Below are 56,136 nucleotides of genomic sequence, written 5' to 3' on the forward strand. Positions count from 1 at the left end.
GTGCTGACCGCCGCGAGTTTCGGCGTGCTGCGCCGCCGCGGCGTACTGGCCTGGGACGACAACGAGCTGCGCGGCACGCTCGGCCTGCGCGCCGGCACGGCACGGCACGGCCGCACGATCAAGCACCTGCTGCAGGACCTGCCGGCGCTGGAGGCGACCGGCGGGCCGTATCCGGAGGAGCTCGACGCGTATCTGCGCCGCCAGGACGACGGCTGCTTCGACGTGCTGGCCTCCGACGAGGACCCGCGGATCGGCCGGCTGCTCACCAAGGACACCGTGCACAGCGTGACCAGCGCGGTGTCCCGCAGCCACCAGATCATCATCGTGGACACCGGGAACAACATCGACAGTGACAACTGGCGCACGGTCGTCGAGCGCGCCGACCAGCTGGTCGTCATCACGCTGCCGCGCGAGGACGCCGCGTTCGCCGCCGACTGGATGCTCGAGCTGCTGGTCGAGGACGGCTACGCGGCGAAGGTCGAGCACGCCGTGACGGTGTTCTCGACGCCGGCGCCGGCCGTCGAGCAGGCCGCGTACGCGGATCTGGCGTCGCACTTCGCCAGCCGCACGCGCGCGGTGATCCAGACGCCGTACGACGCGGCGCTCGACCACGGCGGCCGGATCGACTATCACGCGCTCTCACCGGAGACCCGCGACGCCTGGGTCAGGGTCGCCGCCGTGATCGCGCAAGGGTTGTGAACACACAACGATCCTGCGTTAAAAGCGGCTGATTACTGCAACAAACGGCAATCGGCACACTGAGTGTCTACCTTTCGGTAGCAAACGAGCCTGAATCGGTTATGGTCCGTCCATGACAGCACAGCACGCGGGCCAGCGGAGCCGGCGCACCGCGACGCTCGCGTCGCTGGCGGCCGAGCTCGGCGTTTCCCGTACGACGGTGTCCAACGCGTACAACCGGCCCGACCAGCTTTCGCCGCAGCTGCGCCAGCGGGTCCTCGACACGGCCAAGCGGCTGGGCTATCCGGGTCCCGACCCGGTGGCCCGGTCGCTGCGCATCCGGCGGGCCGGCGCGGTCGGGTTGCTGCTCACCGAGCGGCTCTCGTACGCCTTCCGCGATCCCGGTGCGGTGGCCTTCCTGGAGGGCCTGTCCTTCGCCTGTGAGGACGCGCGTGTGGGGCTGCTGCTCGTGCCAGCCGTCGAAGGTGCCAGCGGCACCGACCCGGCCGTCGTGGCGCGGGCGGCGGTCGACGGCTTCGTCGTCTATTCGATGCCGGAAAACAACGACTTCCTGCAGACCGTGCTCGACCGGCCGGTGCCCACGGTCGTCGTCGACGAGCCGGCCGGCGTCGACGGTGTCGACTTCGTCGGCGTGGACGACTGGGCCGCGATGAACGCGCTCGCGCGACACCTGGTGGAGCTGGGGCACCGGCGAGTGGGTGTGGTCAGCTCGGCGATCAGTCCGGACGCGAGTTTTGGCTTCGCGTCGCGGGACCGGCAGCGCGCGGCCGGCTATCACGTCGTACGCAACCGGCTCGACGGCCTGCGCCGGTCGCTGGAGGCGGTCGGCGTGAGCTGGGACGACGTACCGGTGATGGAGCTGCCGGCCAACGACCGCACGCTCGCCGCGCAAGGCGCGCACAAGCTGCTGGAGGCGTATCCGGACCGCACGGCCATCGTGTCGATCACCGACATCGTGGCGCTTGGCGTGCTCGACGCGCTCGCCGAGCGCGGTGTGTCGGTGCCGTCGCAGATGTCGGTCACCGGCTTCGACGACGTACCGGACGCGGCGCTGGCCGGTCTGACGACCGTACGGCAGCCGCTGCGCGAGAAGGGCCGGGTCGCCGGCGAGCTGCTGCTCGACACCGGCGAGCGACCCGCACCGCGTACCCGGATGCTGACCGCCGACCTGGTGATCAGGGAAACCACCGGCCCGGTCTCGGAGTAGCCGTTCGGCCGATCCGGATGGTCGTCCGGCCAAAGGTCCAAAGACCCCGGCGGCGTTATTTTCGGTTGGACAGTCGGCGTTTTTCGCTGGGACACGGTTGTCGGCGAGTAAACCTCTCTTGGCACGGGTTTCCGATCCAAGGGGTGCCAGATGGCCAATCAGTGGGGTACGCCGCCAGCCGCACCACCGCCTCGCCGCCGGCCGGTGGCATTGATCGTCATTCTGTCGGTCGCCGGGGCGTTGGTGCTGTGCTGCGGCGGTGGGCTGATCTTCGCCGCGATCAGCAACGGCGCCAGTCCGGCCGGGCCGCGTCAACCGGCGGCCGGCTCCCCGGCACAGCCACAGGCGAGCGTCGTTCCGTCCTCGCCGGCGCGATCGGACTGGGAAGTCGTTGGCAAGCCTTACAAGACAAGCGGCGGACTGATGCTGCACGCGGTCATTCGCAACAACACCGGAAGCGACTGGAAAGACGGTGGATTCGTCACGCTCACCGCGTACGACGGCAACGACAATCAGGTCGGCGAGTTCACCGGTGCCACCTCGTCGACCATCTACAACGGCAAGACCGGCCAGGTCGACCTGTTCGCCGACAGCGCCGGTAAGCAGCTCAATCTGAGCACTGTGAAGCGCTGGGAAGTGCGCTGAGTCGTCAGCCGAGCAGGGTGCCGTGTGCGGCGTCGGCATAGCACTCGACGACGTCGACGGCGATGGGGAAGCGTACGGGAGTGGCGCCGAACAGCAGCCGCGTCGCGGTCGCCGCCGCCTCACCCATCGCGGCCACCACCTGCTCGGCGACCTCTTTCGGCGCGTGCGCGATGACCTCGTCGTGTTGGTAGAAAACCAGCTCCGCACCGGAGATCGCGGCCAGCCGGGTCCGCAGGTCGGCGATCAGCGCACCGGCCCACTCCGAGGTGGTGGCCTGCACGACGAAGTTGCGGGTGAACCGCCCCCGGGCGCGAGCCGCTGCGCCGGACGTACGACTCGGCGGCTCCTCGACGCCACCGTCGGCCGCGATGCCGTCGTCGAACATGGTGTTGCCGGGCGGGCACGTACGCCCCAGAAACGAGCGGACCAGGCCGCCGGTCTCGCCGGCCTGCGCGGCCTGCTCCAGCAGCTCCAGAGCCTGCGGATAGCGTTGTCGCAACGCGGCCAGCGGTGCCGCCGCCGCGCCGCCGGTCTGTCCGTACATCGCGCCGAGCAAGCCGAGCTTGGCCTTGGCGCGATCGCCGTCGAACGCCTCGGCCGCCAGCGCCGCGTAGATGTCGGCGTCGCGCGCAGCGCGCAGCATGCCGGTGTCGCCGGACATTGCCGCCAGGATCCGCGGGTCGACCTGCGCCGCGTCGGCGACGATCAGCACCCAGCCCGGATCGGCGACCACCGCCCGCCGCAGCCGCCGCGGGATCTGCAGGCCGCCGCCACCGCGAGTGGCCCACCGACCCGACACGACCGCGGCCGGCACGTACTCCGGCCGAAACCGTCCGCCGCGCACCCACTCGGCCTGCCAGGCCCAGCCGTTGGCGGTGTGGATGCGCGCGAGTTCCTTGTATTCCAACAAAGGCGCGACCGCCGGATGATGGACCTGCTTCACCACCGCGGACCGCGTCGACTCCAGCGAGTGGCCGGCACGGCTGAACGCGCGTAACAGCTCGGCCGGCGAGTCGGGATTGAGCGACCGGTTGCCGAACGCCTCGCCGACGCGGTTGGCGAGCTCGGCGAGCTTCGCCGGTCGTACGCCGGGCGGCACGCGGTGGCCGAGCAGCTCGGCCAGGATCCGGTCGTGGATGTCGACCCGCCACGGCAGGCCGCACACGTTCATCTCCTCGGCCACCAACGCGCCGGCCGAGTCGGCGGCCACCAGCAACCGGAACTTCCCGGGATCGTCCGTGGCCGCGATGCGTCTTTGTTGGTCGGCGAACACCAGCCGGGTCGCCTCCAGCGGATCCACCTCGGCCGGCAACCCGCTGCGGTCGGGCTCGAACAGCGACGGCGGTGCGTCCCGTGGCGCCGGCTCCGGATCGGCCGGCACCGGATTGCCGGTCAGCCTGGCCCACGCCGCTGCCATCGACCGCGGCTGTCCCCACCGGCCGTCGTACCCGAGCAGCAGCGCCTCGGTCAGCGCCAGATCGTGACACCGGCCGACGCGTACGCCCGCCTCCAGCAGCGGCCGGTAGGTCGCCACCGCGTCCGGCCACACCCACCGCGTCGCCGGGTCGCTCGTCGCCACCGCGCGCGCCAGGCTGGCCGGCCAACTCGCCGGCCCCGCCGGCGCGCCCGCCTCGTCGACCGGCAACAACGCCGGACGCCGCTCGGTGGTCAACACGACTCGCACACCGCTGAGTGTGCCTCGTGGGTACGACGATCCGGCGTTGGCCTACCATGGAGGTACCTGCCGGCATGGCGCAATTGGTAGCGCACTCGACTTGTAATCGAGCGGTTCCCGGTTCGAGTCCGGGTGTCGGCTCCACAAACCCCAGGTCAAGGCCATGATCATCTGGCCGGGCCGATCGGGGATTGGCGACCAGCCAGGGTTTACCCAGGGGATTCGTCCGACTCGTAGAACGCTTCGAAGATCTCGGCGCCGCGCTCGGCGACTCGTCCGCGAGCCATGTAGACATCCTGCGTCATGCTCGGTTTCGCGTGGCCGAGCTGGTCTGCGATCAGTCGCGCGCTGATGCCGGCATCATCCATCACCGTCGCCGCCGTCTTGCGGAACGTACGCGCAGTTAGCCAGCCCTCGAACTCTGAGCCCTCGACGGCATCCCGGATATCAGCCTGCGTGTTCGACGGGTCGCGGAGAAGACCGGTTGGAGACGTGAACACGACGTCCCATTCGTTGGGCACCGCGTCTTTCTTGCGGTCCTTCAGAACTGTGACGACCCATGCCGGCAGCTTCAACGTTCGGTAACCCGCCTCAGACTTCGGACGCAGCTGGAGAACGAGGCCCCTGCCTTTGAGACGTACGACGGTGCCGCGAATCTCGACCTGTCCCGCTTCCAGGTCCAACCCATCCCACATGACCGCGCATGCCTCGCCGAGCCGCATCCCGGTACCAAGCAGGAAGTCGATAAAGTCCGGTAGATCACGATCAACGGCGCGTTGGTCGGCTGTGATTCGCTTGCGAAGTCTACGAATTTCGCCAAGTTGCAAGGCACGTGCCTTCTTTGGCGTACTGATCACGGGCTCGACATCACGAGTCGGGTTGTAGTCGACGGCGTCGAGACGTGCGGCCAGGCTGAACATGCCGCTGACGACGCTGCGTACGAGCTTGGCCGCGCCTTTGCCGCGATTGTCCGCCACATCCTGTACGAGCCCGTCCACTCGGCCGGTGCTGCACTCGCGGATCTTGAGATTGCCGAGAGCTGGCTTGACCGACTGGTCGTAGTGGTACTGGTATTTGTCCAATGTGGATGGTGCCTTGCGGCCATCGGCGACATGGCGTGCAACCAGCTGCAACCAACGCTCGCCGAGATCTGACACGCGCGTGTCTGCCGAAATCTCGCCATGACCAGCGCGCCGTGCACGGTCGCGAAGTGCTTCCCTCAGCCGATCTTTCGCGGCCGTTTTGGTCTTGCCGTGCCGCTCCACCTGTCGTGTCTTGCCGTCGTAGTCGCGGTAGTACGCGCATGCGCGCCATTTTCCGTTGGGCGTCTGCGAAACGTTGATCTCACCCCACGTGCCGATGGGGAGCGGCGGCCGGCCCATGATTACGCGCTCTGCTTCTGTTCGTCCCACCAGCGCAAGACTTCTGCCTCGTCGTAGCGGACGTGCCTGCCGACCTTTCGGCCGTACGGACCGTACCCATTGACGCGCCACTGATAGAGCGTCTTGACCGGCACCTGAAGGAAGTCCGCCAAGTCTTGGATGGTCCAGGTACGGCCGATCCGGCGCCGCTGCTCCGGGACGTTCACGCTGCCACCTCCCCGTCTGCCGAAAGTTGTCCAGCTGCGAGCGCTTGCGCCTGGTCGAGCTCGCGTCGCCAGCGTTGTCGGTCGGCGATGGCGTGCATGAGCAGCTGTCGCCGGCCGATGGCGTCTGTGTCCGATGTGGACAGTCGTTCCCAGGCGTACCGGTCTGAACTGTCGATTGCCGAAACCTCGACGGCCGCCTGGTCGCCGTTGTGTTGCTGGAGTTTCTGGATCATGCCGAGGACCCAGCGGCGCCGGTCGTTGCGGGTGTCGGTCAGTGTCTTGCCGGACCACTTGCGCGACAGCAGTACGCGTCGGCCGCCGAACCCGAGCGTGGCTCTCTTGTGGGCACGGCCCTTGCAGTGTCCGGGAGTCAGCCCGGGACGGCTGTTTTTCGGTTGTACGCCGTACATAAGCCAGTTAGCGCAGGTTGGCGAGCACGGCTCGAAGCGGAGCGCATCCGCGTACCGGTCAAGGTGCGCCTTCTGCCGATCAGTGGTCGCTTCGTGGCACTCGTCCAGCTGCTTTGTTAGGTACTTGCCCAGGTAGCCGATGAGGAGATTGGCCCGTTCGGTGCCGGCCTCGACTCCTTTGGCGTCGACCTGCGCGCCGAACCGTACGACGTGCGCCGGCTCGTCATCCTCGCCGATGTCATCGAGCGCCTGATCCCAGGTAGTGAGCTGGTCGCCGTTGTCGGGGTCGACGTACGCGGCCAGCTGGTCATCCCAGACGGGCAAGTTTCCCGGCAGGTAAACGGGTTCGTCGCACGCCGGCCACCACACCTGGTGGTACGTCGCCGCCGCCACTTGCTTGATGGCAGTCCGCGGAATGGTCCCGCGAATGGCCGCGTGCAGGTGCGGCGCCAACCGCCGTTGCGGCTCCAGGGACGCGAAGTACTGCACGTCCCAGCCAACCGCGCGGCGAAGGTTCTGCCAGAACCGATCAACCAACTTCGGGAAATGGATGGCATCGCGCGCGGCCCGCCGGTAGTCGTAGCTGGACGGGTCCACCGGGGCGCCATCCGGCCCCACCCGGCCGTACGAGTCGCAAGTCAGCGTGATGAACATCGACGGCCGCCAGACCGTGCCATCCGGCGCCGTGTACGTCTTGCCGACCGTGCGTTTGTCGACGGGCAGCCGGGGAAGCTCGGCGGCATCCTGGCGACGCTTGGTCGAGCGGCTACGCCGAGCCGGCTTGTCCGTTAGGGTGCCGCGTACGCCAGCCTCGCGCAGTTGCTCGTCGACCTCGGCCAGCTGGACATCCAGCTCCGCGACCTCGGGGTGATCGTCCCCGAGCTGCCCTGCCAACTCGTCACGGTGGCTCTGCGCGTCAGCACGGGCCGTCGCCAGCTGCTGCTGCAATTCGGTCGGGTCGTCGGACTCCAGTGGTGGTTCTTCGTTGAGATGCCAGCCTTCCCGGCACTGCGCGAGCCGGAGTGCCTTGGCTCTTTTGGCGCACGGCTCACATTTGGAGGCCAGCCGAGCACCGCACGGCACCGGAATGACTTCCGACGTTCCCGTCGTGGTGTCGATCCTGCGCATGGCCATCGGCCGTACGCACACACCGAACTGAAGCGCGACCGACTCCAGGACTTCCTTGGCCAGCGGCATCCGCGCGCGTTCGATCCGGGACAGGTTCCGATCATGAGGGTCAGACTTCGTTGTCATAGCGGGAATCCCCGTGTCCTCGCTCATTCGCCAGCGTCCCCGAACTCCGGCCGAGGAAACTCGACGGTTGATCCGTCGATCACGCCAGGCGCCGCCTGGTCGCCGTCCACCGCCGCCAACTCCGCGAACGTGTTGTGCCGGCCAGGTGCGTACCAGGCCGCGACGCGGTGAATCTCGTCATCGGAGACCCACCCGAACCGCATCCGTGCCGGTTCCGGCATCCCGTCCAGCACCACGTACGCCACGCCTTCCTGCCCGATGGAGTCGATCAGGTCGGCGTACGCGCCGCGATCCCGTGCGCCGTCGCCGAGCACCAGGTCGACCTGGCCGTCCTCGACCAACCGCAGCGCAATGCGGGTCGGGAACAGATCCCGGAACGGCAGCACCTCTTTACGCGGGTCCTGCAACGCGGCCAACAGGTAGATCCCCACCGCACGACCTTGTGAAGCGAGCAATGCCAACGCGGCAGCGATCCGTTTCTTGGCCTCACGGTCGATGACGTACGCGGTCAGCGACGCCAGCTCATCGATGATCACCACAACGGCCGGGCTGTCCTTGCTCGGCGTGTGATCCCGCGCAACACCACGCAGTTTCGCTTGCCTGCCTTGCATTTCGACCACGAGATCTTCCAAGAACTCGGCGTAGGCGATCTCATAGGAGCGCTTGCGGTCAGGATCGGCCGTGTCGTCCTCGCCGTAGCAGAACCGGTGAAACAGCGACCGGCCGAAGGCCAGTTCCATGCCGCCTTTGGGATCGATGACCCACAGCTGCACCCACCCATCGTGCACCGCACCGGCCAAGGACCGGATGACCGACCAGATCACTGAGCCTTTGCCCGATCCGGTGGCGCCGGCGACCAACACATGCGAGCCGGCCAACCGCAGCGTGTAGAGCGCACCATCTTCACGAATCGCGACCGGCAGCGCCCGCAGGTTCGGGACACGTGGAATTGCCAGCGGCATAACGGTTTTCGCCAACCGGTCTCGCTTGATCAGCGTCAAGACAACGCGGTCGGGGTGGTCGCGGTAGCGGACCCGGTCGAGCAGCCGCAGCAGCCAGGCGAGGCGGCCGGTACGGTCCGGCGCGATCGGCGGGGCCGAGGAGATCCGGCACTCACGAACACCGAACGTGCGCGCCAACTCTTCCGCGCGATATGTGTAGTGGCCCGGTTTCTGGCCCATCAACATGCGAACGGTGACCCGATCTACCCACCGATTCGCCGATACCCACACCAACGCCGGCAAGTACTGGCGATGGTTGTACGTCGCGTCCAGCTTGCATAGCGTCATCGCCGGCCGCCACCGGATCTGGTACTTCCACATGTGCCGAAACCGCGAGACCGCCGGCCACAGCGCGAACCGATGAAAGAGCGCCGGTTTCCAGACAGCCCAAGCCGTGAGCGCCAGGCCAACGACGCCGACCGCGATCACTGGGACCGGCCACCCGTACTGGACCCACAGCCACCCCAGCCCGACCAGCGCGGCCACGTCGATCGGATGCATCACGACCCACCGCAGCAGCCGGCCAATAGCCCGCAGGATGGCCAACGGTACGGCCCACTTGTCGCGTACCTCGTCCTCGGAGACGACCACCAAGCCGGTCGTTTGCTTCGCTCCGCGCGGCCCGATCATTCGTGACCACCGCTGTCGTTGCTCGACGCCGGCCAGCCGACCGAGACGAATTTTCCTTTGCTGCGACCGAGCGCGCCGAAAGACAGCTGGTCGTCGCACGACATGCACGCCGCGCCTTTGTCCAAACCAGTCGTCAGCGCACCGCATCGGCCGCACCTCGCCGCGCGCATACCGCGACCGCCCCGTTTACGCTTACCCATGCCAGACACTCGCTTTCCCCTCCCTGTGGGGAGATCCCGTTGTGTGGTTGCACCGTGTGCGAGGACCGGGACCGGCCAGGCCGCCAAACCGAGACCGGCCCCGTCCTCGCGCACCCAGCCATCAGCCGAGCTGGTGATTGATCTGTTGCGAATCCCGCACCGGTACGCGGACCCGAGTCAGCAACGCGGCACGGAACGCCGCTTTCGTCTCGTACTCCCGCAGGCCAGGGAAAAGGACCTCTGCCAACGAATGCGCCTGCTTGGCCTCGACGTACGCCGCATCGTGCAGCAGCCGGCCGCGCGCATCGCTGGACATGTTCGCCCGCCACGCATCGCCGACAGCCCGCGTACACGCCACCATCTCGACCACAGCCGCCGCCAAAGCGGTCCGGTCAACCTCGTTTTTCTTGCGGCCGTTGCTCATGAGGCCACCGCCGCCGTTGACGGGCACGTGCAGTTGGGGCAGCGATCAGAGACCGCATTTCCTCGATGCAGCGCCGCATGCAGCAACGCGTCTCGGAACGTGTTTGCCTCACCGTCGCCGGTCAAGAAGGTCTCCGGATAGAGTGCTTTGGCAACCTCGTACATGCTTCGCGCGAAGAGCGCGCAGGCCGCCTCACGCGAGTCGTCCTCCGTCGAGTCCAGCCGATAGACCAGCCGTGCCCCGGCGACCGTCATATCCCGGGTGCCGGCGACCAACGCGACCACGGCCGCCGTGAGTGCGCCCCGGTCCACCTTGACAACGTCCACTCCGGTCACGACCGTGCCCCAGCGGTCTCCGCAGACGCCTTGCCCGCCGCTTTGGCCGTACCGGTCGTCGCCGGCTGTTTGAAGCCGGTTGCGAAGTACGCCCAACCGATGCCTTTGAACTCGCCCTGCCCGACCAGCCGAGGCGAGACCTGCAAGCCCTCCAGCTCCACCGGCCGCATGCCGAGCACGTTGTCCCCATTGCCAGCCGGGACCGGCTGAACGTCCCCGAGGAACGTGATCTCGATGGAGTGGTTCTTTGCCTTGCCGGCGCTGGGATCGATGAAGATCCCCTTCCACTGCCGCTTGCCGGTTACCTCGTCCACCCGCTGACGCACCGGACGACCCGCCGCCCGCTCATCCCGCGACTGGTACTCGGTGTCGGGCTCCACGTCGCCACAAAGCAGGAGCCCCTGCGGGAAAACCAGGGCCTGCTGCTCGGCGAACCGGTGCCTGTTCTGAAGCATGCAATCCTCCGCGTCTCGTACGTCTGCACGACGACTTGTGTCGTCATGTTGTCGATCATACGTCGGCAACTCGACTCGTCAAGTGGTGAAGCTACTCGAAGTTGATCATCACTCTTCGGAGTTTCCGTGTCACTGCTAGGCTGTCGCGCATGTCAACGGTTGTCGTCCCGCTTGGTTTCGAATCTGGGGTTATCTGGCTCGACGGAGAGGCGCAGCACCAGGTCACGCTGCCCGACGCGTCAGCGACTCTTCCCAAGGATGCATGGTTGGTCTGGTGGTCAGCATTCGCAGACTCTGAGACTGCGGCAGCTCTTACGCTTACGCGCCAACGACTTGCAGATGTTACGGGCAAGCTCGGAGTAGTTTCGCCGGATGAGCACATCAAAGCTCTCTATGCAGATGGGTTGTTGGCGGACTTCGACGTCAGCGCGCCGGAGGAATTTTTCCGACACCACAAGCTCTACCCTCTTGCTGACGGCCTTGGAGAAGTTGAAAAGGAAAGTGGAAAGTTCCAGATCGCTCGTGAAGGGAACGCGCTGCTCGAAGTCAATCTTCACGTGTATGCCATCTGGTGCATGAGCATGTATGACTCATCACTCTGGACAACCATCACGCGGTACGCAACCGACATCAACGCGCCAGCCGAGGAAGTCGTTGAGTCCGTCGCTCGTGCGCTGCCCGCGATCGTTGCCAACCGCTGCGGCTTTCTCCAGTCGTCATGAGTTTCCGGAGCGGCAGAAGCGAAGCCTGGAAGCGTAGCTATTCCCAGGCGCTGACTCGCACGGGTGTCCCTGATCCTGCTGCTCAAAAGGACTACACGGCCAAGCAGAAGGAATCTCTCAAGGGTTCCGCTTTAAGTACGTCGCTATCCATAATTGGCACCGGAGTCGGCAGCGCATCTCTGCTACTCACGTCGGGAATCGCTGCCTTTGCTGACAAAGTCGGTCCCAGCGTGGGCGGAATATTGGGAGCCGCAGGCCTTGCGCTGTTGGCCAAGGCTGTAGTCGACCTGCGCGCCTCACAGAAGAAATCGCAGAAGTATCAGCAACAACGTCAACGCGGACAGCGGCCGGAAGCTGAGCCACTTAACGAGATCGATCGTGTCGAGCACGAGTCGACCGTCCGAGACGAGCAGATCGAGGCCCGTCTCGACGCCGAAGGCCGTCAACGCACCGACGACCTGAACGAGATATCAAACGCGATTACCACAGTCGCGGAATCGACTCCGAGAAAGGATGAGGTCTACACCAAGGCCGAGGTTCAAGGGATAGTCCAGCAGGCCATCGCGCAGGCGACAGCGCCGCTACACGACGAGATCCGTCGATTGCATGATCGAGTCACGCGCGAGGAGGCGGCCCGTCAGGTCGCGGATGCCAATGTTCAGGCCGACGTTGCCCGGGTTGATGCAGAAGTCAGTGAGACCAGCGCGCGAGTCACGGACACGCAAGCAGTCACGAACGATCTGACGAACGGTCTCAACCATGTCAACGATCGGTTGGACGGCCAGGGCCGTGTGGTCAACCAGCATGCCGACGTGCTCAACCACTTCAACGTCGGACTCGGCGGCCTGATGCAGGTAAGCAACGCCCACGCCGACAACCTCGACACGCTTGGCCGTCAACAGGCCGGAGAAGGCGCACGGCGCGGTCGCCGAGGCGATCCGGCGAACCAACCGCCAGCCCCCGCCGCGCGGGCTCATCCAGTGCCCCCGCCGCCGCCCGGCCAGCCAGGTACCGCCGAGACCGTCAGGCAAGAGCCATGGGGCGCGCAGCAGAACCAGAAACCGGAGCCGTTTCCCAACGCTCAGCGAAGACAGCAGGGGCCACAGCCAGGCCAGGGCCGTCCGTCCGGCAGCCCGACGCCGGCACCGCAGCCGGGCCGAGGTCCGCGACCACCGCGCCGATAGCGCTACGGCAGCAGATAAGCCGTTTCGAGAACATGGCGGGTCGGTACGTACACGGTGTCCAGCGCCAGAATCGGCGCGTTTGATCGGTCGTACGCGACCACCAGTGCGACAAGGACGGGGGAGCGCCGTTCGATGTCCAGGGCGCGCGCCTCGTCCGCGGCCGCCGTACGAGCGGACAGGGTTTCGGTGGCGTGGCCGAAAGCGACTTCCCGACGCTGGCGAAGATGGTCGAGGATGCCCGAGGTCAAGGGTGCTGACGCTTCCAAGTCGGTATCTGCCGCGTGCTCGACGGAGATGTAGAGCGTCGACAGCTCGACCGGCCCCAGCTCATCGACCGTGGATATCCGCCGTCTGGCTACGGTCGGCGTACCGACTGGAATCTGTAGGGCCGAGGCAATCCGTTGCGGGCAGTGCACTCGACGGGTTTCGAGAACCCGCAGCGGTGCGCCAACGCCATCAGTTTCGTTGCCGTCTAAGGAGTCTGTGATGTAGCCGGGCAGGGACTCGACTTTCGTCTGCGGCCTGCCACGTACGATCCGGCCGCGTCCGTGCTGCGCCTCGATCCAGCCGTCTTGCGACAAGATCGATAGTGCACGTACGACTGTCACGCGCGAGACCTTGAACTCGTCGCCCAGCTGCGATTCGCTCGGCAGCATCGACCCAGGTGGGTACGTGCCGTCCTCGATACGTTCCTGCAGCGTGTTCACGATGACGACGTATCGAGGCGGCGTCACATCCAGTGGCATTGTGCCCCACCGCCCGTATCATGACATCGACTCGACTTGTCGAGAGGTTAGCTTGACATCGGATTTTGCGCAAACCGCGCAGCATCTGTGTAGCCCTCGGGGAAGAACACGATCTGCGTTCCACCGCCGTGGCCATGGATGGTCTCGATGTCATAGATCGAGTCGAAAACGCAGATCTGTTGCACGCCGGTTGTCGCGCCGCGCCAGCGCAGTACGGCCTTGTTGTCGTTGTACATGACACCCCAGGCCACGATTCCGATGCCGGAGATGCCCGACGGGTCGCTGTTGCGTACGAGTGCGAACACGTGCGGCCGGTCGGAGATGTCGACCGCAGGGAGCTGTAAGACGGGATCAGGCACGGCTGTGCCGACCACGTGAATCTGCGTCCTCGCCGTCCAGCTCAAACTCGATGTCGATCATGTCGATGATCGTCTGGTAGGCCAGCGCTTTGCCTGCGAATTGGGCGATTCTCCGCTGGTCACCTTGCGTGCGAGCGACATGCAGCGTTTGAGTGGCGTCGAGCCTCGCCTGCACTATCTGCCGTCGCAGCGACAGCACTTGCCCAATCATGCTCATCCCGCCACCAGTAACAATCTCATCGATAAGGTCCCTCGAAAGCGTGGAGGGCACCAGGGCAAGTGGACTGCTGACCACGAAGCAAAGGAGTGGTCCCGTCTCGCCTGCCCTAGTGCCGGCTTGATGCGACCAGGCGCTACCCGGCCCGGTCTTCAGTAACCCAGACGACGAGCACACCGCGTACGACACCGTGCCCGCCGCAGTCCAGACACGAACGTCGCCGTAGTCGCCGGTCACGCTCGGCGCCGTCCCACGCTCGCCGAGCTGTCACCACCAACCAGCCTCGCCCTTCACAGGACCGGCAAGGGTCCTGCGTCGAGCGGCCCCGATCTTCCGCTGACTTGGCCATGACAACAGGCTGGCCGCCGGACGAGGTCAAAGACAGATCAACTTTGAATAGTCAAAGTTGGCATAACTGAGAGACATCCGGGGCTGACGCCGACTTAGAATCGACTACCGTGGCACTTGTGATCGTGACGCTGAGTCATGCGGGAGGGTTGTAAGTCGGTGACGGGATACGACCCGATCGAGGTGCCGCCCGAGTTCTGGGAGGACCCGCGAGTTTTGGCTGCCCTCAAGGCCAAACACGTCGGGCGGTTGTTCGCCGTACTCACCCGCTGGCCGTACACGTTCACGCAAACCAGAGTCGGAACTGCCGTAGGCATGCAGCAGCCGCTGGTCAGCAAGTACATCCGCGAGGTACACCAGGCCAAAGAAATGCACGTCTTTAGGCGCATAGCGGATGGCCTGGAGATGCCCGCGCACGCACGTGCGCTCTTTGGTCTCTCGGATGACGGCGAGGATGGTCGCGGCAGCGCCATCGTCGTACGTCCGCCAGCGGTCCCGATCGTTCCGGCGGACCTCGACCAGGTCGAGCAGCTGCGCCAGGCCCTCGACGCCGCCCTGCATGATGGCGCCATGGCCGAGGCGAGCCTCGAGGACTGGGAGCGGACCGTATCCCGCTACGGCCGTGCGACCCGCGACCGGTCGGCAGATCTCCTGTTCAACGACCTCACGACGGACTTGACGGACTTGCAGACCGCGCTGACCCGATATCGATCGGCATCGGCGCTCCGGCATCTCACCCGAGTGACGGCCCAGCTGTCCGGGCTGATCTGCCTGACGCTCGTCAAGATGGACAACCGCATCGCGTTCCGCCGTTGGGCACGTACCGCACGCCACGCCGCAAGCGAAGCAGGCGACCCGCTGACGACCTCTTGGGTTTTGGCTCAGGAGGCGTACGGCCACTATTACAGCGGCGATCTGATCGAGGCCCTGAGTGTGGCTGAGCAAGCCCAGGTGCTCGCCGGCAAGTCGGCGGCTGTCGGAGCGCCGTTAGCCGCAGCTCTTGAGGCTCGCGTGTACGGCATGATGGGCCGCCGAGCCGAAACACAGGCCGCCTTACACCGTGCCGAGGAAGGCGTCTCGCGACTTGAAGGCGATGCACTCGCGGCATCGGCCTTTGGCTACAACGAATCGCAGCTGCGGTTCCATGAAGGCAACGCGTACACCCATCTACGCGACAGCGACTCAGCGCGCGTCGCGCAGGAACGCGCGCTAGAACTCTGCGCGCCTGGTGACTTTACTGACTGGGCCATCACCCGCCTGGACCGCGCTAACTGCCTGGTCTACGACGGCGACACCGCCGAGGCCATGTCGTACGCGACGGAGACGTTCGAGCAGCTGTCTACCTCGCAGCGCGAGGGAATCATCACGCTTCGCGGACAGGAGATCCTGACCGACGTACCGGCCAAGGACCGGCTGTCCGCACCTGTTCAGCAGTTCAAGGAACTCCTGATGTTGACCTCGCAGCCCAAGAAGGAGAAGCGATAGTGGCTCAGATCTTGCCGGCCAAGTCCTCGGACGCCGGCGCAATCTCGGATCTTCTCGAAGAGATGGACCGCTTCTACGACGAAGAGTCGGAGGCACGAGAGGATCGCATCCGCCAGATCAACGACGCTCTCTTTGGTGACCCGCCGATCGCGTACTCGTTGCTCGCTTGGGATGGCGACGAGCTGGTCGGCTTTGCCTCTTACTCATACCTCTGGCCGGCCGCCGGCCTCACACACTCGCTCTTCCTGAAAGAGCTGTACGTCGCCGAAAAGGTCCGCCGTACTGGCGTCGGCCAGCAACTCATGCGCGGCCTATTCGACATCGCCGCCAAGCGCGGATGCAGCCGAGTCGAATGGCAAACTGACCAATTCAACGCCAATGCACAACGCTTCTACGAACTGCTCGGCGTCAAGCCCAATCCCGGCAAGATCTTCTACCGCGCGGACACTGGCAGCCTATTGAAGTGATCTTGGGGCGTCGATTGTTATCGCTAGTGCCGCCGAAATCGGACCGCTGCGCCGGTTGAAGATGTAATTTAGGCCATTGTCGGCCGGCGAGTCTGCAATATGTCCGGCCTCGCATTCAAGTACCAAATCCACAATAAAATTTTCCAAACGCCAACCGGCTTGGTTCTGATTTTGCGAAAACGGATCGGCAAAAGATCGCAGTAGTTCACTATACGCTGGACTATGGCCGTCTGGCTGACCGATCAGTGCTGCCCGTAACTGGCTCGCGGGAAGGACGCGACAGCCAACATCGCAAGAGCCGCCAACCTGATATCCGGCTGGCAGAGGCTGCGTTACCTCGTGCGGTATCTGCCATGGATGATAGAGAAGGTAGTAGACAGGGACACCTTGGTGTTGCTCGAACTCTCCAATTGATTTGTACTGCCGAAGTCCGGTCACCAGCGCTTTATACCGAGACTCTGTGTTGAACCCAAACTGTCGCGGGGTGGTTATATCGCCCCACTCGTCGTCTTGTTTGTAGAGTCGACCAAACCCAACTAAGTAGTCTAGAGGGCTGTCTTCTTCCCAGTTCTGCTCGTTAGGGTACAGGCGTTTAGACTGCAGCAGAACAACTTTAGAGCGAACTATTCTCCCCTCCTGCCGGAACTGGACAAGGATCCCGATATCCGCGATCTCCCAGCGACGCGTATGGTCTGGCCATTCCCCAAAATGGCGACCGCCGCCAAGATAATGAGTCCTGATGTCGACTATCCACCCTGAGGGGAACTGAAAGGGCGTCGACATGCCCGCAAAATGTTGGATAAATGTCATGTCGAGGGACGTCTCCCAAGTCGTCGGGATACGTGACACGATTGCTGACACGCGCTCGTTGCAAACCGAGAACGTATCCCGTAGCCACGTCTGCACGTCTGTGGGGATCGGAATGGGAGGCGTCAATTCTGCTCCGTAGCTCGAATGCGAACTAATTCTGCATTTACGGTCGGTCAGGTTGTGGTGAGATCCAGGAGATCTTGGTAACGACGTGCAGTAGGACCGTACTTGCAAGCTTCTACGATGTCCGGATTGCTCTGTAGGCGCTCTAGGGCGCTGCCGACTCGGGCTCGATCGTTCTTGAATAACTCTTCGATGATTGGCGCGGCCGAGTTGCTGAAGAATACGGGTCGCCGTCGGCCCGCCCCATAGCCCCCCTCTTCGCCGATATAGCACAGCGCCATCCACTTGGTCATATTCTCGTGGACTGGGTCGGGCGCTGCTCCAAGTCCACCGTATTCGGTGATGGAACGCAGCGGCCCGCCGTGTTCGGCATGGCTTCGCCAGTCGTGCCCAATGGCTATCAACTCCTCGCACCTGGTTCGGAAGAACTCTATCCGTTGCCCCTTGTTGAGATACGTGAGGATGCCAATCGCTGTGGCGACTCGAACCTCCACTGGTTCAAGCTTCTTTCGTCCTACTTTCTCTTGTAAGTAGGCCGCCAGTTCGATCCTGACTGAGTCGCGTGTCGCTGAATTCAGCTCTTTGAGGGTGGCAAATGCATTCTCGCGCACCACGTCTGGCGCCACGCCATTAAGCGCTAGGGCTGTGCCGACAAGGAACTTCAGAATTTCGGCCTGCCTCGTGTCTGGAGCACTCTTGAAATCTTCGATAAGCTGAGCTGTCGGCAGGGCCGGACCTGCCGCTTGGACAATCTCTTTCACTTCGGCAACCCGTAGGGGCTGCACAGGGTCTCGTGAAAGGACTGCGTCGATGCAAGTCGTAAAGATATAGATGCAGTCTTCAATGCCGGCTTCGTACTCCGAGTCTTCATGCTCAAGGTCTCTTCGGATGTCATACACCCGGGTCATTTTGCGCCATTCCGGACGTGTCAGAAGGCCCATGCGGTAGGCCAAATCAATAAGCTTCGCCGTCGAATATTCTTCGATCGAATCCTGCCCGGCAACAGTGGGCAAGCGGTAGGTCTTTGCGGCCTCCTGAGCAATATCAAGGCCTGCCATCTGTACCTTTTCGCGCAGGTCTTGGACGGCCGCATTGAATAGCCGCTGACATGCGCTGCTAGGGTCCACGGGAAGTAGTCGGCGAACTCTCTCAATTAGCCCTTTTGCTTGCCATTGTGGCCTGATCTGCAGCATCAGGTTAGGAATCTCGCCCGTCGCGACAAGTTCCGTCGCCGGTCGACCGCCCGCAACGACCGATGCGCGTCTAACAATCTCAAAATCGTCACTCATCTGGAGCCCCTGGTAGCTGGCAACGACTACAGTCCGCTCGCCTGGGACACCATTCTGTAACAGAAGGCGCGGACTTGGCTTCAACCGTTTGGCTACCAATCGCGGGCACTACGCGCCTACTCTTCGTCATCCGCTCGGCTGCTGAATTGCTCTGTATTGGATCAAGGGCGTGCCTCCGGCACGCCCGGACCGCCACGCCGCCGCTGCGGGCGGCGCTGGGGCGCCGTCCTCGGACGGCGGCCGCCCCGGACGACCGGAGGCACGCCCGCTCCGCACCCGAAGCACCCAGTACGAGTAGCACCAGGCCGAGCTGCCAACCGTCCAGCCGCGCCGTACTACTCGGGGGTCCTCGCCGGCCCCCGAACCCCCTGGCGCCTCCGAGAAGCCCGCCGGGACCCTGCGGTACGTGGTGCTGGTCGGTCTTCCCGCCGGCGCCAGAGGCAAGCGGACCGGCCCGGTACGGTCAACCGAGGAGCGTGGTTGACCGTACCGACCCGGCCCGCTGGGACTACGTCCGCCGACGGGAAGACCAACCAGCGCCACTCGCTTATGCCAGCGAAAACCCAGCACAAACGGTGACGATCAGCGGCATCCGGCGAGCATCAGCGAGAAGCCCGAAAAGACGTACGGCCAGCTAGACGGCATGATCGGGAACCAGTGAGCAGTCACGGAAAGTGGCGAATGGAAATCGAGCGGTTCCCGGTTCGAGTCCGGGTGTCGGCTCCACCATCTTCGCGTTGGGGACGTGCGTGCATGTGACGAAGGTGCTCGCGACACACCGTGAGAGCGGTCACTTTCGTTACATGAGAGGAAAACGGCTGCCAGCTACGGATGGCCGGGAGCGACAGTGGGGTCTGGCTCGGTCTCCACGTGTTCGTGGTCGGTGTGGAACTGCGTGTCGATCATGTCGATGACGGTCTGGAAGGCCAGCGCCTTGCCGGAATAGTGGTCGACCTTGCGCTGGTCGTCGCGCGCGCGGGCGCCGCGGAGCAGTTGGGTTGCCTCCAGGCGAGCGTGTACGACCTGGCGGCGCAGTGCCATCACATGGCCGGCGGTGGCGAGGCGGACGGCGATTTTCGGCAGAATAGTCATGGCGGACCTCGGGGTCGTTACGGTCAGACGGGTCCGGGAGCCCCGGTCCCCCGCCCTGCGTTTGCGGGAGGTCTCGACCGGACCCGTCCGACCTGCTTTTCATTCGTACGTACGCAAAAACTTCGGCTTCGGATGTGCGATCGGCTCGGTGCCGACCAAGGAGTCGGGCAGCTCGCCGAGCTCGGCGAGCGCGAGCTGCGCGTCGAGTCGCTCGGCGCAGCCGTAGATGTAGCCGGGACCGTCGCCCAGTTGCGCGGAATCCCACACGCCGCCGCAGTACGAGCAGGTGCGCGTGCCGACCTGCATGCTGTGCGGACGGTGTTGCATCAGGATCGACCGCGGTTCGTCCGACTCAGGTGACTCTGACATGCCGGGTCACGGGTGCCGGAATTCCCGATATGGCGTGAGCTGGCACCACACACCTCCTGTCTCGTCGGGGTTTTATGGCAGTGTCATGCGAAAAACGAAGGCGTCATAGCGATCCCGCGGATACGTGATGTCGGAGATCATCACGACCTGTTCGTCAGCGGCGATGAACCGCTGGTGAATGGTCGTGGCGAGTTCGCCGGCGCGTGTGCCGAGCCAGTTTTGGTGTGACGGCACCGGAATCCGGTCGGCGACGGTCTCCTCCAGATACTTCGCCGTGCGGTCGCGCGCGTCGGTCGGCTCGTAGTTGTCGGAAATCGAGATCGGCCGGCCGCCTTCGGTGGCGCGGACGATGACGTGTCTGAGCAGGTCGCCTTCGGCCACCCCGAAATCCGCCGCCAGCTCGGCGGTCGCCGGGATGTCCCGCTCCTCGCGGGTGACCTCGACGGTGTTGGCCGCGGCTTCGTTGCCAAACGACGTCTCCGGCGGCTCGAGCTGTCTTTCCGGAGAAATACGGACAAGTGTCGGCTGCTCGGCCACGAACGTGCCGCGGCGTTCCACGGTGCGCACCAGGCCCTGGTTGAGCAGCAGGCCGATCGCTTTACGGATGACGATCGTCGACACGCCATGCCGCTGCGCCAGCTCAGGCTGGCTGAGCAACTGACTTCCCGGTGCGAGCTCACCGCGACGGATCTTCCTGGCAAGCTCACCCGCGATGGCAACGTAGGCCGGCTCCGGCATCGCTCGGCTCCTGTCGACGATTCGACCAATCCAGCGTATACACAGTTGCGTATACGCACAAGGAGCTCAGCCGGCCAACCTCCAGCATTCGGCGACATCCTTGAGATTCCACCAGGAGACAAACGCGTCGTCCCGCTCGGACAGCCGCCAATTCGCCATCAATCGGTCGAAAAAGGCGTTGTTTCCGGTCATGCCACCTTTCGGTTGGCCGACAAACAAAAGTTGGCGTCCGCCGGCGGCCTCGAATTGCCGCAAAGTGTCCAACGCCATCGGGTCGTCCCAGCCGGGTGGCCAGCAAAGGAAAAGTGTCTGGTCGGAGCCCACGCGGTGCCAGTCCAGGCCGGTGGCGTCAGCGACCTCGAACCACGCGTCGGGCTGGCCGGGTGCGGCCGGGAAGGAGACGTTGTGCCGGTCCGCCGGCGGCCGTGAGTCGTACGCGACCACGTCCACGCCGAGCAGCGCCAACTGGTGAGCCCAGTAACCGCGGCCGGCGCCGACCTCGAGGAGCTGGTGGTCCCGGCAGATCCCGGCGATCCACCGAAGCGTCTCCGGCGACGGGATCGCGTACGCGTAGGCGCCCTGCAGGGTGACCTGCGCGTACGCGAGCCGCGCGCTGCCGTCCGGCTGGCCGCCGTCGACGTGCCGCCGGCCGGCGCGCTCGGTCACGGCCGGCGCGACGATGTCCCAGTACGGGTTGGCCGACTCGCCGCCGGTCATGTAGTGCAACAGCCGCAGGTCGAAGCCGCCGTCGGAGCTGCCGGCCAGCCGTGACGACGTGTCGAGATAGTCGGCGACCTTCGGGTAGTCCGCCTTCAGCCGCTGGTCGTCGTCCAGCAGCGCCACCAACTCGGCACGTCGCTCCGCGGTCAGTTCCAACATGACATCCATTCTCACCTAGACGTCGGCCGGCCGCTGCTCCTTCCGGAAGTTTTCGCTGCCAGGGACCGAATCAGGCCGGCGTCTCGGACAGGTCGCTGCTGTACCAGCGATCCGGACGTACGGCGTAGAGCACCGGATCGCTGTCCGGATGCGCGAACTCGTTCTGTACGAAGCCGTGCGCGTAGTCGTCCGGCATGTAGCGGCGTGCGATCGCGAACATCTGGTCCTCGGACGGCTTTCCGCTGCCTACGATCGTGCCCTCGACCGTCACGTATTTGTATGGCATCTCCTCGGTCTGCACCGTCACGGTGACCGCCCCGGCCTTGTCGATGGCCTCGGCCTTGCGCGTCTTGCGACCCAGCGTGTTGGTGAAGAACGTCAGCTCGCCGCCGGCTTCGTAGTGATAGAACACCGGCGATGCCAGTGGCGGCCGGCCGTCGCCGCTGGCGACGCTGACGATCGCGAGGTGCTGCGGGGCGGCCAGAAAGGCTTCGCGGCCGGCGGTGCTCATCGGTCCAGGCATGGTGTGCTCCTTGAGGTTGTCGTATACTTTGGGTGACTCAGAGTTTGACTCTCAAAGTGTTCGATTGTCAAGGAGATGTCGGTGACCGATTCCGTCGAGGCCTCGCTGGAGCGCGATCTGGCCGGACATCCCAGCGCCGATCCGGTCGCCGAAGCGGCGGTCAAGCGGATCGAGGAGATCGCCAGGAGGCACGAGGAGGCGCTGCGGGCCGCCGCGGCCAGCTCAGGCGTCTCGCTGGCCGACTGCCAGGTGATTTTCGAGCTGGCGCACGCGGATCCGGCCGAGCGTACGCCCAGTCATCTCGCCAAGGCGTTCCACATCACCGCCGGCAGCGTGACCGCACGGCTCGGCCGGCTGGAGGCCGGCGGTTTTCTCACCCGTACGGTCCAGCCGGACAACCGCGCGCAGATTCGGTTGACACTCACCGAAAAGGGCCACGCGATGCACGACCAGCTCGGCGAGCGCATCATGGGCGTACGCAGCCGGATGCTCACCGACGCGTTGCCGGCCAAGGATCTGGCGATCCTCAACCGGCTGCTTCGTCGCGTGTTGACTCACATGGAGGCTAGCGAGAGCGAAACCGCGCCGTGATCGGACAGCTGAACGGATCCTCGTAGCCCTTGCCGACGCGGTTCAGATAGCGAACGACGATCGCGTACGACTTGAGCAGCGAGGTCTCGGTGTAGGTGATGCCGCGCTCGGCGCAGTAGCGGCGCACGATCGGCCGCACGAGCGGCAGGTTGGCGCTTGGCATGCTGGGGAAAAGATGGTGTTCGATCTGGTAGTTCAGGCCACCCATCGCGACGCCGAGGAAGCGGCCGCGGACGTTTCGCGACATCAGCACCTGCCGGCGCAGGAAGTCGATGTCGGCACTCTTGGGCACCAGCGGCATTCCCTTGTGGTTGGGCGCGAAACTCGCACCCATGTAGACGCCGAAGACCATCAGCTGGACGGCGACGAACGCCAGTCCGAGCGGCAGGCCGAGGACGGCGACGGCCAGCAACGGAAATCCGACCAGCCGCGCGATGACCAGGGTGAGTTCGACGCCACGGTGGGCGATCCGGCCGCGGCCGAGGAGCGTACGCAGCGAGGTCACGTGCAGGTCGAGACCGGCGAGTGTCAGCAGTGGAAAGAAAAACCAGCCCTGACGCGCGGCCAGCCAGCCGGAAAGACCTCGGCGTGCGCGTGCGTCCTCCGGTGTGAAGACGAGCGCGCCGGCGGAGAGGTCGCCGTCCTTGCCGATCTGGTTGGGGTTGGCGTGGTGGCGCGAATGTTTGTTGACCCACCAGCCATAGCTGAGGCCGACCAGCGACGTGCCGACGACCCGGCAGAACCAGTCGTTTGCTTTTCCTGACGAGAAAATCTGCCGGTGCGCGCCGTCGTGCGCCAGAAACGCCATCTGGGTGAACAGGATGCCGAATCCGGCGGCGACCAGCAGCTGCAACCAGCTGTGGCCAAGCGTGAGAAGCAAAAAGAAAGCGGCGCCGAAAAGCGCCGCGAGGATGGCCATCCGGCCGGCATAACGGCCGGTACGTCGTCGCATCAGGCCGTTTTCCCTGACGATCCTGGCCAGCTCGGTGTAGTCGCTGACCGGGTTTCGCCGGCGTGGCGGAGCGGACAACACTGCAGTCATATTCTTCCCTCGGCGCGATAGTCGAAATCGTCGGCGTGATTCGACCGTACGGACCGAGCGACCGGACTGGCATCACTCACAGGTGTCGTCGCCGGCTAACGCTCAGGTAGCGTCGGCATAGCTCCGCGCGTGCCGGAGACATTTCTCGGCCAGCCGCCGGTAGGCCTCGGCCAGCTCCGGCGGACGTACGATTTTCAGCTCGGCGTGGAAAAGCAGCAGCCAACTGGCGATGCTGTCGAAGGAGTCGGCGCCGCAGTGCAGCACGCAGGACTCGTCGCCGGTCGGCTCGATCCGGCCGAAGGCGCCGTCGACCCACGGAGCCACCTTCGCCGCCGGTGCGGCGACCTCGACGACCGCGGTCACCTGCTGGATCCGCCGGCCGAGCTGCGCGACGACGTACGCGACGAGGTCGTCGCCCGGCGGTTCGCGATGTGCGGCCGGCCGATCCGTGGCGGAGAAGTCGCGCAGGTCGTCCAGTCGTACGGCGAGCCACTCGCTTTTCCAGACGTCCCAGGCAACCAGGTGCCATCGGCGGCCGGCGCGTACCAGGCTCAGCGGATCGAGCGTCCGCTCCTCACCGTCGATCGTCGCGGTCGACCGGCGCCGCTCTCGGCAGGCGACCGCCACGGTGACCAGCGTTTCCAGTGACACAGCCGGAACCGCCTGGCCGCGAATGGTGCCAGTGGTGGTCTGCCGCACCTCGGTCAGCGCCTCGGCCTGCCGGCGCAACCGTCGCGGCATCACGCCGACGAGTTTTGTCAGCGCACGTACGGCACTTTCGGTGAACGCCTCGTCGGATCCGCTGTATGCCTGCAAAGCGAGCACGGTCGCGACCGCCTCGTCCGAGTCGTACATCAGCGGCGGCAGGTTGGCGCCCGGCGCGAGATGATAGCCACCTTCGGCGCCGTGCCGCGCGTCGACCGGATAGCCGATCGCGCGCAGCCGGTCGACGTCGCGCCGGACCGTACGCGTCGAGACGCCGAGCCGCCCGGCCAGCTCGGGACCACTCCAGTCGTGCCGCTGTTGCAGCAGTTCGAGCAGGCGGAGCAGCCGGCCGGGAGTGTCCCACACTCGTCCACTATAGCGGACAAGTGCTGTCCGCATGGCCTTCTAGCGTCGAAGAAAGGTCCAGAGAAGGGAAAGTCATGAAACGTGTGATCCTGAGCGGCTATCGCACCGGCACCGAGTCCGCGACCTCGTTGACCAGGCTCGAGGAGGCCGACCCGCCGGCCGGCGACGTGCGCGTACGCACGACATATCTGCAGATTCCGGCGGTGACCGCCGACCTGATGCGCGCGGACCCCGGCCTGCCGATGCCGGGTTTCCGGATCGGGGAGCCAATCTGGGGACCGGGCGTCGGCATGGTCGTCGAGTCGCGCGACGAGCGGCTGCCGGTCGGCACGAGTGTCCTACACCGGAAGGGATGGCAGGACGAGGTCGTCGTGACGGCCGACGAGGTCTATCCGGTGCATCCGTCGCTTCCGGAGCCGTATTTCGCGCTCAACCAAGGCGTGACCGCGTACCACGGCATGGTCGACATCGCGGAAATCCGCGCTGGCGACGTGGTTTTCGTGTCCGGCGCGGCCGGCGGTGTCGGCTCGCTGGCGGGCCAGATCGCCAGGAATCTGGGCGCAGCCACGGTGATCGGCTCGGCCGGCAGCGCCCAGAAGGTCAGATATTTGGTGGAGGAGTTGGGTTTCGACGCGGCGATCAACTACCGCGACGGAGATCTTGCCGGCCAGCTCGTGAAAATCGCTCCGGACGGCATCGACGTCTTCTACGACAACACTGGCGGCGAAGCGTTCGAGGCGGCCGTCAAGGTGGCCGCGCATGGCGCGCGATTTGCCTTGTGCGGAGCGGTTTCCGGCCAGCTCGACGGCGGCGACGGCGCGTATCCCCGGCTCGACGTGATGACCGCGATCGTGAAGGAACTGGTCATCAAGCCGTTCTGTACGCCGCACACGCCGGACCAGGTCGCGGCCTGGTATGCGCATTACGGTCGCTGGCTCGCCGAAGGAAAGCTCGTCTATCCGCGTACGGTCGTCGACGGAAACGTCGAGGACGCGCCGAAAGTGCTCGACGACATGCTGGCCGGACGCTATCGCGGCAACGTCCTGCTCAGAATCGGCTGACCAGGGCGGGGACCTGCCGCTGCCGCGGCACCGACGCGACCGGCCGGTCGGTGACGGCGTTGAGGTCGATGCCGAGCTGGTGCAGCAGCATCGCGCGCTGGCGGCCCCAGGCGCGCGCGACCTCCGGCCGGTCAAGATGCGCCGACACGATGGTCCAGAGGCCCGGATTGCGCTCGGCCAGCGACCGGCACACGTCGCGGGCCTCGGTCTCGTCGGCGAGCTCGGTGTCCAGCCGCGCGGTGAAGGCGGTGAACCAGCGTTGGAAGGCGGCGAGCGCGAGGCCGTCGAAGCCGTCGAAGACGGCCGTGATCTGGTCGCCGTACGCGGCCAGGGTAGCGTCGAGGCCGACGCGCGGGATGTCCGCGGCGACGGCGGTCAGCAGGTCGTTGCGCCGGTGCGTCCGCCAGTACGGCGCGTTCGTGGCGCGCGGGTCGTGGCTGTTCATCGGTGTCTCCGTGGGATGCGATTTTAAGTGCTACTACATGTAGCATGTACACCGAAGATCACCACGTCAAGGTTGGCCGGGTCAGGTCACACTGTGTCGCAGCTCGCGCCGTACGGCCGTCAGACCAGCGGCAGGGTGCGGGCCGGCGTACGTGAGACGGCCGACATCCGCTGCGCGGACAGCTCCGGCCAGGCCTGCACGGCGCAGAATGGCGCGCACTGGTTGGCCGAGCCGTCGCGCGTACCGACATGGACGCAGCACTGCGTCAGCCGCTCCTCGATCATGGTGTGGATGTCCATGAACGGCTTCACGCTGATCCGTACGACCCGCTCGGCCAGCAGCCGGCGCAGCCGGGTGCGCCGGCCTGGCAGCGCCGACGCCGCGACGGTCATCAGTGTCTGCACGCCGAGATCGCAGTTTTGGCCGATGCTGCGCCACAGATCGCCGATCTGCGGGTGCGTCAGGCTGCTCTGCGCGGACAGCAGGCCGAGCAGCGACTCCTTGACCGCGAGGCGCAGCTCGCGCGGCAGCTCGTCGTCGGCGATCCGGTTGGCGACCAGGCCGAGGTGCGCGGCCAGCCGCTCGTGGCCGATCAGGCCGACCAGCGAACGCCAGCTGCCGCCGTCGTCCTTGAGCAGATAGCCGATGCTGCAGCAGTGCGGATGCGAGCAGGGCAGCGCGGTCAGATCGCGCCAGTCGACCAGGCCGCCGGTCTGCTCCGGCAGCCGCGCCAGCACGCCGGTGTGCGTGAGCCGGTCGTCGGGGTCGACGAAATCCGAGCGGCCGGAGGAAAACTGCGGTTGTACGCACACGCCACCGACGTACGGCGTGTCCAGCGCGACCTTGACCACATCGCCGATTTCGTTGTCGTTGACGCCTAAAGCGGCGGTCATCACCAGCGTCGAGAAGATCTCGCGCTCGGCCAGCCGCTCCAGCGCGAGCGTCTTGTGCCGGCGCAGGTCCGCGCCGCGGTGGTGCCGGGACGCCTCGGCGGACAGGCCGTCGTACTGCAGGTAGAGCTCGGCGCGCTGCCGGTGCTCGGTGAGCAGGTCGAGCAGCGCGTCGTCGCGCGCGATGCGGATCCCGTTGGTGTTCAACAGAATCCTGGTGATCGGCCGGCTGGCCAGCTCGGCCATCAGCTCCGGCAGTCGCGGATGCAGTGTCGGCTCGCCACCGGAGAGCATCAGCACGTCCAGCTTGCCGTTCTCCCGCGCCAGCCGTTGGTCCACATTGGACAGGATGTCGCCGATCGGCACGACGTTGCCGGCGCCCGGCGAGGAGTCGGTGAAGCAGGTGGGACACCGCAGGTTGCAGGTTTCCGCGATGTCCTGCAGGAGAATGCAGGTGTGCTGCGTCTGCATTTCGCCGAGGCCGCGCAGATAGCCGCCCGGCGCCGGCTCGAAGTTTCCCGGTGTGTCGGGGATGTGTTGCTTGGTCGGCGCGGTCCACCGCTCCAGATAGGCCAGGATTTCCGCGTTTTCGTCGTACATCGTGCGGATCAGGCCGTGCACCGGACAGCCGCGCTCCAGCCAGACCCGGTCGTCGCGCTCCACCAGCCGGCCGGAAAGTCGTTGTACGGAGCCGATCGGCTGGCCGCCGGCATGGCAGCGCGGACAGAACGCGTTGACGTATCGCAGGATCCGGTCGCCGCGCAGCCCCATGCCGCTGGTCATCTGTTTCCTCCGGAAAGCAGGGCGAAACACGCGACCACCAGGCCGATGATCGTGAGCGCGAGCAGCAGAAGGTGTAGGGCGAAGGCGATCAGTGTGCCGTAACATGCCGACTTCCAGACGCGTGGCACGCGTGGCACGGCGGCGCCCACGATGGCCGCGATCAGCGCGACGCAATAGAGCAGAATTTCCAGCGTCAGCACGGCGACGACCACACCGCCTGGCGGATTTGTCCGTACGAACAGAAAACCGGTGCCGATCGGCAGTGCCAGCAGCAGGAAAAGCGCCAGGCCACCGGCGAAACCGGCCAGCACCATGGTGCCGCGGCTGCTCGGCGGCTCGTCGCGCCACGGCGGCCGGAGCGCGGACGGCGGTGGTGGTTGGTTCATGACGCGAGGCCTTCGGCCGTACGCCATCGCCGCGGCAAGGCCGGGTCGTAGACGCCTTTGCGATATTGCGTCGTCACGCGCCAGCCGACCAGCACCAGGCCGGGGATCAGGAACCACTGCGGCCGGGTCAGCCCGAGCCACACCGTCTCGCTGGCCCTGGTGAACTCGATGAGGAAACGGAAAACCGCGTACCAGCAGATGTAGAGCGTGAGCAGCTCGCCGGGCGCGGTGAGCCGGCCGCGCAGCCACATGATCGCCGCGAACGCGGCCAGCTGGAAGACGATCTCGTACGCGAACGACGGATGCATGGCCGCGCCGGTCAGGCAGCCGGGGCAGTCCGGCACGGTCGGCGGCGCGTGAATGCCCCACGGCAGCGTGGTCGGCCGGCCCGGCGCCTCGGTGAGCAGGCAGCCGACCCGGCCGACGGCCATGCCGAGGGCGACGGCCGGCGCGAACAGGTCGCCGGTGCGTACCCGATAGCGGATCAGTTTTTTCGCCAGCACGGCGCCGAGATAGGCCATCGCGAGCGCGCCGAGAACGCTGTGCGCGCCTTCGTTCCAGGCCTCGGCGATGGTCGGGTTGCGGCTGGGGTCCAGATAGGGCGCGATGCCGGACAGTCGCATGCCGACCGCGCCGAACAGCGCCGCGCCGGTCATCACGACCAGCGTCTCCATGGTCAGCTGTCGCCTCCGTACCGCCTCGACCACGACCAGCGTCACGCCGGTGAGGATCCCCAGGCTCACGAAGAACGGATGCGTGAGCACCGGAAATCCGCCGAGGTGGAACAGGACAGGCAGCACCCGCGTCAGCATATGTGGTGTTCACGCGAGGTCGCACAACTTGCGCCGCCGTCTGCACGAAAGTCTCCAGGCCCGCGTGACGCGGTGCTCGATGCACGCATGGTGGCCATGCGCTCGTTCAACGCACGCATGGTGGCCATGCGTGCGTTCGGCGCAGGCGGGGGCGACCCTAGGGGCGTACGGCGGCGACGGCTTCGACCTCGACGAGTTGGTTGGCATAGCCGAGCTGCGCGACGCCGAGCAGCGTGCTCGGTACGTCGTGGTCGCCGAGGAAGTCGCGGACGACCTGCCACGCGGTGACCAGGTCCTTCTGGTCGTTCGACGCGACGTAAACGGTCGTCTTGGCGATGTCGGTCAGCTCGGCGCCGGCGTCGGCGAGCGCGACCTGCAGGTTGCGCATCACCTGGCGCGCCTGCGCCGCGTAGTCGCCGACGCCGACGGTCGCGCCGTCGGCGTCGAGCGGACAGGCGCCGGCGGCGAACACCAGCCGCGCCGGCGGGTCGACGGTGGCCGCGTACGCGTACTCGGCCACCGGCGACAGCGTGGTGCTGCGCACCAGGCGTACGGACGAGGTCATACGCCGAACCTAACCGTCACGCCGGCGAAGCCGCGAACCAATTAGCCGATGTCGGTCCACGGTGACCAGCCCGAACCCGGCCACGACTGCCAGCTGGTCGACACCTGGCCGCCGGCGCGCACCGCCAGCGCGGAAAATCCGCCGTTGGTGCCCTCCACGACCCGCGGGTCGACCGCGGACGAGCCGCCGAGCGATGCCGATCCGCTCCAAGTGCTGCCGACCGACGACTGCCAGGTCGTCCAGACGGTGCCGCCAGCGTCACGGACGTACGCGGACAGCGCGCCGTTCGGCGCGACCGCCACCTCCGGCCGGCCGACCATGGCCGCCGAGCCGATCTGCTGCAGCCCGGACCAGGTCGAGCCGTACTGGCTTTGCCAGGCGGTGAAAAGCTGGCCGTTGTCGCCGCGTGCGTAGACCGACATCGCGTTGTTGAAGCCGATGACGACCCGCGGATCGCCGGCGATGCCGCCGCCGAGGTCGGTCCAGTCGTGCCACGGGCTGCCGACGGTCGGCTGCCAGCTGGTCAGCAGATGTCCGTTGGTGTCGCGGACGAAAGCCGCCATGGTGCCGTCGGCGGCGAGGATCGCGTCCGGGTCGCCGGTCATCGAGATGGCGTTGGCGACTTGGACGAAACCGCTCCAGCTGTTGCTGTTCTCGGCCGATTCCCAGGTGGTCGACAGCTGGCCGCCACTGCGTACGAACACCGACACCTGCCCGGAGTCACTCAGTACGGCGCGCGGACTGCCGCTGAGCGCGCCGCCGAGCCGCTCCCACGGCTCCCAGGTGGCGCCCGGCGTCGCCTGCCGCGTGGTCCACAGCGCGTTGTCGGATCCACGCGCGAAAGCCGAAAGCGCTCCGTTTCGGCGCTGAATGACATCCGGCGTGCCGACGATTTTCGTCGCCGTGCCACCGATCATCACCGACGGTTCCCAGGTGCTGCCAGGAGATCGTTGCCAGGACGTGTAAAGATAGCCGTCGCCGTGCACCGAGAACGTCGACATCGCCCCGTTGTCGTTGGCGACCGTCGTCGACGGCCGCGAGCCGCGTGCGAAGGCGATCAGCCGGTCGTACGCGCCAGCGGCCACATATTTTCCGGAGATCCCGGCTAGCGCCGCCGACATCTGTGACCTGGCTTGGAAAGCCGCCGCCTCGTCGCCGGCGTCGACCGCCTGAATCGCCGCGACCGCCGACTTCGCCGCCGTCGCCTGTGCCTCGAGCGTACGGAAATACGGCTCCGACTCGGTCAGGAACGACGGATTGTTCAACTGGCCGCGCAAAGTCGCCGGTGCCGTGCGTACGCTCTCCAGCTCGGCGAGCAACGCCGCGGCCGGTCCGGAGAGCTCGGCGTGCGACCGGAATGCCTGCTCGAAGGCCAGGATCAGCGGTTGTACGACCGGCGCCACGTCCGCGGTCAGCGGCGAGTTGACCGAGTTTTCCGCGTATTTCCGCAGCGCGCCAGCCGCCGGTCCGCCGAACTCGGCCAACGAGCGGCTCCAGGAGTCCTGCGGGTCGTACGCAGATGGGTTCCAGTCGAAGTCGGCGACCGTGAACAGCGAGATCAGCGACGCCTCTTCCTCCTGCATTTCGTTGGCCAGCAAGCCGATCGAGGACTGGGCGAGCGCCGGGTCACGGCCGACCAGTGGTCCGAGATGCTGCTGGTTGGAGGCATAGTCGTTGACCGGATAGTTGTCGAAGATGAGCAGCGGCCGGCCGCCGAAGCTGTTCTGCGCCTGGGAAAAGTCGCCGGCCGTGATGGTACGCGAGATGACGTCCGGCCCGGTCCAGAAAAACGTGACCTCTGGCCGGGTCAGCGCGGCATAGCGCGTACGGTAGGTCGTCGCGCCCGTGCCGGCGTAATCGCGCGGCACCGCGATCAGTTTCGAGCCGGGATGCGTCGCGATGAAATGGTCGTAGATGTAGTTGGTGACAAACGCGTGCGCGGCCGCCGCCGGACTGGCGTCCGACTTGAACTGCTGGTCGGCGGCGCAGGTCAGCGCGCCGTCGGTGTCGTCCCAGCCGATCGACATCGTACGAATGCCGATGTCCCACAACTGCTGGTAACGCGCGATGAGCGCGTCGAGATCGCCTTGGTCGCCATGACACATGGCGGCGTCATGCGCGACCGGTGCCTCTGGGTCGATCCGATAGATGAAGTCGACATGATTGGCACTCGCGCGCGAAACCGCGGCGGCCAGCGCGTTGAGCTGGTCGGCCGGATAGGGCTGGCGCCACAGCGCGCCGGCCGTGTGCGGGTCGCCGCTGACGGTGTAGAGAAACGCGTTCATCTTGTGTTGACCGAGAAAGTCCAGCTGGTGCAGCAGGTCGGCCTGCGACCACGGGTGGCCGTAGAACGACTCCTCGCCGCCACGCATGGAAAAACTCGAGAAGTCGCGCACGCGTACGCCGGGCACGGTGCCACCGACGACCAGCTGGCGCAGCGTCTGCGCGGCATAGAACGTGCCGGCCGCGTCGACGCCGGACAACACGATGGTCGGCACGCCGTCACGCAGTCCGGCGACGAGTACGTAGCCGCCGGCCGGCAGGCCGCTTGGTCCCGGCACGCCGAGGTCGGCCAACGCCTGCGACGCCTGTGGTCCGCCGAGGAACACCGACAGGCCTCGGCCGGCTTTTGCGCTGCTGGCCACCGAAAGACCGGCCTTACGCAGCACGCCGGTCGTCGCGTTCAGCGCCGCGCGGTCCGCGGCCGGTCCGGCCACGACCGTGGCGTTCGCCGGCAGCCGGAAGCCGCTGGAGAACGCCGCGATCGACTGCGGTTTCGGTGACACCGGTGGGATCGGTACGTCCGCCCACGCCGGCCCGGTGGCGCCGGCCGGCGTACCGACCAGCGCCAGGCCGAAGACCAGACCCAGCGCGAGTCGCCAGGTCGAAGGAATGACTGCCATCAACACCTCGCCTCGAAGAGCCTGCCCTGACTGGTGCATACCAGTATTTGGCCAGGCGTCTGTCAAGAGGCAACGACGCTCATCGGCGAATCGGCCTCGGCCTGGCTGACAACGGTCATGGCCGGATAGTCGATGTAGCCACGCCAACCGGGCGTGTAGAGCCGAGCCGCGTCGATCTCGGCCAGCGAAGCGCCGGTGGCCAGCCGCCGCGGCAGGTCGGGGTTCGCGATGAACGGCCGGCCAAACGACACGATGTCGACTCCCTCGCGAAGCAGGCGTACGGCGTCCGCGGCGGTCGTGACCCGATGCTCGCCGGTGTTGCCGATCAACGCACCCGACCACCGCGGTCGCAGGTCGGTGAGCGCCGGATAGTCGGGGTTGTCGGTGACGTGCAGATACGCCAGGCCGAGCGGGTCCAGCGTGTCGACCAGCGACCGGTAGACCGGCGCCGGATCGGCCTCGACCATCGAGTTTTCCGGATTTCCAGGGGAGATCCGCAGGCCGAGCCGAGCCGCGCCGACGGCCGCGGCCACCGCCTCCACCACCTCGACGACGAAGCGGCTACGCGACCGGTAGGCATCCGTACGCAGGTTCGTGTTGTCGGCCAGGAACTGGTGCGGCAGATAGCTGTTGGCGCTGTGCAGCTCGACGCCGTCGAAGCCGGCGCGTACGGCATTTCGCGCGGCCGCGACGTAATCGTCGATGGCTTGACGGATATCCGCCAGCGTCATGGCGATCGGCGTCACTGGCTCGGTTTTTCCAAACGGCGTATGCAAAGGCTCGGTGGTCGCGACCGCCGACGGGGCCAGCGGATGCAGGCCGTCCAGGTTGTTCAGCGGATGGCCGTTGCGGCCGCCGTGCATCAGCTGCGCGAAGATCCGGCCGCCGGCACCGTGTACGGACGCCGTCACCATCCGCCAGCCGGCCACCTGCTCCTCGGTCACCAGGCCGGGGATCGTGTGGAAGGTCTGGCCGACGACGCTCGGCCAGATTCCTTCGCTGACAAGGATTCCGGCGCTGGACCGCTGTGCGTAGAACACCGCCTGGTCACCGGTCGGCACGCCGCGGTTGTCGGCGCGATAGCGGGTCATCGGCGCGAGCGCGATGCGGTTGGGCAGCGTCAGCGTCGGCAGGTCGTACGGTTGGAAAAGGCTCGTGGTCATGAGGGCACGGTAAAATGTGACATCGATGTGAGGTTCAAGCCTTTGTCTGCGAGGTCACAGATGCGGATCGGCGAGCTGTCCAGGCGCTCGGGCGTGAGTCCTCGGTCGCTGCGTTACTACGAGGAGCAGGGCCTGCTGGAGTCGACGCGTACGTCCGGCGGCCACCGCGAGTACGCCGACAACGCGCCCGACGTGGTCTGGCGCATCCAGGTGCTGTTCACCGCCGGCCTGCGCAGCGACAAGATCGCCGAGCTGCTGCCGTGCGCGAGCAGTTGCGACGGTCGCGTGCTGGCCGGCCCCGACCTCGTCGCCGATCTGCGCGAGCAGCGCGACCGGATCGACCGGCTGATCGCCGACCTGCGCGCGTCGCAGGAGGTCATCGACGACGTGATCGGCTATTCGACCGCGGTGCCGGTTTCGGCCGGCGGCGCCGGTCCGGAAATCGTTATCTCGGGGTAGCGTGGCGCGAAACCGACCAGTCTGGGAGAAAGGAGCGCGATGCTCAAGGGGATAGACCCGCTGCTGCACGCCGACCTGCTGCACGTACTCGCCGCGATGGGTCACGGCGATGTCATCGCGGTGGTGGACGCCAACTTTCCGGCCGTCACGATGGGGCGCCGGGTCGTACGCGTCGATGGCGTCGGAGTGCCGGCGGCGGCTCGCGCGGTATGCAGTGTGCTGCCGTTGGACCGGTTCGTCGACGCACCGATCGCGCGGATGGCCGTCGTCGGCGACCCGGAGGCGCTGCCAGAGGTGCAGGCCGAGGCGATCGCCGGCATCCGCGACGTCTCCGGCTGGGACGCGCCGGTCGAGTCCGTCGAACGCTTTGATTTCTACGAACGAGCAAAGGAAGCCTTCGCGGTGTTGGTGACCAGTGAGCACCGGCTCTACGGATGCCTGTTGCTGGCAAAGGGAACCATCCCCGAGGTGGCCGGATAATCCGCTGAATTACCGCTAAATCGGGTCAGAAACTTTCGCGCAGCCGAGGTGCGGCGGTATCCAGTTGCCACTACGATCAGTCATGGTTTGCGCAAATTAGGACAACTGTCATCAACTGGAGGAGGCCGTCCGCATGGCGGAAGCGACGGCGGACGTACGCGCGCATGAACCTGACGCGAGTACGGTGCGCAAGGCGGTGATGGCGTCGGCCATTGGTAACGCCGTGGAATGGTACGACTACGGGGTTTTCACCTCAGGGGTGATCACCGCGACCGTCGGGACCGTGTTCTTTCCGGAAAGTGACAAGACAACCGCCACGTTGCAGTCGCTCGGGCTGCTCGCCATCGGCTTCATCGTGCGGCCGCTCGGCGGGTTCTTTTTCGGTCCCCTGGGGGACAAACTCGGCCGCCAGCGGGTGCTCGCGCTGACCATCCTGCTGATGTCGGGCAGCACCTTCCTGGTCGGTGTGCTGCCGCCGTACGCGGTGATCGGCATCGCCGCGCCGATGCTGCTGCTTTTGTTGCGGCTGATCCAAAGTTTCTCCACCGGCGGTGAGTACGGCGGTGCCGCGACCTTCATCGCCGAATACGCGCCGACCAAACGACGAGGGTTTTTCGGCTCGTTCCTGGAGTTTGGCACGCTCGGCGGTTTCGTACTCGGCAACTCGCTGGTGTTGATCACCGCCTCGGTGCTGTCGCCCGCGGCGATGAACGGCTGGGGTTGGCGGATCCCGTTCCTGCTCGCGTTGCCGCTCGGCCTGATCGGTCTCTACCTGCGTGCCAGGCTGGAGGACACGCCGACTTTCCGCGCGCTGGTCGAGTCGGGCAAGGCGGCCGACCGCGCGCCGCTGAAGGAGACGATCTTCGGCAACTGGCGGATGATCCTGAACCTGATCGGCATCGTCATCCTGCTCAACGTGGCCGACTACCTGCTGCTGACCACCATGCCGTCGTACTTCACGACGACCTTGCACGTCAGCGACACCGAGTCGGCGCTGATCATCATCGGTGTCGAGATCGTCCAGATGGCGCTGATCGTGCCGGTCGGCATGCTGTCCGACCGGATCGGCCGAAAACCGGTGCTGCTGACCGCCGCGATCGGTTTCATCGTGCTCAGCTGGCCGTCGCTGTGGCTGATGCAGCAGAAGACCATCGTCGGCCTGGTGCTGGGCTTCCTGGTCGTCGCGTTCCTGCTCGTCCTGATCCTGGCGGTGATCGCCTCGACCTTCCCGGCGATGTTCCCGACCAGGGTCCGCTACGGCTCCTTCGCGATCGGCTACAACCTGTCGACCTCGATTTTCGGTGGTACGACGCCGATCGTGGTCTCGGCGCTGGTCGCCGGCACCGGCAACGCGTACTGGCCGGCGTACTACCTGATCATCGCCGGCGTGATCGGCCTGGTGCCGATCCTGCTCATCCCGGAGACCAAGGGCGTGCCGATGAGCGAGATCAACACCGCCGGCTCGGCGACCCGGCTGGCCACCGGCAACACCTGAGCGGCTGGGCCGCCGGAGGCCCGATGGCGTCCCGGTGGGTGGCGAGAAGGTCCACTAGATCTGAAGACGCGTGGAGCGTTAAATGTCCGCTTTGCGGGGTTCGCGGATGGTGTGAATGCCGAGTTGCTAGCGCTAGATGCACGAAACACGGCTTTCACACCTACGCGGCCGACAGAGGCTGTGACGGGTGTGACTACTGAGGCTGGTAATGCAGTTGTGGCTGCCGGCCCGCAACAGATGTCCGATTTGATGTCTTGTTAAACAAGTATTACGCGCCAAGCCGCGTTCCCGCGCCGCCTCCCTTGAGGTCGCTCGCCGCGTAGGCGCGCCGGCCGCGCAGGCGAAAAACGACCACCCACCCAACGCAACAACGGGCGAATGCCCTTCTCGTCCACCGCGGACAAAGCAAAGGCGGCGCTCCCGACCGGAGCGCCGCCTTTTTCGTACGTGCGTCAGTCCACCGAGTGGCGGGTCGTCCGCAGCGCGAAACCATGCCGGGCCCACGCCGCCAGGGCCGTCGCCACCACAATCGCCGCACCAGCCTCGACCAGCAGCGCTGTGAACACCATTGCTTCCTCCTCAGGGACTTTCCGGGCCGGTTTCCGGCGCACGCTCGTGCGCACCTTCACCAGCTGGATGGGTTGTCGGGCCCGTTCTGGTTGTGGACCCTCACTCGTTACATCGTCCACGATATCCGTGGTATTTCCGGCAAAGTAGCTGGTTTCCGGTGACCTCCATCACCGGCTCCCGGCGGTGCGCCCGACCACCGCGGCCGGGCAAGGCTAGGCTGCTGCGATGCAGCTCGAGGGGCTCTCGAGGCGGTCCGAGGGGGTGAGGCGTGTGCCACGACACGAGCGTTGGAACGCGCTGTTGGAGGCGCTGGCGCGCGACGGTCAGCTGGGCGTCGAGCAGGCGGCCGCCGAGCTGGGGGTGTCGACCGCGACGATCCGCCGCGACCTGGACGAGCTCGCCGAGCAGCGGATGCTCACGCGTACACGCGGCGGCGCGGTGCTCACCAGCGTCTCGTACGATCTCCCGCTGCGCTACAAGACCGCGCGGCACGCGCAGGAAAAGCTGCGGATCGCGCGCGCGGCGGCCGAGCTGATCGACATCGGCTCGGTGGTCGCGCTCAACGGCGGCACCACCTCCACCGAGGTCGCGCGGTCGCTGGCCGAGCGCGACGACCTGGCCGACTCCTCGGCCAGTCCGGCCGTCACGATCGTCACCAACGCGCTCAACATCGCCAACGAGCTGGCCGTACGCCCGCACATCAAGATCGTCGTGACCGGCGGCGTCGCTCGGCCGCAGTCGTACGAGCTGGTCGGACCGCTGACCTCCGGCCTGCTCGACCTGATCACCCTGGACGCGGCGGTGATCGGCGTCGACGGCATCGACGTCCGCTATGGCGCCACCGCGCACAACGAGAGCGAGGCCGGCGTCAACACGCTGATGGTCGGCCGCGCGCGGAGGGTCATCGTGGTCGCCGACAGCTCGAAGCTCGGGGTCGGCACGTTCGCGCGAATCTGCAGCATCGACAAGGTGGACGTACTGATCACCGATCAGGCAGCGGATCCGGAAATCTGTGCGGAGTTCGTCAGCGCGGGCGTACAGGTGCACCGCGTCTGAGCCATGATCGGTGGATGGCAGAGACTTTCTCCGTGTCGTCCGCGGACGGCACGAGCATCGGATACGAGCGGCTCGGCAGCGGTCCGGCGTTGTTGGCCGTGCACGGCGGCACCGCCAACCGTACGCGCTGGGCGCCGGTGGCCGCGCTGCTCGCCGAGCACTACACGCTGCACCTCATGGACCGCCGTGGCCGTGGCCTGAGCGGTGACGGCCCCGACTACTCATTGCGGCGTGAGGCCGAGGACGTGGCCGCCGTGGTGGAGGCGATCGGTGGACCGGTGTTCGTGCTGGGGCACTCGTACGGTGCGTTGTGCAGCCTCGAAGCCGCGCAGCTCACCTCCGCCATCGCCGCGATGGTGTTGTACGAGCCGCCGGCCGCGACCGCGTCGACCTTCGCCGTCGACCCCTCCACGCTTGAGGAGCTGGTCTCGCTGGTCGACGCCGGCGAGCCGGAGCGCGCGTTGGAGCGGTTCTATCTGCGGGTCATCGGCGTCGACGAGCCGGCGCTCGCGCGGATGAAGCAGACGCCGATCTGGCCGGTGCGGATCGCCGCGACGCCGGCGTTGATCCGAGAAAACCGCGAGGTGAACGCATACCGGATCGACAAGGCGCCGCTGGCCGAGCTCCGACTGCCGGTGCGCTTCCTCCTTGGCACCGAGACTCCGGCGGCGCTGCGGGCGCCGACTTTCGTTGCTGCCGCGGCGATTCCGGGCGCCGAGATCGTCGACCTGGCAGGTCAGGGGCACGTCGCCATCGACACCATCCCGGAGGAGTTCACCACCCTCGTCCGCACCTTCCTCACCTGACACCTGGCCGCATCGGTTACTGCCGAGCGCTACACGCCCGGCTTTGGAGACGATCATGGAAGTCTCGTGGCGTTGCAACGATGGATTGCCACGAGACTTCCATGGTCGTTCAGAGAACCGGATATTTCGTCACCAACGCCCGCGCTAGGACGCGAGTGCGGACAGGGCGGTGGCGGCGCCCGGCGCGCCGAGGCGGACGAAGGTCGGTGTGGTCGACAGTGGCGCCGCGTACGCGTGCAACGTACGGGGGCCGTGGATGACGCGGTGGTTCGCGGTGTCGAACCACAGCCCGGCAGGAACGAACACGTCCCGGTTGACGGCGTCCGACAGCACCGGAGCGGCGAGTACGGCCGGGCCGAGCATCCACTCGTCGTCCACCGAATAAAACCGCGGGTCGGACGGGAAGTCGAAGAACACCGGCCGGATGATCGGCGTGCCGTCGGCCACCGCCTTACGCGCTTGTGCCTGCAGATACGCGGAAAGCTTCCCGTGCCTGGCGATCGCCTGCCGATACAGTGCCACGGTCTCCGCGTCGTAGGTCACCGGCTTGCCGGTCGTGTGGTCGACGACGCCGAGCGGTGACGTGGACGAATACATCAGTGGCATCAGCGAGGCCGCCTGAGCCCACCGTACGAGCACCTGCTTCGACGGCGCCGGCTGGCTGAGCGAGCCGCCGATCATGTCGGTCTCCACGAACGGATAGCCGTTGGTCGAGATCGCCATCGACCGCCGCAACGTCGTGTGCAGGTCGGCGAAACCCGTGCCGGCGTCGACCGCGCGGATCACGAAGCCGTATTTCTGGCTGCCCCAGTGCACGCGTACGCCGGCACCCTGCAGGTCGAACTGGTCGGCCATCTCGGCGCCGAGCCGCTGGTACGACCCGGCCGGCACACCGGCGGCCGGCGCGCAGCGGTCGTCGAAGAACCGCGTGTCGAACTTGAAGCCGTCGACACCGTAGGTCGACATCAGCTTGCGCAGGTTGCCGACATACCAGTCGCGCGCCGCCGGCTTGCCGAGGTCGATGATGCCGGCCGTGCCGTTCCACCACGTGACGCTGCACGGCTTGGCCGGGTCGGTGCCGTCGGCGAGCAGATAGCCGTGGTCACGCGCGTACGCGTAATTCGTCGAGTCGAGGTTGATCCACAGCGTCGTCCAGAGTCCGAAGTGGTAACCCATCGCGTGGATCTGGTCCGACATCGCTTTCGGATCAGGGAAAGTACGCGAGTCGAAGGTCAGGTTGCCGTAGTTGGATTCCCATTTGTCGTCGAGTTGGATGGTGTGTCCACCAAGGCCGGCCGCGTGGATTTTCCCAGCCCAGTCCAGGATCTTGTTCTGGTCGATGTTGGTGTAGAACTGGGCCCACGAGTTCCACAGCGGCTTGTCCAGCTCGTCGGCGGTCGCGTCCATCTTCGCCGGTTTTCCAACGACACCAAGGTAATCCGCGTAAACCGCGGCCGGCGTCGACTCGACGAAGACGGTGGCGGCGTAGGAATCCGTTGATTTCACGGTGAAAGCGCCAACGCCGGAGGAGCCCTTGTTGATCTGTACGTCCATCGGCACCGCGGTGCGGACGTAATAGCCGACCGCGCTGGAGGTAAACCAGTAGGGCTCCATCATCAGATAGCTGGCCGGCGAGAACTCCGGCTCGGCGACCTGGCCGGCGTCCAGCGGATACGGCTGCGCCGCGCCTTCGCTGGTCTCGCCGCCGCCATACCAGTGGCCGGCCGACGAGAGCTGATAGCTGACCGTACGCGCTCCGGCCGGCGCTCCGGTCACCGACCACTCCAGGTCGTAACGGTCGGCCGCCGGCTTCAGTGTCAGCACGGCCGGCTTGCCGGCGGTCGTGTCGGCGGTGATCCGCAGCTCGCCGCCTGACCAGCTCCACGACGTCACGCGCGTGGCGTGTTGGCCGGCGAACGCGAAACCGCCGGTCGGGTCGGTGGCCAGCACGGTCCGGCCGGCGCGTACGGTCCGCAGGCCGAGCGTGGTCTTGTCCACCAGCACCTGGTAGGCCGGCGTGACCAGCGCCAGCTGTCCGCCGAGGTCGCGGACGGTGAGGCCGGACGCGGCGGCCGCTCCTGGCGAGAAGCCAGTGACGAGAGCCGTGATGACGACGAGGACGGCGATCCGGGTTCTGCGCATCGACACTCCTGCAACGCGGTTGGCGATTTCTGCGTGAAAAACGGTGTCTGGAAGCATGAACATGCATAGCTCACTCGGTGCGTACCGGAATGTCAAGAAGTGCGGAGTGTCTGACTCGGGCCAGCCGGTCCGGTGTGCGCTAAAGTTCCCGAGCCAGGCCGTCATCTGTCGGGTCATGAGTGGAAATGTGGGCATTCCGAGTCCGTCGATCCGCCGAATTACCTCGCCGTGAACCGGTGCGGGGACGGTGGAATCCGTCCTATGCTGCGACGCAGTAAAAAATTGTCTGCCAGCTCCGGCGGTGTGGCGCGGAAGGAATGGAACGAACATGGTTGATCGACAGCGAGCGGCGCGGCGGGTCGTCCAGGGTGTGGCCCTGGCCGCCGCCGGTGCGCTCGCGCTGAGCGCGTGCGGCACGCCGGACTCCGGCAACGACGGCCCCGGTGCGGCCAAGCGCGGCGGCACCATCAACGTCCTGATGCAGTCCGACTTCGAGCACATCGACCCGCAGCGCACCTACACCGCGGCCGGCGAGAGCTTCGTCCGGCTGCTTGCGCCGGCGCTCACCGCGTACAAGAACGCCAAGGGCAAGGAAGGCACCGAGATCGTCGGTGACGCCGCCACCGACACCGGCACGCACAACGCGGACAACACCGAGTGGTCCTTCACCCTGCGCGACGGCCTGAAGTGGCAGGACGGCAAGGACGTGACCTGCCAGGACTTCAAGTACGGCGTGGAGCGCTCGTTCTCCGACGTGATCACCGACGGCGCCGACTACCCGAAGCAGTACTTGGTCGGCGGTGACACCTACAAGGGCATCTACCTGCAGAAGGAGGGCCTGCCGTCGATCGTCTGCGCCGGCAACAAGATCACCTTCAAGCTGCGCCGGTCGATCAGCGACTTCAACTACACGGTCACCCTGCCGACCTTCTCGGCCGTACGCGCCGACAAGGACACGCACGAGAAGTACGACAGCAACGTCTTCTCCTACGGGCCGTACCAGATCGACAGTTACGTCCGCGGCAAGAGCATCCAGCTGAGCCGCAACAAGTACTACGACCAGTCCAAGGACCAGGTCCGCAAGAACCTGCCGGACAAGTGGAACATCACCCAGGGCCCGGACGAGAACGTGATCACCGACCGGCTGATCCAGGACAAGGCGGCCGATCAGAACACCATCTCGCTGGGCGCCAACATCTCGCCGGCGCAGTCGGCGCAGGTGCAGAACGACCCCAAGCTCAGGAAACGGCTGCTGAGCGGGCCGGACGGGTTCACCTACTACCTGTCCATCAACACCACCAAGATCAAGGACCTGAAGTGCCGGCAGGCCTACACGTACGCGATCAACAAGGCCAGCTACCTGACCGCGCTCGGCGGCCCGGCGGTCGGTGACCTGGCGACCTCGATCATCGCGCCGAACAACGCCGCGCACCGCGACGACATCGACGTGTACGGCCTCAAGGACAAGCCGGAAGGCGACGTCGCCAAGGCCAAGCAGCTGCTCGCGCAGTCGCCGACCTGCCCGCACAACATCACCTTCGACTACCGCACCGGCAACAAGGCCGACGACAACGCCGCCGCCGCGATCGTCGCCGGCATGGCGCGCGCCGGCATCACCGTGAAGCTCAACCCGATCCCGCGCAGCACCTACATCGCGACCGTCGGCAAGCCGGCCGCGCAGCACGACATGGCGATCAACAGCTGGATCGCCGACTGGGCTTCGGGTTCCTCGGTCATTCCGCAGCTGTTCGACGGCCGGATCATCTCGCCCAGCGGCAACTCCAACCGCTCGCAGATCAACGACCCGGCCATCAACGCCGGCATCGACGCGGCGTACAAGGAGACCGACAACGCCAAGGCGCAGAAGCTGTGGGGTGACCTCGACGAGAAGGTGCAGCAGACCGCCGCGGTGATCCCGCTGCGCTACACCAAGGCGTACGTCCTCTACGGCTCGAAGATCACCGGCGCCTTCCTCGACCCGGTCTACAGCGACGTCGACCTCAACAATGTCGGCGTGAGCTGAAAACGCATTAGCAATGAAATACGGCGAAAAAAGGGACCCGGCCACGAATGGGTGGCCGGGTCCCTACCGTATTTTTTGCCAGTTCCACGGAATCGCCTGTGACGGCATTCGGCCGCGATTACGATGCGATGACGTTTTGCCGGCCGCGCTTGGGTGTGCCTGTTCGGCCGGCATATCGTGCGGCAACACATGTCAAGGCCCAGGGCCCGACCACGGCCCGAGCATCCGGAGAATGTCCGGAAAGGGAAGGAAATCGAATGTCTCCAAAGGACATCCGCGGCTCACGACTAGCCGTGGCCGGTGTGACTCTGTCACTGGTGACCCTGGTGGCGAGCGCATGCGGGACGCCTGACTCAGCCGGAAGCAACGGTGGTAACGGCCAGATCAAGCGGGGCGGCACCATCACCATCCTCATGCAGCAGGACTTCGAGCACCTGGACCCGGCGCGCAGCTATGTCGGCCAGCAGATCTCGACCGGCCGGCTGTACGCGCCCACCCTGACCACCTTCAAGACCGCACCCGGAGTGGCCGGCAACGACGTCGTGTCCGACTCGGCGACCGACACCGGCACGCACAACGCGGACTTCACGCAGTGGAGCTTCACCGTCCGGGACGGCCTGAAGTGGCAGGACGGCAAGGACGTGACCTGCGAGGACTTCAAGTACGGCGTGGAGCGCTCGTTCTCCGACCTGCTGACCGACGGCACCCAGTACAACCGGCAGTACCTGGCCGGCGGAGACAAGTACAAGGGCATCTACGAGCAGCCCCAGGGCCTGCCGTCGGTGACCTGCAACGGCAAGACGATCACGTACAAGCTGAGCAAGCCGGTGACCGACTTCAACTACACGGTCACCATGCCGACCTTCGCCGCGGTGCGCAAGGACAAGGACACCAAGACCAAGTACGACACCTCGTTCTTCTCCTACGGCCCGTACCAGATCCAGAACTACACCCGTGACCAGCAGCTGGTGCTGGTGCGCAACAAGTACTGGGACCAGAGCAAGGACACCGTACGGAAGAACTACCCCGACACGTTCAAGTTCGTCTTCGGCGTGGACGAGAACGTCATCACCGACCGGCTGATCCAGGACCGCGGCGCCGACCAGGGCGCGGTCTCCTCCGGCGTGTTCGTGTCGGCCCAGCAGGCCCCGCAGGTGCTGCAGGACCCGAAGCTGAAGGCCCGCACGGTCTCCGGGCTCACCCAGTACGTGTACTACGTCTGGATCAACACCACCAAGATCAAGGACCTCAAGTGCCGGCAGGCATACGAGTACTCGATCGACAAGACGACGTACCTGACGGCGTTCGGTGGTCCGACCTTCGGACAGCCCGCGACCGGGATCATCAGCCCGACGCTGAAGGCGCACAAGGACTTCGACCTGTACGGCACCAAGACCCAGCCGCAGGGTGACCCGGCCAAGGCGAAGCAGCTGCTGGCACAGTCGCCGAGCTGCCCGCGCAACATCACCTACGACTACCGGACCAACAACGCCCAGGACGACAAGGCGGCGGCCGCGATCAAGGCGGCGTTCGCGCGCTCCGGCATCACGGTCACCGCGAACCCGATCAAGCGCAGCGAGTACTACGCGACGATCGGCAAGCCGGCTCTCCAGCACGAGATCGGTTTCGGCTCGTGGGGCGCCGACTGGCCGTCCGGGTCGACGGTGATCCCGCCGCTGTTCGACCCCCGGCAGATCGTGCCGGCCGGTAACCAGGTCTTCTCCCAGCTCAACGACCCGGCGATCACGGCGGGGATGGACGCGGCGGCGAAGATGTCCGACCAGAACCAGGCCCAGAAGGCGTGGGGTGACCTCGACGAGTCGATCCAGAAGCAGGCCGCGACGATCCCGCTGCGGTATCTGAAGACGCTGCTGCTGCACGGCTCGAAGGTCAGTGGCGCGTTCCTGGACACCAACTACGCGGAGATCAACATCTGCTCCATCGGGTTGACCGACACCAGCGTCTCCTGACCGTACGACCAGCGCGAGGGTGACGTTTTACCGCAAATCGCCAGGCGAGAAGCGGCAAAACGTCACCCTCGCCGATTTTCTGGCGGCGTGTTCACCGGGGTCGGTGCCGGTGCGCGCTGGTCAGCGGTTACCGTGCTCGTGGATGAAGTCAGGCAGCGGGGGGCTGGCTCGTACGCATCCTTGGGGGGAAACACATGGGACCGAAGTTGACGGCCTCGTGAGCGGGGAGCTCGGCGGCTGGGACGACCCGCCGACCAGGTCGTGGGCGGTACGGCGGCAGCTCGCCGACGGCGGTTGGGGCCGGTGGGCTCCGGACGCGGCCACCATGCTGGTGTCGGTGTTCGCCCAGACGCGGCGGATGCCGTGGCGCGCGTACGACGAGGAGGTGTCGGTCCGCGCCGGCTGGGGGTCCTCGCCATGGGCCCTGCCGGAGCTGGAGACCGACCGCAGCGCGCTGCAGCTGCTGCTCGCCGGCCGCGCGACGCCGGCGCCGGCAGCCCCGGTGAGCCGGCTGGCGTCCCGCATCCAGCGCTGGTCGCGGCTGTGCCGCGAGGCCGGCGCCGGTGACCAGAAGGTGCTCTCCGACCTGCACCGCGCGCTCGTACGCTTCGGCGTGCTGACCGACACCGGCCGCGCGTCGATAAACCGGCAGGTCGGCCTCGGTGAACCGGTCAACGTGCTGGACGTGCTGCCGCTGTCGCCGGCCGAGCGGCTGGAGGAGGAGCGCGCGCAGCGCGGCGAGCCGCCGCGGATCCACCGGCAGCGGTCGGTCGCCGACCGTGGATGAGCTGGTCACACAGCTGGTCGCGGCCGGTCGCGACCTGGTCGCCACCGGCCTGACCAGGGCTTCCTCCGGCAACCTGTCGGCGCTGCTGCCCGGCGGCGAGTCGTTTGTGGTGACCGGCCGCGGCACCTGGCTCGACCGGCTGACACCGGCCGACTTCGCCGTCGTCGGGCTCGACGACACCGTACGGTCAGGTCCGGCGGTGCCGTCCACCGAATACCGGCTGCACCTGCGGACCTACCAGGCACGTCCGGACGTGCGCAGCGTCGTCCACGCGCATCCGCGGATGTCGGTGCTGGTCGACGCGCTCGGTCACCGGATCCAGCCGCTGACGCTGGACCAGATCTACTATCTGCCGCGGATCGCCCGGATCGACTTCTTTCCGAACGGATCGTGGAGCCTGGCCGACAACGCGGCCGCCGCGTGTGCTGACGCCGACGCGGTTGTCCTTGCTTACCACGGAAGTTCGTCTGTCGGTGACACGGTGGAAATGGCGCTGCGGCGAGCTATGGTCATGGAGGACGCGGCGTCGATGACATATCACGCCATTCTGGCTGGCCGGCCGGAGCTGCGTTTCCCGCCGGGAGTTCCGCTGTCCGAGTGACCTGCTGCACGTCACGGTTGACGAAGCCTGGTTGCCGAGGTCTACTGATTCGGGTTTTCGTACGAGGAGGTGATTCGCGTGGCCGCTGACGGAAGTAGTTGTTGCCACGCCACCTCGGTGCGAGGTCACTGACTGCCTTCGCCGAAGTCGCGTGGACTTTCCTTTCATCGCAATGAAACGCGACTTCGAGGTGATCGCGATGACGACTGTGGAAATGCTGGTCCGGGTGGCCGCCGGTGTCGGCCTCGGTGCGGTTATCGGTTTCGAACGGCAATATCGCGCGCGGATGGCGGGCCTGCGGACCAACGCGTTGGTCGCGGTCGGCTCGACGCTTTTCGTCGTGTTGTCGTCATACGGTTTCGGTGGCCTGAGCGGCAGTGGCGCGGCCGATCCGACGCGGGTCGCCGCGCAGATCGTGTCCGGCATCGGGTTTTTGGGTGCCGGCGTGATCATCCGCGACGGATTGACCGTACGCGGGCTCAACACCGCCGCCACGCTGTGGTGCTCGGCCGCCGTCGGTGCGCTGTCCGGCGCGGGCCTCTACCAGCCGGCAATCGTTGGCACGGCAGTGGTTTTGGCCGTCAACATCGCGCTGCGCTGGGTCGGCCGCATCGTCGACCGCCGGCCGGCGCGCGCCACCTCACACGACGACGACGAATAGACCGTGGCGAGTTTTGGCGGCCGGTTTTGTTTTGCCGGCCGCCAAAACATCGCCTTCTAGAACCAGGGACGCAGCGGCACTCCGGCGTCGCCGTCCTTGCCGACCTTCACGCCGAGCACCTGGTGCAGCTGGATTTTGTTCTTCTCGAAGGCAAGCCGGGACGCGGCCATGTAGAGCGCCCACACGCGTGCCGTGCCGATGCCGACCTCCTCGACCGCCTCGTCCCAGTGCTCGTCCAGGTTCTGGCACCAGTACTTCAGCGTCAGCGCATAGTGCTCACGCAGGTTTTCCGCGTGCCGCGGCTCGAAACCGTTGTCCTGCAGGGCCGCGACCGTGCGGCCGAGCGCGGTGATCTCGCCGTCCGGGAACACGAACCGGTTGATGAAGCCGCGGCCATAGCGGACCCGCTCGGTGTTGGTCGGCCGCATGATCGAATGGTTGAGCAGCCGGCCCTGCGGCTTGAGCAGACCGTACAGTTTCTGGAAGTACAGCGGATAGTTCTTCAGGCCGATGTGCTCGGTGAGGCCGATCGAGCTGATCGCGTCGAACGGTCCGTCGACCACGTCGCGATAGTCGCCGTGCCGGATCTCGGCCACGTCGGACAGGCCCTGCTCGGCGACCGCCTTGGCGCCCCATTCGGCCTGCTGCTTGGAAAGCGTGACGCCGACGACGTGCACGCCGTAATGCTTGGCCGCGTGCCGGACCATGCCGCCCCAGCCGCAGCCGATGTCCAGCAGCCGCTGGCCGGGCCGCAGGTCGAGCTTGCGGCAGACCAGATCGTGCTTCTCGTACTGCGCCTCTTCCAGCGTCGCGTCGGCTTTCGGGAAAACCGCGCAGGTGTAGGCCATCGACGGCCCGAGGACCCACTCGTAGAACGTGTTGGACACGTCGTAGTGGTGCTTGATCGCCGCCGCGTCGCGGTTTTTGGCGTGCCGCAAGCCATGCGCGAGCCGGCTGGCGCCGGCCTCCTCCGGCAGCGGCGGGTTCCACTTCAGCACGCGCAGACCGACGTCGCGCAGCACTTTCAGTTTCTCCACCGTGGAGATCGGCGCGAAGTCCACGCTGCCGAGCGTCTTGAACGCGGTGTAGATGTCGCCGTCGACCTGCAGCTCGCCGCTCACGTACGCACGGGCCAGGCCCAGCTCCAGCGACGCGGAGGTGGCCAGATAGGACACCGCCTGCTCGGAGGCGATGGTGACGCGTACGGCCGCGTCCTTCGGGCCGTAGCGGCTGCCGTCGTACGCGACGAACTCGATCGGCGCACCGGAACCGATGACCGTGCCGATGATGTCTGCGATGTTGCGACGGGCCATCATGACCTCCCGACTGTCTTTGCGTACAGATCCGCGAACCGGTTGGCGGGGTCATAGCGCTTCTTCAGCGCCGCGTACGCCTCGCCGTTGTAGAGCTGCCAGAACTCGTCTTCGGAATAGAATGCCGTGGAATACAGCGATTTGCGGCCACCGAGCCGCTCGACCTCACGCTCGATCAGCCGGTTGTGCGTGCCATCGGACTGACCGGGGGACAGGTCGACGCTCGACCAGAATCCGACGTTGACGTAGAGCACGTCGGTCTTCAGCTTGTAGAGGTCCCATTCCAGGTCCGTACGCGCCTGCCGCAGCGGACACACCCAGACCGGCGAGATGCCGATCTCCCGGTGGAAAAACTCCAGGAACGCCGGCAGTTTGTCCACCGGCACCTCGATGTCCTGGACGATCTCCTCGATGTCCGGCTTGCCGCGCAGCTTGTCCAGCCGGCGCACGTAATGGTGCCGGCGCTCGAAGTTGGCGACCTTCCAGTAGACCTCGCTGCGCAGCAGCCGGCGCGGGATGATCCGGCGGAATCTCGGGTCCTGCACACCGAAAGCGCGTGAGCACCAGAACCAGTCGGTGTCCCACCGCCACAGGTAGTCGTGAATGGTGAGGAAATCCTCGCGGCGCCGGCCGACCGACTGGTAGTAGATCTGCTGGCCGGTGTAGTCCGAGACGTACGGCGCCCGGTCGGTGTAGCTGCCGAGCGTCAGCACGTGCCGGTGAGCGCTGAAGACCGTACCGTCGACGAAATCGACCTTCTCACCGAGATAGTCGCCGGCCGCGCAGATGTCGGCGAGCGCCTGCGCGTACGCGGCGGCGTCGTCGAAACGGAGGTGGCGCAGGTGCACGTACGGTGCGGCGCGCTCCAGCTGGATGCGCAGCCGCAGCGCGTAGCCGAGGCTGCCGTATGAGTTGGGGAAACCGGTGTAGAGGTCGCGGTGCTCGCCGTCCGGCCGCGCGGTGACCAGCTGACCGTCGCCGGTGAGGATGTCCTCCTCGATCACCGACTCGTGCGGCAGGCCGGTGCGGAAGCTCGGCGACTCGATGCCGAGGCCGGTGACCGCGCCGCCGAGGGTGATCGTGCGCAGCTGTGGCACCACCAGCGGCACCAGACCGTATGGCAGCGTCGCGTCGACCAGGTGCTCGTACGTCGTCATGCCGCCGACGTCCGCGGTGAGCGCGTCGGGGTCGACGGTGAAGACCTGGTCGAGGCCGGTCACGTCGAGCCGGTGCACCGGTGTGTTCTGGCGGAGCCGGAACAGGTTGGACGTACGCTTGCCGAGCCGTACCGGCTCGCTCGGGTCGATCGCGGCGAGCTCGTCGGCCAGCCGCGTCGCGGTGACCCGATAGTCGGCCAACGCCGCGTTGGGTCCGCTCATCGTCGCTACCACCGCACCGCACTCCCTCCGCTGGCCCCAACGATCGATCAGATCACGACAGCCAGCGGCCCGCCAGTGTGATGCGCCTTAACATCGCGCCGGCGGCGCGAGTTACGGGTGGTAGCGGCGGGCGGCGCAGAGCTCGGTGGCGTAGGCCGGCTCGGACAGCGGCAGGTATTCGACCTTGCGGCCGGTGCGCGGCGCGTGCAGCATCATCGGCTCGCCGTTCTCCTCACCGGCGTAGAAGCCGACGTGGTGGATGGCGCCGGCGCCGTTCTCGAAGGCGAAGAACACCAGGTCACCGGGCTCCAGCTGGTCGAGCGGCACCTCCTGGCCGGCGCGTGCCTGGTCGGAGGCGTCACGTGGGATGACCAGGCCGTGCCTGCGGTGGGTCAGGTGCGCGAAGCCGGAGCAGTCGATGCCGGCGTCGCTCAGGCCACCCCACACGTACTCGGTGCCGACCAGGCCGCGTGCGGTGGTCAGTATGTCGGCGCCGTTGACGCTCGAGGCCGGTTTGGCGGCGTCGGTCTCGTCGACCGGCCGCAGGTGCGCGACCGGCACCCAGCCGGGATAGCCCTGCGGGTCCTTGCGCGACGGCTGCCACGGCAGCACGACACGGGCCCAGGCGCCGGTGATCTCCTCCACCCGCACCGGCTCACCGGCCGGCGCCTGGCTGTCGACGCGCTGCAGCAGGTCGAGCCGCGCGTCGTAGTCCATCGCGGCGACCCATGCGGTCACGTCGGGCTCGTCGGCCACCGCCGGCGCGTCGATCGGCCGGACCGCCTCCGGTGCGCGCCACAGCGTCGTCAGCGCGACCGCCACGGCCGCCGGTCCGGTGCTGACGCTGCTCACAAGGGCCTCCCTAGGCGTTGAACTCCGAACGGGCCGCATAGACCCGCGCTGACACCGTACGGATCAACGCTATTGCGGTTTCGTCGGCACCGAAGTCGGCCGTGCAGACGGCCAGGGCGTAGGGTGGCGCGTCCGGCGGCCACACCACGCCACTGTCGTGCCGGATGCCGTCCACCCAGCCGTTCTTGCCACCCCAGCGGGTCCCGGCGGGCAGGCCGGCGGCAATCGTCTCGACGCGCTGCTGGCGGCACAGCGTCGCGGTCATCGCCTCGGTCGCCGCCGGTCCGGCCACCTGGCCGCTGACCAGCCGGCCGAGCCCGGCGGCCAGGTCGTACGCGGTCACCAGGTTGCTGAGCCCGGTGCCGTTCGCGGCCAGGTCGCCGATCGGCCGCTGCAGCTGGCTGCCGGTCGCCGACAGCCGCCGCTGCGCCTCGGCCGCCTTCGCCACTCCAGCGCGTACGTCGCCGCCGCCGAGCGCCGCGATCAGCAGGTTGGTCGCCTCGTTGCTGGACACCGTGATCATCTGTTCGACCAGATGCTCGACGGTCGCCGAGCCGGACGCGTACGACTCGTCGACGTCGCTGTCGTCGGGGTCGAGCTGGTAGGTGGAGCCGTCGGCCACCGACACGTACCGGTCGGTGAGCGGCAGCTTGTCGGTCAGCGCCAGCTCACCGCGCTCGACCGCCTGGTGGACGGCCACCATCACGGCGACCTTCATCGTGCTGGCCGCGTAGAACCGCTCGTCCTGGTGGTGGAGGAGCCGCGGCGTACCGTCGAGCGACAGCCACGCCACCCCCACCCGGAAATCGGCGGTGTCCAACAGGTCGGCGAGAAAATCGGAGGCCATGTGGCGCGAGCCTAGATGAACTCGGGGCCTGCCGTCGGTGTCTTTCCTCTGTGGCCGAAACACCGGAAGAAATCTTCACGTACGGCGCGGCCTTTCGTGCACCACAGCGCAAATATTTCGCGTCAGGCGTTGCTCGCGCGGCCTCCATCCGGAGTGTCCCGATGCCGACACGCCGAACGTGCTCCAAGACTGTCGTACGTACATGAGTAAATTTCCCCCACCCATTCCGGGCGGGGGGTGGGTTGAGAGGTTGCAAACCGAGCCGAAACAGCAGCCTCAGTGGTCACACCTGTCACGACCGCCGGCCGCTGGCGTGGTCGCATGGACCCCATACGTGCGTTGGACGCACGCATGGGGGCCATGCGACCAAAATCCAGGCGCACAAAAGCCGCATATAGCGCTACAGCCGACCAAGATCGACTTTTCGATGTATGTAAGGTGCCACGCGAACCCACCCCCCACCCGTTCTGGGTGGGGGCCAAAATTGCCATGGGGGTACGACAGTTTCGCGTCGTAGCGGGTAACTGTGTGAGCGCTAAGCGGTCTTTCGTTTGCGGGGAGCGGCCTTCTTGGCGGCGGGCTTCTTCTCGGCGGTTTTCTTCGCCGGCTCGGCGGTCTTCTTCTTCGGGGCTGGTGTGGACTCGCCGGTACGGCGCGAGCGAGCGCGGTCGACGCTGGCCTTGAGGGCGGTCATCAGGTCGACGACCTCGCCGCCGGACTCGTCGCCTTCGTCGGTCGACGCGACCGTGACGGCGCCTTCGGTCTTGGCGTCGATCAGCTGCAGCAGCGCCTCACGGTATTCGTCGTGGAACTCGTCCGAGTCGAAGTCGGCGGCCATCGACTCGACCAGCGACGCGGCCATCTGGCGTTCCTGCGGTCGCAGCTCCACGTCGTCGTCCAGAAACGCGAACTCCGGCGTACGGATCTCGTCCGGCCACAGCATCGTCTGCAGCACGATCACGCCGTCGCGTACGCGCAGCGCGGCCATCGCTTCGCGCTGCCGCAGCGCCACCTTCACCACGGCCATCCGCTCGGTCGACTCCAGCGCCTCGCGCAGCAGCACGTACGGCTTGACCGCCGACCCCTCCGGCTCCAGGTAGTAGGTCTTGGCGAACAGGATCGGGTCGAGCTGGTCGGCCGGCACGAACTCCAGCACCTCGATCTCGCGGCTGGCCGACAGCGGCAGCTCGGCGAGGTCGGTGTCGGTGAGGATCACCGTCTCACCGGTCTCCAGCTCATAGCCCTTGGCGATCTCGGAGTACGCGACCTCTTCACCGTCGATCTGGCACACGCGCTTGTAGCGGATCCGGCCGCCGTCGGCCGCGTGCACCTGGTGGAACCGTACGTCCTTCTCCTCGGTCGCGCCGTAGAGCTTCACCGGGATGCTCACCAGGCCGAACGAGACCGCACCTTTCCAGATGGCCCGTGGCATTCGTCCCCCAAGTTCTCGGTCAACTGTTTCTAACCTGTCAGACCGCACGCGAGAAGAAAACTCATCGGACGATCTTTTTAGCGAAGAAGTGCCAGCTCAGGCAGGATGACACAGGTGCGCCCCATGCTCGCCACCACGGCCGACCTGCCAACCGGCGGCGGCTGGGCGTTCGAGGTCAAGTGGGACGGCGTACGCGCGATTGTCGAGTGCGCGGGCGGTCACGCTCGGCTCTACAGCCGCCGCGACAACGACCGCACCGGCACCTATCCGGAGCTGGCCGCGCTGGCCGGCATGCTGCCGGACGGCGTCGTCGACGGCGAGATCGTCGCCTTGCGGGACGGGGCGCCGTCCTTCGAGGCGTTGCAGGAGCGGATGAACGTCGACGATCCACGCCGCGTTGCTCAGCTCGTCGAGCGGGTACCCGTCACCCTGATGATCTTCGACCTACTGGAGCTGGACGGCCTCGACCTTTGCCGGCTGCCGTACGAGCAGCGCCGCGCGACCCTGGAGCAGCTCGATCTCAACGGCCCGCACTGGATCACCGCGCCGGCCTTCGACGACGGCCCGGCGACGCTCGCCGCCAGCCGCGAGCTCGGCCTGGAAGGCGTGATCGCCAAGCGGCTGCGCTCGCCGTACGTCCCGGGCCTGCGCAGCAAGGACTGGCTGAAGGTCAAGTCGCTGCGCACGCAGGAGGCCGTCGTCGGCGGCTGGGCCGGCGGCGAGAAGAGCCGCACCGGCCAGATCGGCTCGCTACTGCTCGGCATCCCGACCGGTGACGGCCGCCTGCGCTACGCCGGCCGCGTCGGCAGCGGCGTGGCCGGTGGCACGCTCGACCGGCTGACCGAGATCCTGACCCCGCTGGTGACCGACACGAGCCCGTTCGTCGAGCCACCGCCGCGCCGCGACGCGCGCCAGCTGGTCTGGTGTCGGCCGGAGTGCGTGGTGGAGGTCGCGTACGCGAGCTGGACGGCCTCCGGTGCGCTGTGGCATCCGCGGCTGCGCGGCATCCGCTATGACAAGACTGCGAGTGAGGTGCGCGTTGAATAGCAAGAACGTCACGGTCGAGGTCGACGGCCAGAAGCTGCGGCTGTCCAATCTGGACAAGGTGCTCTATCCCAAGAGCCGGACGACCAAGGGCGAGGTGATCAACTACTACAGCCAGATCGCCGAGGTCATGCTGCCGCACCTCGCCGGCCGGCCGGTGACCCGCAAACGCTGGCCGGACGGCGTCGACAAGCAGCCGTTCTTCGAGAAGAACATGCCGCGCGGCACCCCGTCCTGGATCCGCACGGTCAACCTGCCGGTGCCGGGCAGCACGATGGACCGCGAGACGATCGACTTCGTCGTGCTGGAGGACCTGCCGGGCATGGTCTGGTCGGCCAACCTCGCCGCGCTGGAGCTGCACGTGCCGCAGTGGCGGGTCGGACCGCGCGGTGCCGCCAAGAAACCCGACCTGCTGGTCGTCGACCTCGACCCCGGTGAGGGCGCCGACCTGTCCGACTGCATGGAGGTCGCGGTCGTCGTACGCGACCGCCTCGCCGAGGACGGCCTGGCGGCTTATCCGAAGACCTCCGGTTCGAAGGGCATGCAGCTGTACGCGCCGGTCTCCGGCCGCCAGGACTCCTCGGTCATCTCCGCGTACGCGCACGCGGTGGCCGACGAGCTGGCTGAGAAGTATCCGAGAAAAATCCTCTCGCAGATGACGAAAGCCTTAAGAAAGAACAAGGTGTTCATCGACTGGAGCCAGAACAACGCGGCCAAGACCACCATCTGCGCGTACTCGCTGCGTGGCCGCGAGCTGCCGTGGGTCTCCACGCCGCTGACCTGGGACGAAGTCGAGGCCGGCAGGGTCGTCCGGTTCGAGCCGGAGGACGTGCTGGACCGGGTCCAGGAGCACGGCGACCTGCTCGCCGGGTTGTCCGAGACCGGTCCGCGGGTGCCTGGATAGGCTTGCCGAGGCAACCGAGAGGACGGGGGAGACCGGTCATGACGGGCAAACGTAGGGTCGCCACGCGGCGCGGACACGTTACTCTGCCGGCATGAGCTACCCGTACGGGGCCGCACCGGGCGGTTACGCGGTCGGACCGATCCCCACCGCCCCGGCGCAGGCGTATCCGATGCCGGCGCCATACCGGCCGGTCTACCAGCCGATGCGCCAGACCGGCATCGGCAAGATCATCTTCTGGATCATCGCCGGCCTGGTCTTCCTGGTGTGCGGCCTCGCGTCGGTGGTGCTGACCGGCTTCGAGACCGGCATCGTCGGCGTCGCGCTCGGCGCCATCTTCGCCATCCTGCCGGTGCCGGTGATCGCGCTGACCGCCGTGTGGCTGTCGTGGGCCCAGCCGCAGCCATGGGGTGCGCGGATCTTCGCGCTCTGCTGGGGTGCGGCCATCGCCACGCTGTTCGCGGCCATCTTCAACACCGTCACCGGCCTGGTGATCACCCAGCAGGTCGGCCAGAGCAGCGGCGACATCCTCACCGCCGTGCTGGTCGCGCCGCCGGTGGAGGAGACCTGCAAGGGACTCGCCCTGCTGGGGATCTTCCTGTTCAGCCGGTTCGGCAACAACGGCCGCTACTTCACCGGACCCGTCGACGGCATCACGTACGCGCTGTTCGCCGGCGCCGGCTTCGCGTTCACCGAGAACATCGCGTATCTCGGCCGCGCGTACGCCGGTGGCCTGCAGGCCTCCAACGGCATGACCGGCACCGCGCTGGTCCTGCTGCTGTTCGTCTTCGCCATCCGGTGTGTCGGCACGCCGTTCGGCCACCCGCTGTTCACCTCGGCGACCGGCCTGGGGCTCGGGGTCGCGGCGCGGTCCAACCACCACATCGCGGTGCGGATCATCGCGCCGGTGGTCGGTTGGCTGGTCGCGATGATGCTGCACGGCCTGTTCAACCTGACCGCGTCGTACCTGCCGGACTACGTCATGAAGGCGCTGGGTGGCGACTCGCTGACCAGCGTCCTGATCGCCAACGGGTCCTTCGTCGTCGCGTTGTTCCCGCTGTTCGCGATCGGTGTGGCGGTGGCGATCTACGCGCGCCAGTCGCAGTTCCGGGTGGTCAAGCGCGGCCTGCCGCAGTACGCGTCGGCCGGCTGGATCGGGCAGGACGAGGTCGACTGGCTGTCCACGCTGCGCGGCCGGTCGCAGGCCCGTAAGTGGGCCAGGCAGGTCGCCGGCCAGCCGGGTCTGAGCGCGATGAAGGAATACCAGTACGCGGCGACCCGGCTGGCGATCCTGCGGGACGGCGCCAACCGCGGCCAGGTGCCGCACGACTTCGCGCGGACCGAGCAGGGACTGCTCGCCGCGCTGGGTCAGCAGCGCAAGTTTTTCAGCCCGCATGCGGCGCAGTCCGGCCAGATGCCGGGTGGCGCGGCGCCGAGGTTCACCGCGCAGGCGTACGGGTCGCCGCAGTCCGCGCCGCCTTACGGCCAAGCTTCCAGCCCGCCTTACGGCCAGCCGTCCGCGCCACCGTACGGGTCGCCGCAGTCGGCGCCGCCGTATGGACCCGGTGGCCAGACGCAGAGCTGGAACCGGCCGCCGAGCTGATCGCGACGCCGTGACAGTCGGGACCCGATTGTCACGGCGAAAATAGGCCCCCGTTACCAGAGTCCGGCCGGCGCCGACAGTTTTCGGCCGGTCACGACCGGACGGCGAGGGCCAGAGGTAACGGCCTAG

54 protein-coding genes, 1 tRNA gene and 1 pseudogene (1 of these 56 only partly in view) are annotated in these 56,136 nt (G+C 66.6%); 23 read left to right on the plus strand and 33 right to left on the minus strand.

Annotated features, from left to right (window positions below; all coding sequences use genetic code 11):
- The 3 genes from GNX95_RS41900 to GNX95_RS41910 form a co-directional block, all read left to right on the plus strand.
- Positions 1–699, plus strand: the 3' portion of a protein-coding gene (locus tag GNX95_RS41900) for a MinD/ParA family ATP-binding protein (protein WP_163513699.1). It extends 339 nt beyond the left edge of the window; the window shows 699 of its 1,038 coding nt (coding positions 340–1,038); its start codon lies beyond the left edge, outside the window; its stop codon occupies positions 697–699.
- 112 nt (positions 700–811) lie between these two features.
- On the plus strand, positions 812–1,906 hold the full coding sequence (locus GNX95_RS41905) for a LacI family DNA-binding transcriptional regulator (RefSeq protein WP_163513700.1): 1,095 nt from the start codon (positions 812–814) through the stop codon (positions 1,904–1,906).
- Positions 1,907–2,056: 150 nt separating this feature from the next.
- Positions 2,057–2,551: a hypothetical protein gene (locus GNX95_RS41910; protein WP_163513701.1), complete on the plus strand. Its 495-nt coding sequence runs from the start codon at positions 2,057–2,059 to the stop codon at positions 2,549–2,551.
- A 4-nt stretch (positions 2,552–2,555) separates the two neighbouring features.
- Here the strand turns inward: GNX95_RS41910 and GNX95_RS41915 are convergent, their stop codons facing one another.
- Positions 2,556–4,235 carry a bifunctional 3'-5' exonuclease/DNA polymerase gene (locus GNX95_RS41915; RefSeq protein ID WP_187369770.1) on the minus strand — a complete coding sequence of 560 codons (1,680 nt, stop codon included), beginning with the start codon at positions 4,233–4,235 and terminating at the stop codon, positions 2,556–2,558.
- Between the two features lie 59 nt (positions 4,236–4,294).
- On the opposite strand from GNX95_RS41915, the gene GNX95_RS41920 reads away from it, so the two are divergent.
- Positions 4,295–4,370: transfer RNA gene (locus GNX95_RS41920), tRNA-Thr, on the plus strand.
- A 65-nt stretch (positions 4,371–4,435) separates the two neighbouring features.
- Here the strand turns inward: GNX95_RS41920 and GNX95_RS41925 are convergent.
- The 7 genes from GNX95_RS41925 to GNX95_RS41955 all read right to left on the minus strand — a co-directional run bounded on the left by GNX95_RS41925 (position 4,436) and on the right by GNX95_RS41955 (position 10,523).
- A complete protein-coding gene (locus tag GNX95_RS41925) occupies positions 4,436–5,638 on the minus strand; it encodes a tyrosine-type recombinase/integrase (RefSeq protein WP_163513702.1) in 1,203 nt (400 codons plus the stop codon).
- Complete coding sequence (locus GNX95_RS41930; RefSeq protein ID WP_246281940.1) at positions 5,611–5,814, minus strand: helix-turn-helix transcriptional regulator; 204 nt, start codon at positions 5,812–5,814, stop codon at positions 5,611–5,613. The genes GNX95_RS41925 and GNX95_RS41930 overlap by 28 nt, the downstream gene beginning before the upstream one ends.
- Positions 5,811–7,478, minus strand: a complete 1,668-nt coding sequence (locus tag GNX95_RS41935; protein WP_163513703.1) for a replication initiator — start codon at positions 7,476–7,478, stop codon at positions 5,811–5,813. Before GNX95_RS41935 ends, GNX95_RS41930 begins: the two co-directional genes overlap by 4 nt.
- Positions 7,479–7,501: 23 nt before the next feature.
- Positions 7,502–9,109 (minus strand): FtsK/SpoIIIE domain-containing protein, encoded by a 1,608-nt coding sequence (locus GNX95_RS41940; RefSeq protein WP_163513704.1) that lies wholly within the window; start codon positions 9,107–9,109, stop codon positions 7,502–7,504.
- A gap of 321 nt (positions 9,110–9,430) precedes the next feature.
- The gene (locus GNX95_RS41945) at positions 9,431–9,733 is read right to left on the minus strand and encodes a hypothetical protein (RefSeq protein ID WP_163513705.1); all 303 of its coding nucleotides are present in this window, start codon (positions 9,731–9,733) and stop codon (positions 9,431–9,433) included.
- Complete coding sequence (locus GNX95_RS41950) at positions 9,730–10,068, minus strand: hypothetical protein (protein WP_163513706.1); 339 nt, start codon at positions 10,066–10,068, stop codon at positions 9,730–9,732. Before GNX95_RS41950 ends, GNX95_RS41945 begins: the two co-directional genes overlap by 4 nt.
- Positions 10,065–10,523: a hypothetical protein gene (locus tag GNX95_RS41955; RefSeq protein ID WP_163513707.1), complete on the minus strand. Its 459-nt coding sequence runs from the start codon at positions 10,521–10,523 to the stop codon at positions 10,065–10,067. The genes GNX95_RS41950 and GNX95_RS41955 overlap by 4 nt, the downstream gene beginning before the upstream one ends.
- A 149-nt stretch (positions 10,524–10,672) precedes the next feature.
- On the opposite strand from GNX95_RS41955, the gene GNX95_RS41960 reads away from it, so the two are divergent.
- Both GNX95_RS41960 and GNX95_RS41965 read left to right on the plus strand, forming a co-directional pair.
- Positions 10,673–11,245, plus strand: a complete 573-nt coding sequence (locus GNX95_RS41960) for a hypothetical protein (RefSeq protein ID WP_163513708.1) — start codon at positions 10,673–10,675, stop codon at positions 11,243–11,245.
- On the plus strand, positions 11,242–12,429 hold the full coding sequence (locus GNX95_RS41965; RefSeq protein WP_163513709.1) for a hypothetical protein: 1,188 nt from the start codon (positions 11,242–11,244) through the stop codon (positions 12,427–12,429). The genes GNX95_RS41960 and GNX95_RS41965 overlap by 4 nt, the downstream gene beginning before the upstream one ends.
- 2 nt (positions 12,430–12,431) lie before the next feature.
- Here GNX95_RS41965 and GNX95_RS41970 read toward each other — a convergent pair whose 3' ends face one another.
- From GNX95_RS41970 to GNX95_RS41980, 3 genes are all read right to left on the minus strand, one after another.
- Positions 12,432–13,136 carry a GntR family transcriptional regulator gene (locus GNX95_RS41970; RefSeq protein ID WP_163513710.1) on the minus strand — a complete coding sequence of 235 codons (705 nt, stop codon included), beginning with the start codon at positions 13,134–13,136 and terminating at the stop codon, positions 12,432–12,434.
- Between the two features lie 86 nt (positions 13,137–13,222).
- Complete coding sequence (locus GNX95_RS41975; protein WP_222854332.1) at positions 13,223–13,534, minus strand: hypothetical protein; 312 nt, start codon at positions 13,532–13,534, stop codon at positions 13,223–13,225.
- A complete protein-coding gene (locus GNX95_RS41980) occupies positions 13,527–13,988 on the minus strand; it encodes a hypothetical protein (protein ID WP_163513711.1) in 462 nt (153 codons plus the stop codon). Before GNX95_RS41980 ends, GNX95_RS41975 begins: the two co-directional genes overlap by 8 nt.
- 270 nt (positions 13,989–14,258) lie before the next feature.
- Between GNX95_RS41980 and GNX95_RS41985 the strand changes: the two genes are divergently transcribed.
- Both GNX95_RS41985 and GNX95_RS41990 read left to right on the plus strand, forming a co-directional pair.
- Entirely contained in the window at positions 14,259–15,584 is a 1,326-nt protein-coding gene (locus tag GNX95_RS41985; protein ID WP_163513712.1) for an NsdA family TPR-like regulatory protein, read from the plus strand.
- Positions 15,584–16,051: a GNAT family N-acetyltransferase gene (locus GNX95_RS41990; RefSeq protein WP_222854333.1), complete on the plus strand. Its 468-nt coding sequence runs from the start codon at positions 15,584–15,586 to the stop codon at positions 16,049–16,051. Before GNX95_RS41985 ends, GNX95_RS41990 begins: the two co-directional genes overlap by 1 nt.
- Here the strand turns inward: GNX95_RS41990 and GNX95_RS41995 are convergent.
- The 7 genes from GNX95_RS41995 to GNX95_RS42025 form a co-directional block, all read right to left on the minus strand.
- Positions 16,040–16,912 (minus strand): hypothetical protein, encoded by an 873-nt coding sequence (locus GNX95_RS41995; RefSeq protein WP_163513713.1) that lies wholly within the window; start codon positions 16,910–16,912, stop codon positions 16,040–16,042. The genes GNX95_RS41990 and GNX95_RS41995 overlap by 12 nt on opposite strands.
- A 122-nt stretch (positions 16,913–17,034) precedes the next feature.
- Positions 17,035–18,273 carry a hypothetical protein gene (locus tag GNX95_RS42000; protein ID WP_163513714.1) on the minus strand — a complete coding sequence of 413 codons (1,239 nt, stop codon included), beginning with the start codon at positions 18,271–18,273 and terminating at the stop codon, positions 17,035–17,037.
- Positions 18,274–19,098: 825 nt separating this feature from the next.
- Complete coding sequence (locus tag GNX95_RS42005) at positions 19,099–19,365, minus strand: hypothetical protein (protein ID WP_163513715.1); 267 nt, start codon at positions 19,363–19,365, stop codon at positions 19,099–19,101.
- A 99-nt stretch (positions 19,366–19,464) separates the two neighbouring features.
- On the minus strand, positions 19,465–19,734 hold the full coding sequence (locus tag GNX95_RS42010) for a hypothetical protein (RefSeq protein ID WP_163513716.1): 270 nt from the start codon (positions 19,732–19,734) through the stop codon (positions 19,465–19,467).
- A gap of 72 nt (positions 19,735–19,806) precedes the next feature.
- A complete protein-coding gene (locus GNX95_RS42015) occupies positions 19,807–20,472 on the minus strand; it encodes a GntR family transcriptional regulator (protein ID WP_163513717.1) in 666 nt (221 codons plus the stop codon).
- A 66-nt stretch (positions 20,473–20,538) separates the two neighbouring features.
- Positions 20,539–21,351, minus strand: coding sequence for a class I SAM-dependent methyltransferase (locus tag GNX95_RS42020; RefSeq protein ID WP_222854334.1), 813 nt, complete (start codon positions 21,349–21,351; stop codon positions 20,539–20,541).
- A 70-nt stretch (positions 21,352–21,421) separates the two neighbouring features.
- Positions 21,422–21,874, minus strand: coding sequence for a pyridoxamine 5'-phosphate oxidase family protein (locus GNX95_RS42025; RefSeq protein WP_163513719.1), 453 nt, complete (start codon positions 21,872–21,874; stop codon positions 21,422–21,424).
- 81 nt (positions 21,875–21,955) lie between these two features.
- On the opposite strand from GNX95_RS42025, the gene GNX95_RS42030 reads away from it, so the two are divergent.
- A complete protein-coding gene (locus tag GNX95_RS42030; protein ID WP_163513720.1) occupies positions 21,956–22,465 on the plus strand; it encodes a MarR family winged helix-turn-helix transcriptional regulator in 510 nt (169 codons plus the stop codon).
- On the opposite strand, the gene GNX95_RS42035 is transcribed toward GNX95_RS42030, so the two are convergent.
- Both GNX95_RS42035 and GNX95_RS42040 read right to left on the minus strand, forming a co-directional pair.
- Positions 22,440–23,507: a fatty acid desaturase family protein gene (locus GNX95_RS42035; protein WP_163513721.1), complete on the minus strand. Its 1,068-nt coding sequence runs from the start codon at positions 23,505–23,507 to the stop codon at positions 22,440–22,442. The genes GNX95_RS42030 and GNX95_RS42035 overlap by 26 nt on opposite strands.
- 102 nt (positions 23,508–23,609) lie before the next feature.
- Positions 23,610–24,578: a helix-turn-helix transcriptional regulator gene (locus GNX95_RS42040; protein ID WP_163513722.1), complete on the minus strand. Its 969-nt coding sequence runs from the start codon at positions 24,576–24,578 to the stop codon at positions 23,610–23,612.
- Between the two features lie 74 nt (positions 24,579–24,652).
- Between GNX95_RS42040 and GNX95_RS42045 the strand changes: the two genes are divergently transcribed.
- A complete protein-coding gene (locus tag GNX95_RS42045) occupies positions 24,653–25,639 on the plus strand; it encodes an MDR family NADP-dependent oxidoreductase (protein ID WP_163513723.1) in 987 nt (328 codons plus the stop codon).
- On the opposite strand, the gene GNX95_RS42050 is transcribed toward GNX95_RS42045, so the two are convergent.
- From GNX95_RS42050 to GNX95_RS42080, 7 genes are all read right to left on the minus strand, one after another.
- On the minus strand, positions 25,626–26,084 hold the full coding sequence (locus tag GNX95_RS42050) for a hypothetical protein (protein WP_163513724.1): 459 nt from the start codon (positions 26,082–26,084) through the stop codon (positions 25,626–25,628). The two genes, GNX95_RS42045 and GNX95_RS42050, sit on opposite strands and share 14 nt — an antisense overlap.
- Positions 26,085–26,203: 119 nt before the next feature.
- Positions 26,204–27,757 carry a radical SAM protein gene (locus GNX95_RS42055; protein WP_187369771.1) on the minus strand — a complete coding sequence of 518 codons (1,554 nt, stop codon included), beginning with the start codon at positions 27,755–27,757 and terminating at the stop codon, positions 26,204–26,206.
- On the minus strand, positions 27,754–28,143 hold the full coding sequence (locus tag GNX95_RS42060) for a hypothetical protein (protein WP_163513725.1): 390 nt from the start codon (positions 28,141–28,143) through the stop codon (positions 27,754–27,756). The genes GNX95_RS42055 and GNX95_RS42060 overlap by 4 nt, the downstream gene beginning before the upstream one ends.
- Entirely contained in the window at positions 28,140–28,943 is an 804-nt protein-coding gene (locus tag GNX95_RS42065) for a prolipoprotein diacylglyceryl transferase (protein ID WP_246281941.1), read from the minus strand. The genes GNX95_RS42060 and GNX95_RS42065 overlap by 4 nt, the downstream gene beginning before the upstream one ends.
- A gap of 169 nt (positions 28,944–29,112) precedes the next feature.
- Positions 29,113–29,520 carry a RidA family protein gene (locus tag GNX95_RS42070; RefSeq protein ID WP_163513727.1) on the minus strand — a complete coding sequence of 136 codons (408 nt, stop codon included), beginning with the start codon at positions 29,518–29,520 and terminating at the stop codon, positions 29,113–29,115.
- Positions 29,521–29,561: 41 nt separating this feature from the next.
- Entirely contained in the window at positions 29,562–32,423 is a 2,862-nt protein-coding gene (locus GNX95_RS42075) for a beta-N-acetylglucosaminidase domain-containing protein (RefSeq protein WP_163513728.1), read from the minus strand.
- 62 nt (positions 32,424–32,485) lie between these two features.
- The gene (locus tag GNX95_RS42080; RefSeq protein ID WP_163513729.1) at positions 32,486–33,586 is read right to left on the minus strand and encodes an oxidoreductase; all 1,101 of its coding nucleotides are present in this window, start codon (positions 33,584–33,586) and stop codon (positions 32,486–32,488) included.
- A 60-nt stretch (positions 33,587–33,646) separates the two neighbouring features.
- On the opposite strand from GNX95_RS42080, the gene GNX95_RS42085 reads away from it, so the two are divergent.
- The 5 genes from GNX95_RS42085 (at position 33,647) to GNX95_RS42105 (ending at position 38,452) form a co-directional block, all read left to right on the plus strand.
- Positions 33,647–34,045, plus strand: a complete 399-nt coding sequence (locus GNX95_RS42085) for a MerR family transcriptional regulator (RefSeq protein WP_163513730.1) — start codon at positions 33,647–33,649, stop codon at positions 34,043–34,045.
- A 39-nt stretch (positions 34,046–34,084) separates the two neighbouring features.
- Positions 34,085–34,525 carry an RbsD/FucU family protein gene (locus GNX95_RS42090; RefSeq protein WP_163513731.1) on the plus strand — a complete coding sequence of 147 codons (441 nt, stop codon included), beginning with the start codon at positions 34,085–34,087 and terminating at the stop codon, positions 34,523–34,525.
- A gap of 133 nt (positions 34,526–34,658) precedes the next feature.
- Positions 34,659–36,020 (plus strand): MFS transporter, encoded by a 1,362-nt coding sequence (locus GNX95_RS42095; RefSeq protein WP_163513732.1) that lies wholly within the window; start codon positions 34,659–34,661, stop codon positions 36,018–36,020.
- 840 nt (positions 36,021–36,860) lie between these two features.
- Positions 36,861–37,646 (plus strand): DeoR/GlpR family DNA-binding transcription regulator, encoded by a 786-nt coding sequence (locus GNX95_RS42100; RefSeq protein WP_163513733.1) that lies wholly within the window; start codon positions 36,861–36,863, stop codon positions 37,644–37,646.
- Between the two features lie 14 nt (positions 37,647–37,660).
- Positions 37,661–38,452, plus strand: coding sequence for an alpha/beta fold hydrolase (locus GNX95_RS42105; RefSeq protein WP_163513734.1), 792 nt, complete (start codon positions 37,661–37,663; stop codon positions 38,450–38,452).
- A gap of 144 nt (positions 38,453–38,596) precedes the next feature.
- On the opposite strand, the gene GNX95_RS42110 is transcribed toward GNX95_RS42105, so the two are convergent.
- Positions 38,597–40,594 (minus strand): glycoside hydrolase family 31 protein, encoded by a 1,998-nt coding sequence (locus GNX95_RS42110; protein WP_222854336.1) that lies wholly within the window; start codon positions 40,592–40,594, stop codon positions 38,597–38,599.
- 328 nt (positions 40,595–40,922) lie between these two features.
- Here GNX95_RS42110 and GNX95_RS42115 point away from each other — a divergent pair, with 328 nt between their 5' ends.
- The 5 genes and pseudogenes from GNX95_RS42115 to GNX95_RS42135 all read left to right on the plus strand — a co-directional run.
- Entirely contained in the window at positions 40,923–42,617 is a 1,695-nt protein-coding gene (locus GNX95_RS42115; RefSeq protein WP_163513735.1) for an ABC transporter substrate-binding protein, read from the plus strand.
- 257 nt (positions 42,618–42,874) lie between these two features.
- Positions 42,875–44,587 (plus strand): ABC transporter substrate-binding protein, encoded by a 1,713-nt coding sequence (locus GNX95_RS42120; RefSeq protein ID WP_163513736.1) that lies wholly within the window; start codon positions 42,875–42,877, stop codon positions 44,585–44,587.
- A 217-nt stretch (positions 44,588–44,804) separates the two neighbouring features.
- Entirely contained in the window at positions 44,805–45,374 is a 570-nt protein-coding gene (locus GNX95_RS42125; RefSeq protein ID WP_163513737.1) for a DUF6042 family protein, read from the plus strand.
- Positions 45,367–45,975 (plus strand): class II aldolase/adducin family protein, encoded by a 609-nt coding sequence (locus GNX95_RS42130; protein WP_163513738.1) that lies wholly within the window; start codon positions 45,367–45,369, stop codon positions 45,973–45,975. The genes GNX95_RS42125 and GNX95_RS42130 overlap by 8 nt, the downstream gene beginning before the upstream one ends.
- A 199-nt stretch (positions 45,976–46,174) precedes the next feature.
- Positions 46,175–46,609: pseudogene (locus GNX95_RS42135) on the plus strand (MgtC/SapB family protein); the annotation flags it as partial.
- An 83-nt stretch (positions 46,610–46,692) separates the two neighbouring features.
- Here GNX95_RS42135 and GNX95_RS42140 read toward each other — a convergent pair.
- From GNX95_RS42140 to ku, 5 genes are all read right to left on the minus strand, one after another.
- The gene (locus GNX95_RS42140; RefSeq protein ID WP_246281942.1) at positions 46,693–47,949 is read right to left on the minus strand and encodes a class I SAM-dependent methyltransferase; all 1,257 of its coding nucleotides are present in this window, start codon (positions 47,947–47,949) and stop codon (positions 46,693–46,695) included.
- Positions 47,949–49,328: an FAD-binding protein gene (locus GNX95_RS42145; RefSeq protein ID WP_163513741.1), complete on the minus strand. Its 1,380-nt coding sequence runs from the start codon at positions 49,326–49,328 to the stop codon at positions 47,949–47,951. The genes GNX95_RS42140 and GNX95_RS42145 overlap by 1 nt, the downstream gene beginning before the upstream one ends.
- A 111-nt stretch (positions 49,329–49,439) precedes the next feature.
- On the minus strand, positions 49,440–50,180 hold the full coding sequence (locus GNX95_RS42150) for a C40 family peptidase (RefSeq protein WP_163513742.1): 741 nt from the start codon (positions 50,178–50,180) through the stop codon (positions 49,440–49,442).
- A 10-nt stretch (positions 50,181–50,190) separates the two neighbouring features.
- Entirely contained in the window at positions 50,191–51,027 is an 837-nt protein-coding gene (locus GNX95_RS42155; RefSeq protein ID WP_163513743.1) for a serine hydrolase, read from the minus strand.
- Positions 51,028–51,562: 535 nt separating this feature from the next.
- On the minus strand, positions 51,563–52,459 hold the full coding sequence (gene ku / locus GNX95_RS42160) for a non-homologous end joining protein Ku (RefSeq protein WP_163513744.1): 897 nt from the start codon (positions 52,457–52,459) through the stop codon (positions 51,563–51,565).
- A 123-nt stretch (positions 52,460–52,582) separates the two neighbouring features.
- On the opposite strand from ku, the gene ligD (GNX95_RS42165) reads away from it, so the two are divergent.
- The 3 genes from ligD (GNX95_RS42165) to GNX95_RS42175 all read left to right on the plus strand — a co-directional run bounded on the left by ligD (GNX95_RS42165) (position 52,583) and on the right by GNX95_RS42175 (position 56,007).
- A complete protein-coding gene (gene ligD / locus GNX95_RS42165; RefSeq protein ID WP_222854337.1) occupies positions 52,583–53,506 on the plus strand; it encodes a non-homologous end-joining DNA ligase in 924 nt (307 codons plus the stop codon).
- Positions 53,499–54,407 (plus strand): non-homologous end-joining DNA ligase, encoded by a 909-nt coding sequence (gene ligD / locus GNX95_RS42170; protein WP_163513746.1) that lies wholly within the window; start codon positions 53,499–53,501, stop codon positions 54,405–54,407. The genes ligD (GNX95_RS42165) and ligD (GNX95_RS42170) overlap by 8 nt, the downstream gene beginning before the upstream one ends.
- Before the next feature lie 91 nt (positions 54,408–54,498).
- A complete protein-coding gene (locus GNX95_RS42175) occupies positions 54,499–56,007 on the plus strand; it encodes a PrsW family intramembrane metalloprotease (protein ID WP_163513747.1) in 1,509 nt (502 codons plus the stop codon).
- Positions 56,008–56,136: the final 129 nt, after the last annotated feature.

The organism is Fodinicola acaciae, from assembly GCF_010993745.1.
Taxonomy (GTDB): domain Bacteria; phylum Actinomycetota; class Actinomycetes; order Mycobacteriales; family HKI-0501; genus Fodinicola; species Fodinicola acaciae.

Coding starts and splice junctions, on each gene's coding strand:
- GNX95_RS41905 (WP_163513700.1), top strand. CDS start 812: ATGACAGCACAGCACGCGGGCCAGCGGAGCCGGCGCACCGCGACGCTC.
- GNX95_RS41910 (WP_163513701.1), top strand. CDS start 2,057: ATGGCCAATCAGTGGGGTACGCCGCCAGCCGCACCACCGCCTCGCCGC.
- GNX95_RS41935 (WP_163513703.1), bottom strand. CDS start 7,478: ATGACAACGAAGTCTGACCCTCATGATCGGAACCTGTCCCGGATCGAA.
- GNX95_RS41940 (WP_163513704.1), bottom strand. CDS start 9,109: ATGATCGGGCCGCGCGGAGCGAAGCAAACGACCGGCTTGGTGGTCGTC.
- GNX95_RS41945 (WP_163513705.1), bottom strand. CDS start 9,733: ATGAGCAACGGCCGCAAGAAAAACGAGGTTGACCGGACCGCTTTGGCG.
- GNX95_RS41955 (WP_163513707.1), bottom strand. CDS start 10,523: ATGCTTCAGAACAGGCACCGGTTCGCCGAGCAGCAGGCCCTGGTTTTC.
- GNX95_RS41960 (WP_163513708.1), top strand. CDS start 10,673: ATGTCAACGGTTGTCGTCCCGCTTGGTTTCGAATCTGGGGTTATCTGG.
- GNX95_RS41965 (WP_163513709.1), top strand. CDS start 11,242: ATGAGTTTCCGGAGCGGCAGAAGCGAAGCCTGGAAGCGTAGCTATTCC.
- GNX95_RS42000 (WP_163513714.1), bottom strand. CDS start 18,273: ATGAGTGACGATTTTGAGATTGTTAGACGCGCATCGGTCGTTGCGGGC.
- GNX95_RS42005 (WP_163513715.1), bottom strand. CDS start 19,365: ATGACTATTCTGCCGAAAATCGCCGTCCGCCTCGCCACCGCCGGCCAT.
- GNX95_RS42010 (WP_163513716.1), bottom strand. CDS start 19,734: ATGTCAGAGTCACCTGAGTCGGACGAACCGCGGTCGATCCTGATGCAA.
- GNX95_RS42015 (WP_163513717.1), bottom strand. CDS start 20,472: ATGCCGGAGCCGGCCTACGTTGCCATCGCGGGTGAGCTTGCCAGGAAG.
- GNX95_RS42020 (WP_222854334.1), bottom strand. CDS start 21,351: ATGTTGGAACTGACCGCGGAGCGACGTGCCGAGTTGGTGGCGCTGCTG.
- GNX95_RS42025 (WP_163513719.1), bottom strand. CDS start 21,874: ATGCCTGGACCGATGAGCACCGCCGGCCGCGAAGCCTTTCTGGCCGCC.
- GNX95_RS42035 (WP_163513721.1), bottom strand. CDS start 23,507: ATGACTGCAGTGTTGTCCGCTCCGCCACGCCGGCGAAACCCGGTCAGC.
- GNX95_RS42045 (WP_163513723.1), top strand. CDS start 24,653: ATGAAACGTGTGATCCTGAGCGGCTATCGCACCGGCACCGAGTCCGCG.
- GNX95_RS42050 (WP_163513724.1), bottom strand. CDS start 26,084: ATGAACAGCCACGACCCGCGCGCCACGAACGCGCCGTACTGGCGGACG.
- GNX95_RS42055 (WP_187369771.1), bottom strand. CDS start 27,757: ATGACCAGCGGCATGGGGCTGCGCGGCGACCGGATCCTGCGATACGTC.
- GNX95_RS42060 (WP_163513725.1), bottom strand. CDS start 28,143: ATGAACCAACCACCACCGCCGTCCGCGCTCCGGCCGCCGTGGCGCGAC.
- GNX95_RS42070 (WP_163513727.1), bottom strand. CDS start 29,520: ATGACCTCGTCCGTACGCCTGGTGCGCAGCACCACGCTGTCGCCGGTG.
- GNX95_RS42075 (WP_163513728.1), bottom strand. CDS start 32,423: ATGGCAGTCATTCCTTCGACCTGGCGACTCGCGCTGGGTCTGGTCTTC.
- GNX95_RS42080 (WP_163513729.1), bottom strand. CDS start 33,586: ATGACCACGAGCCTTTTCCAACCGTACGACCTGCCGACGCTGACGCTG.
- GNX95_RS42085 (WP_163513730.1), top strand. CDS start 33,647: ATGCGGATCGGCGAGCTGTCCAGGCGCTCGGGCGTGAGTCCTCGGTCG.
- GNX95_RS42090 (WP_163513731.1), top strand. CDS start 34,085: ATGCTCAAGGGGATAGACCCGCTGCTGCACGCCGACCTGCTGCACGTA.
- GNX95_RS42095 (WP_163513732.1), top strand. CDS start 34,659: ATGGCGGAAGCGACGGCGGACGTACGCGCGCATGAACCTGACGCGAGT.
- GNX95_RS42105 (WP_163513734.1), top strand. CDS start 37,661: ATGGCAGAGACTTTCTCCGTGTCGTCCGCGGACGGCACGAGCATCGGA.
- GNX95_RS42110 (WP_222854336.1), bottom strand. CDS start 40,594: ATGCGCAGAACCCGGATCGCCGTCCTCGTCGTCATCACGGCTCTCGTC.
- GNX95_RS42115 (WP_163513735.1), top strand. CDS start 40,923: ATGGTTGATCGACAGCGAGCGGCGCGGCGGGTCGTCCAGGGTGTGGCC.
- GNX95_RS42120 (WP_163513736.1), top strand. CDS start 42,875: ATGTCTCCAAAGGACATCCGCGGCTCACGACTAGCCGTGGCCGGTGTG.
- GNX95_RS42140 (WP_246281942.1), bottom strand. CDS start 47,949: ATGGCCCGTCGCAACATCGCAGACATCATCGGCACGGTCATCGGTTCC.
- GNX95_RS42145 (WP_163513741.1), bottom strand. CDS start 49,328: ATGAGCGGACCCAACGCGGCGTTGGCCGACTATCGGGTCACCGCGACG.
- GNX95_RS42155 (WP_163513743.1), bottom strand. CDS start 51,027: ATGGCCTCCGATTTTCTCGCCGACCTGTTGGACACCGCCGATTTCCGG.
- ku (WP_163513744.1), bottom strand. CDS start 52,459: ATGCCACGGGCCATCTGGAAAGGTGCGGTCTCGTTCGGCCTGGTGAGC.
- ligD (WP_222854337.1), top strand. CDS start 52,583: ATGCTCGCCACCACGGCCGACCTGCCAACCGGCGGCGGCTGGGCGTTC.
- GNX95_RS42175 (WP_163513747.1), top strand. CDS start 54,499: ATGAGCTACCCGTACGGGGCCGCACCGGGCGGTTACGCGGTCGGACCG.